We start from the raw sequence: 43,791 nt of genomic DNA on the forward strand, positions 1-43,791 counted from the left end.
TCGAAGAGCAGCAGCTGTTCAAGCTTCTGGATCAGGACGGAAAAACATTGGTGCTGCGTCCGGACATGACCGGGCCGATTGCGAGGGTGGCGGCGTCAAAGCTGCACAAACACGATCATCCGCTCAGGGCCGGATATGTGGCGAATGTGTTTCGCGCCCAGGAGCGTGAAGGCGGCCGTCCGGCTGAATTCGAACAAGTCGGCGCGGAGTTAATCGGCGACGGTTCAACAAGCGCGGACGCCGAGGTCATTGCGCTGGCGGCCGGCGCTCTGAAAAACGCCGGGCTGCAGCAATTTAAAATCGCCATCGGTCACGCCGGGCTTGCGGATGAACTGTTTGTGGAGGTGCTCGGCAATGCCGAACGGGCGGACGTCCTGCGGCGCTTTCTATATGAAAAAAACTACGTAGGCTACAGAGAGCACGTTAAATCGCTCCCGCTTTCTTCAATCGATAAAAGCCGGCTGCTCAGGCTTCTCGAATTGCGTGGCGGAAAAGAGATTTGCGCCAAAGCGGAAGACATCATCGGAACTTCCGGCAAAATCCTGATTCAGGAACTGAAAGATTTATGGGACATTCTTGAAGATTACGGCTGTACTGAAAACGTCCGCCTCGATCTGAACATGGTGAGCCATATGAGTTATTACACAGGTATTTTATTCGAAGTGTACGCGGCAAACGTCGGGTTTGTCATCGGCAGCGGCGGCCGCTATAACAAACTGCTCGGCCATTTCGGCCATCCGGCCCCCGCAACAGGTTTCGGCCTTCGCGTTGACAGGCTGATTGAAGCGCTCGGCATTAAAGGTGAAACAAGTGAAGCGGACGCCGTTATTTTCAGCAAGGAACAGCGGGCGCAGGCCATTTTATTCGCTGAGGAAGAAAGGGCAAGAGGCAGAAAAGTCGTTTTGCAGGACTTATCAGGAATTGAAAATATTGATCATATGACAAAATCATTCGCAAACGTCACATACTTTATCGGTGCCAGAAAGGAAGAGCAAAATGGGTAAGGTACTCACAATGGCGATGCCAAAGGGACGGATATTTGAAGAAGCGGCGAGTCTTTTGCGCCAGGCCGGATACAAGCTGCCGGAGGAGTTCGAAGAGTCGAGAAAGCTGATCATCGACGTTCCCGAGGAAAATCTCCGTTTTATTTTAGCAAAGCCGATGGACGTCACAACATATGTCGAGCATGGTGTTGCTGATGTCGGTATTGCGGGGAAGGACGTCATGCTTGAAGAAGAGCGCGACGTGTATGAGGTGCTCGATCTGAAAATCAGCAAATGCCATCTTGCCGTTGCCGGACTGCCGGGCGCTGATTGGAACGGAGCGGCCCCAAGAATTGCGACGAAATATCCGAATGTTGCGTCAAGTTACTTCAGAGAGCAGGGCGAGCAGGTGGAAATCATCAAACTGAATGGTTCAATCGAATTGGCGCCGCTGATCGGGCTTGCTGACAGAATCGTTGACATTGTGTCAACCGGCCGGACGTTAAAGGAAAACGGACTTGTTGAATCAGAACATATATGTGACATTACATCACGTTTTATCGTCAACCCGGTCAGCTATCGAATGAAAGATGAAGTAATTGATAAAATGGCGGCCCGATTGGCACGGGTTGTGGAAGGAGAAACGGCAAAATGAAAATAACAGCCATTTCAAGGAGCGACCGGTTTTCTCTGAAGCGTTCCATCGACAGCGGAACAGAAAAACAGCGGAAAACCGTCAGAGCGATTATTGAGGACGTCAGGAAAAACGGCGACAAAGCCGTTTCTGCCTTCACAGTAAAATTTGACGGGATCGCCCTGGCTCAGACAGCCGTCAGCGAAGAAGAAATTGCTGAAGCGTACAGCCTTCTTGACGATCAGCTGCTTCAAGTGATCAGACAGGCGATTGCAAACATTACAGAATATCACGAGCGGCAGCTGCAATCCTCTTGGTTCTATCATCGTAAGGACGGCACGATGCTCGGGCAGAAAATCACGGCGCTCGACTCCGCGGGTGTATATGTGCCGGGCGGGACGGCCGCTTATCCGTCGTCTGTTTTAATGAATGTCATTCCCGCGCTTACTGCGGGAGTGGAACGGATTGTTCTCGTCAGTCCTCCGGGAAAGGACGGACGGCTTTCGCCGGGGGTGCTGGCGGCAGCCTCAGAACTCGGTATACGGGAGATCTACAAAGTCGGAGGCGCGCAGGCGATTGCCGCCCTCGCATACGGAACAGAGACGATAAAACCGGTTGATAAGATCACAGGCCCGGGAAATATATTTGTGGCGCTGGCAAAACGCGAAGTATTCGGTGATGTGGATATCGACATGATTGCCGGGCCGAGCGAGATTGTCGTACTTGCGGATGATTCGGCCATACCGCAGGAGGTCGCCGCTGACCTGCTTTCCCAGGCCGAGCACGATATGCTCAGCTCAAGCGTGCTTGTCACAGATTCGCAGACGCTTGCCGAAGCCGTAAACGAGGAGGTTGGCAGACAGCTTCAAACCCTTCCGCGAAAAGCGATTGCGGAAGCATCCATAACAGATTACGGACAGATTTATGTCGCAGAAACGATGAACGATGCGATTGATACGGTTAACGCGCTCGCGCCTGAGCATTTAGAAATCATCACCCGTTCGCCTGAGGCCTTGCTTGGAAGCATCAAACATGCTGGGGCAATTTTCTTAGGCCGCTACAGCGCTGAACCGGTCGGGGATTATTTTGCGGGACCGAATCACGTGCTCCCGACAAACGGAACGGCGCGGTTTTCGAGTCCGCTGAATGTAACTGATTTTCAAAAGAAATCAAGCATCATTTCCTACAGCCAAACCGCTTTTGAAGCACACGCGGACAGCATTGCCGCCTTTGCAAGGCTGGAAGGGCTTGAAGCACACGCAAGATCCATCGAGGCAAGAAACGGAGGAATAAAAGATGAGAAAAGCGGAATGCGCCAGAAAAACAAATGAAACGGATATTCAGCTGGCTTTCGGAATAGACGGAGAGGGAAAAGCGGACATCATCACGGACGTGCCGTTTATGACACATATGCTTGATTTGTTTACAAAGCACGGGCAATTTGATTTATCCGTCAATGCAAAAGGCGATACGGAGATTGATGATCATCATACGACTGAGGATATCGGCATCTGCTTAGGGCAGGCTCTCCTTGAAGCGCTCGGTGATAAAAAAGGCATCAAACGTTACGGCTCGGCGTTTGTGCCGATGGATGAGGCGCTCGCCCATGTTGTCGTCGATTTAAGCAACCGGCCGCACTTAGAGATGCGCGCCGAGTTTCCGGCGGCCAAGGTCGGCACATTTGATACCGAGCTTGTCCATGAATTTTTATGGAAACTTGCGCTGGAAGCAAGAATGAATCTGCATGTCATCGTTCATTATGGAACGAATACGCACCACATGATAGAAGCAGTGTTTAAAGCGCTTGGAAGGGCGCTTGATGAAGCGGCGGCCATTGATCCCCGTGTCAAAGGAATACCATCTACGAAAGGGATGCTGTAAATGATCGGTGTAATAGATTACGGAATGGGCAATTTATACAGCGTGTCAAAGGCGTTGGCACGCGTCGGCGCCCCCTATACAGTATCTGACCGGCCGGAAGAACTGCAAAAGGCAGATGCCTTCATTCTCCCCGGCGTCGGATCATTCAGCGACGCGATGGACAATTTGCGCAGCGCGAAACTTGATCAATTCATTCACCGCATGACGGATGAAGGCAAGCTGCTTCTCGGCATCTGCCTCGGCATGCAGCTCATTTTTGAAGAAAGCGAAGAAAACGGATCTGCAAAAGGGCTGGGTTTGTTAACCGGGAAAGCCGTCAAACTGAAGGACCGGGATGCGGAAGGAAACAGGCTGAAGGTGCCGCATATGGGTTGGAACCGCCTGGCGTTTCACCATAAATCTCCGCTGCTTTCGGAAGTTGAGGAAGGATACGCCTACTTCGTTCATTCCTACTATATAGACGGGATGGAAGACAGCGCGCTTTTGGCAAGCGCCGATTACGGTGTCCGTGTACCCGCGGTCGTCGGCAAACATCATGTTTTCGGAGCGCAGTTTCACCCGGAAAAAAGCAGCACCGTCGGAATGGGGATTTTAACCCGCTTTACAAAAATGGCAGAGAAACAGAAGGTGAAGAAATGAGCGCTTTTACATTATATCCGGCAATCGATATGAGAAACGGCAAATGCGTCCGCCTCATTCAAGGTGATTATGACAAGGAAACGATTTACGGAGACTCGCCGTTAGACATGGCAGCATTGTTTGTACAAGAAGGAGCCGAATGGATTCATCTCGTTGACCTCGACGGGGCGAAAGAAGGGCAGAAAGTGAACGATCGCCATGTGCTCGACATCGCACATCAGTTTGATGTGAAAGTCGAAGTCGGCGGCGGCATCCGCTCCGAGGCGGATGTATACGGCTACTTATCCCAAGGTGTCGATCGTGTCATTCTAGGCAGTTCAGCCGTCTCCAACCCGTCGTTTGTGAAAAAAATGCTGAAACAATACGGAGAGAAAATCGCGATCGGACTTGATGCGAGAAACGGTTTTGTCTCAACGGAAGGCTGGCTTGAGACCTCTGCGGTAAAGGCGGAAGAGCTGGGCCGTGAATTGGCGAATGAAGGAGCGGAAACGTTCATCTTTACTGATATTGCAACTGACGGAATGCTCTCCGGTCCGAACATTGAAAGCACCGCTCGGCTGGCGAAGGAGACGGGCAAAACAGTCATCGCTTCCGGCGGAGTAAGCTCAGTCGCTGATCTCAAGGCGCTCGCCCGCTTCAAGGAAGACGGCGTATCAGGAGCGATTATCGGAAAAGCGCTGTATACAAAACAGTTTACATTGGCGGAAGCGCTCAGAGGGGTGAAGAGCACATGATAACGAAACGGGTGATTCCGTGTCTTGACGTCAAAGAAGGCCGCGTTGTCAAAGGCATTCAATTTCTCGGGCTGAAAGATGCAGGCGATCCTGTCGGGCTGGCTGAGGCATATGACAGAGAGGGCGCTGACGAGCTCGTCTTTCTCGATATTTCTGCTTCGCATGAAGGGCGGAAGACGATGACAGACGTCGTTGAACAAGTTGCGGGAAAGCTTGCTATCCCGTTTACGGTCGGCGGAGGCATCAATCAGTTGAGCGATATGAAACGAATTCTTCGCGCGGGTGCGGATAAGGTGTCGGTCAATACCGCGGCCGTCCTCCGTCCCGATCTGATTACGGAAGGAGCTGAATTCTTCGGCTCGCAATGCATCGTGCTGGCGATTGACGCAAAATACGATAAGGATTCAGGCTCCTTCAAGGTTTATACACACGGGGGCAGAAAGAAAACCGATTGGGAGGTCACTGCCTGGGCAAAAGAAGCCGTCAAACGCGGAGCAGGCGAAATCCTTTTGACAAGCATGGATTCAGACGGAGAGAAAAAAGGCTTTAACCATACGCTGACAAAGCTCGTGTCAAGAGCCGTACCCGTACCGGTGATTGCCTCAGGCGGCGCAGGCAGCGCACACCATATGCTTGAAGCCTTTACAAAGGGGGAAGCGGATGCCGCCCTTGCAGCATCGATCTTCCATTACAAAGAAACATCGATTAAAGAAGTAAAAGACTATATGAAAAAACACGGGGTGAAGGTAAGATGAAGCGGGCAGATGAACTGCGGTTTAATGAGGACGGGCTGATCCCAGCCATTGTACAGGATGCGGCAAGCAAGGAAGTACTGACGCTGGCTTATATGAACCGGGAATCCTATGAAAAAACGATAGAAACGAAAGAAACATGGTTTTACAGCCGTTCACGGCAAGAGCTATGGCATAAAGGGGGCACATCGGGGAATACACAAGCCGTCAAAGGCATCCGCTACGACTGCGACCAGGATGCGCTGATTGTGCTTGTGGAGCCGTCCGGGCCGGCTTGCCATACGGGCAGCTACAGCTGTTTTTCACCAGAAAAAGCGGAAGCGGCGGATCGCTTCAGTATTTTAAATGAGCTGGAAAGTGTGATCGCCAAACGGCAGGCGGAGATGCCGGAAGGAGCCTATACGACGTACCTTTTTCGGGAAGGTATCGATAAAATCCTCAAAAAAGTGGGTGAAGAAGCTTCTGAGGTAATCATCGCCGCGAAAAACCGCGACCATGAAGAATTAAAATGGGAAGCGGCCGATTTATTGTATCATTTGCTCGTTCTGTTACGCGAGCAGGCACTTCCGCTTGATGAGGTGCTTGAGGTGCTTAAAAAACGCCATTCAGAGTCCGACTGAAGAAACCTCACGGGGCTGATCCGTGAGGTTTTTATATTTTGATGAAATCTTCTTATTATTGCAATCTAGCGGAAGTGAATTTGGTAATATTGACTAATAGAAGCATAACGAATATTTTTTCATGTATAATCAGACTGGTTTTTATAAAAAATGTGCGTTTTGTTCATATTCCGTTCATGCTCAGCCGTTATAGTATAGACAGTGATATAGGAGGAAAACATATGCCGAATAATAAACAACCGAAACCAAAAGGAAAATTCAGTTCATTTTTTTCGTTAATCAAAAAAACAAAACCGTCATACGGGATGCTGGCCTTTGCCTTGTCCCTCAGTATCGTGACGACGCTCGTCAGCCTGCTGATTCCATTATTGACAAAGCAGCTCGTTGACGGCTTTTCCATGTCTTCATTGTCAGGCGGACAAATCGGCCTGATCGTCGCCGTATTTGTCGTCCAGGCTGCTTTAAGCGCATACGCGACATACGCGCTTAATTACAGCGGCCAGAAAATCATCTCGGGGCTGCGTGATCTATTATGGCAGAAATTAATTAAACTGCCCGTCTCTTATTTTGATAAAAATGCCTCAGGGGAAACGATCAGCCGCGTCACCAATGACACGATGGTTGTGAAAGAGCTGATCACAAATAATATCAGCGGATTTATTACCGGAGTGATTTCTGTCATCGGATCACTTACGATTTTATTTATCATGAACTGGAAGCTGACATTGCTTGTCGTGGTCGTCGTGCCGCTGGCTGCTTTCATTTTAGTGCCGATCGGCCGGAAAATGTTTAAGATTTCACGGGAAACGCAGGATGAAACAGCGAGATTCACGGGTTTATTGAACCACATTCTTCCGGAAATCAGACTTGTCAAAGCATCTAACGCCGAAGACGCCGAATACGGCCGCGGAAAAGAAGGCATTACGGCGCTGTTTAAGCTCGGTCTGCGTGAAGCGAAGGTGCAGTCGCTCGTCGGTCCGCTTATTACGCTTGTGTTAATGGCCGCTCTGGTTGCTGTCATCGGCTACGGCGGAATGCAGGTATCGTCAGGCGAACTGAGCGCCGGCGCACTCGTCGCATTTATTTTGTATTTGTTTCAAATCATTATGCCGATGGGCCAGATCACGTCATTTTTCACCCAGCTGCAAAAATCCGTCGGCGCAACGGAGCGTATGATTGAAATTCTTGCTGAAAAAGAAGAAGACATCCAATCCGGAAAAGACATTCAAAACGCTGATCAGCCGATTAAGCTGGAACAAGTATCATTCGGCTATAAGCAGGATCAAATCATCTTAAAAAACATTACGGCCACGATTGAAGCCGGCAAGGTCACGGCGATTGTCGGACCGAGCGGCGGCGGAAAAACCACATTATTTAAGCTGCTTGAACGCTTCTACAACCCGACAGCCGGCACGATTAAGCTCGGGGATGAACCGATTGACGGCTATTCGCTTGCATCATGGCGGGAACACATCGGCTACGTTTCTCAGGAAAGCCCGTTAATGTCCGGCACGATCCGTGATAACATTTGCTACGGGTTAAAACGCGATGTGACAGATGAAGAGCTCAGAAAAGCTGCCGATATGGCATATGCCCTTCAGTTTATTGAAGATTTACCGAAGCAATTTGACACCGAAGTCGGAGAACGGGGCATTATGCTGTCAGGCGGACAGCGCCAGCGCATTGCCATTGCCAGAGCGCTCTTGCGCAATCCGAGTATTCTCATGCTGGATGAAGCAACATCAAGCCTTGACAGCCAATCCGAGAAATGGGTGCAGCAGGCGCTGGAAGTCTTGATGAAGGGACGCACAACTATCGTGATTGCCCACCGTTTATCCACGGTTGTCGATGCGGATCAGCTTCTGTTTGTCGAGCAGGGAGAAATTACGGGGCGGGGAACACACCATGAACTGATGGCTGCCCACGCTCTGTACCGCGATTTTGCTGAGCAGCAGCTTAAGCTGAACGCCGATTTAGAAAACAAAGCTGTGTAGAGGAGGGATTTTGATGGCTGTCATAATGGTTGCGGATGATGACCGCCATATCCGTGAGCTTGTCCGTCTCATGATGCAGCAAAGCGGTTTTGACGTCATAGAGGCCGAAGACGGCGAAGCGGCGGTTCAGCTGATAGAATCATCTCACATAGACCTCATTATATTGGATGTGATGATGCCGAAAATGGATGGCTTTGAAGTCAGCGAAGCTGTCCGAAGCTTTACGGATATTCCAATTTTAATGCTGACTGCAAAAGGCGAAACCTTGGACAAAGTCCAAGGTTTCACTGCCGGGGCGGACGATTATCTTGTTAAACCGTTTGAGCCGCTTGAGCTTGAAGCAAGGGTGAAGGCCTTGCTGAAGCGCTACCGGATCACTTCGGAAAAGCTGCTGACAATCGGCGCGGTGGCATTAGATAAACATTCACGCACCGTAACACAGAGCGGCGGGACGGAAATGACCCTTCCGCGGCGTGAATTCGAGCTATTATTTAAGCTTGCAGAGTATCCGAATAAGACGTTTTCGAGAGAGCAATTAATAGAAGATATTTGGGGTTTCGATTACGAAGGCGACGAGCGGACGGTTGATGTCCATATCAAAAGGCTGAGAGAACGGTTTCCGGAAAGTGACTACCCGTTTGCCATTCATACGGTGCGGGGGCTCGGTTATCGGTTTGTGGTGACAGAATGAAACGGATCTTCAGAACGGCCGGAAAGATCATCATCCTTTTTGCGGTTACCGCTTTCTTATGGCTGATTGCCCACTTAATCATTCAGGGCTTCGGGCTTTTGTGGCCGTTTTTATTAACGCCGTATGTGGAGCAGATCCTGACGCTCTGGCTTGTTTTCGGTTTGCTGTTTTTAACGATGTTTGTTTTTTCAAAGTCAGCGCGCGAAAGACATCATGCGATTTGGGATTCGTTAACCGCCACGATTAAGCAAATGTCGAGCGGGAATTTTACCGAAGCCGCCTCCCGAAAGATGGAGAAAATTGAAAGGGATCACCCGGTAACAAAGCTGGCTGATGAACTGACAACCCTCGCGCTTGAATTGAATGAGATGGAAAAGATGAAACAAGAGTTTATTTCTAACGTTTCTCATGAAATCCAAACCCCGCTTACTTCATTAAAAGGCTATGCCCACTTGTTAAAAAAACCGGACTTATCTTATGAGGAGCGGGGACGCTATTTACACATCATTGAAACAGAAACGGAGCGATTATCAAAAATAAGTGAAAATCTGCTGAAACTCACTGCGCTGGAACGCCAAAAGGAACCCATTCAAAAAAAGCCGTTCCGCATTGACAAACAGCTCCGGCGTGTGGTGCTGACTTGCGAGCCGGAGTGGTCAGCCAAACAGATTGAGTTTCTCATTGATTTAAAAGAATCGTTTGTTTATGGAGATGAAGCGCTGCTCAGCCAAGTGTGGATGAATCTCATTCATAATGCGGTGAAATTTACCGGTGAAGGCGGCCGCATCTCGATTAACATTACAGACATGCCGGAAGCAGCAGCTGTAGAAATCGCCGACAATGGAATCGGAATGGAGCCTGAACAGGCAGAGCGGGTGTTTGAACGGTTTTACAAAGCAGACAAAGCGAGAAATGCCGGAGGAAGCGGACTCGGCCTGTCCATCGCCCATAAATTGGTCGAGCTCCACGGCGGTACGATAGAGGTAGAAAGCAAGCCCGGAGAAGGAACCCGCTTTCGTGTCATACTTCCTGCTGAGCCTCGTGAAAAAAACATCTAAAATCTGGTCGATCCAGCCAGTAAAAAAGGCAGGGAATCCTGCCTTTTGAACTATTGAGGCAATGCCGTTTTATGGTATACTACTGACGGTAATACGTATAAAACGGAGGGTATTTGTGGGAAAACACACTTCTGAACATAAAAAACACGCACAAATTGTCCAGCTGCTTCAAGATGGACAATATTTTTTTCATAAAGGGTTAAAAGCATATAAAGAGCGGAATTTAAAACGGGCAAGCAAGCTCATCCAGCGCGCCGTCAGCCTGGAGCCGAACGATTCCGAAATGCTGTCGCGGCTGGCTGTCATCTATTCAGAAATGGGTCACTACCAGCAATCAAATGAGCTGTTTGACTTCATTTTGGTGAACCTGAAGAAAGAAATGCCGGAGTGCCACTATTTTAAAGCAAATAATTTCGCGCATTTGGGGCTCTTTCAGGAAGCGTATAAGGAAGCGGCTGCTTATTCCGACGCAGAGCCGAACGGAGAATTCAGCGAAGAGATTGAAGATCTGATGGAGCTGCTTGATTTCGGAGAAGGCGGTGAAAACGAGTCCTTATATGATCAGGATGACCTGCTTGTCAAACAAGACCGGGCTAAAGCGCTTCTTGAAAGCGGCCGGCTTGATGAGGCGGTTGTCATGCTTGAGGAGATTACAGCCGATTATCCTGAACTTTGGTCCGCATACAATAATTTGGCGCTCGCTTATTTTTACTCAGGAAATGTCTCAAAGGCGAAACAGACAGTATATGAAGTGCTTGAGAAAAACGAAGGCAACCTTCACGCCTTATGCAACCTCCTTGTTTTCTGCTATTACGAGCGGGAGGATGAGAAAGTCGGTGAATTAAGCGGCAGGCTCGCCAACGTATATCCGATCTTATTCGAACAGCGCTATAAACTGGGGGCCACTTTGGCGCTTGTCGGCAGGCACGACCTCGGCTACAAATGGCTCCGCTCTCTGTATAGAAGCGGATTTGAAGGCGACGACACGTTTTACTACTGGCTTGCCGGCTCGGCATACTGGACAGGCCGCCGGGAGTTTGCCGAAACCATCTGGAAAAAGCTGAAGGACGAGTTTCCGGAATCAGACCGGCACGCGCCTTGGGCGGAACGGCAGGAGCCGCTTCCTGTATCTCTTGAACAGCGGCTTGCCGCGTATTATATCAGCAGCGCCAAAGGAGAGACTGACCAGCTTGAAAAGGTGCTGACGTCTAAACGGATCACATCTCCGTTCGAACAAGATTTCGTCCGCCTGCTTCTTGCCGGCGAAAAAGACGCCTCCTGCGTCTCTCATGATGCCCTGTTCACATATCGGGCGGTCAAGCTTTTGGAGAAAGCCGAAGCAGCCAGTTTAAAGACAGACGTCATGAGCTGCTGGGTCTTTCACGTCATCCAGCACATCCGCGCCGCTGATGCCGTAAAAAACGAACGGGCCTGGGCTGCCGCCATCGCATACGTCTGGAAAGAAGCAAACGGCGAAAAGGCGACGAAAAAAGAAACAGCCGCCGCTTATGGAGTATCACCGGCCACCTTGACGAAATATATTAAACAAATCGATGACATATTAGAATAGGAAAAAACCGATTCTTTCTATATAAAGAATCGGTTTTTTTGCCTGTAAAAGCGAACTTCATGTAACATCCGAAAGATCGGCAGATTCACTGCCGCAATCTCAAGAAGAACGGAACTGTCCATCGTAAATCAGAACTTTACAGATAAAAAAGGTGATTTTTATACGTATTCCGCCCTTTTATGCTTAAAATGATGACCTTTATTGCAGTTTATTTTGCAAAATATGAAACTTGACATCACATTGAAACATAACTGTAATAAAAAATGTCGAAACATGATGGTATAATGAGTCTCGTACATAAGAGATTAGTTTATTTTACATATGTTGTGAAATGTATGCCAATTAAACAGATTCAGAGATTAATACCATAAATATCATCAGCCTCACTATTTGTGGGGAAGCGTAACTTTGATGTTCATAATAGAAATTCCAAATGAGAACAGGTTTAAAGTAAAAGGGAGGAAAGAAAAAGTGAAAAAGAGTTTATTAACACTTGGTTTGGCTTCCGTCATCGGGACAAGCAGTTTTTTGATCCCGTTTACAAAAACTGCATCGGCGGAAACATTAGACAGCAAAAAAGCGAAAATTGAAAGCAAGCAATCTGACGTGGCTTCAAGCATTGAAGCGAAGGAAAAGGAATTGTCCGACCTTCAGAACAAGCAGGCGAAGATTGAAAAAGAACTGAAAGACATTAACGCGAAGGCGTTGGATACAAGCAATAAAATTGAAGATAAAAAAGCAGAAAACGATAAGACGAAAAAACAAATCGCTGATTTGAAAAAACAAATCAAAGAAACAGAAGCACGCATTGAAAAACGCAATGAAATCCTGAAAAAGCGAGTTCGTTCTTTACAGGAAAACGGCGGTTCTCAAGGATACATAGATGTTCTTTTAGGGGCTACAAGCTTCGGAGATTTCATTTCCCGTGCAACTGCGGTATCTTCTATCGTTGACGCTGATAAAGACCTGATCAAACAGCAGGAACAGGATAAAGCGAAATTAGAAGATTCAGAAGCGGAACTTAATGTAAAGCTGAAAAAGGTTCAAGACGATTTAGCGAAGCTTGAATCCATGCAAAAAGACTTGAACAAACAGCTTGATCAAAAAGATAAGCTGTTTGACGAAGCGAAAAACAGCCAGAAAAAAGCGTCATCCGCAATTTCTCAACTGAAAAAAGAAGCGTCACAGCTTGCGAATGAAAAAGCAAGCACTGAAAAAGAGCAGGCGCGCATTAAACAAGAGCAAGCGGCAGCAGCTGCACTGATCAAAAAACAAGAAGAAGCGAAAAAAGCTTCTGAAGATCAAAACCAAACTGATGACAGTCAGTCTGCAGCGACAACAAAAACCGTCAAAAAAGCAGCTTCAGCTGATACATCAAGTTCATCTGACAGCTCAAGCACACCAAAAAGCACATCCGGCGGCTCGTCTCAAAACAGCGGCGGTTCAGATGACTCTGACGGCGGCTCCGTCATTTCAAATTCAGGCGGCATTGAAGGTGCAATCAGCGTAGGATCAAGCCTTGTCGGACAATCTCCGTACAAATTCGGCGGCGGACGCACTCAGTCTGATATTAACAACCGTATTTTTGACTGCTCATCATTTGTACGCTGGGCTTTCGCTAACGCAGGCGTAAACCTCGGACCTGCCAGCGGAACAAACACTGATACATTAATCGGAAGAGGAAAAGCAGTCAGTGCGTCTGATATGAAACGCGGCGACTTAGTATTCTTCAATACGTATAAAACAAACGGTCACGTCGGCATTTACTTAGGTAACGGAACGTTCCTGAACGACAATACATCACACGGTGTATCTGTTGATTCTATGAGCAACCCTTACTGGAAAAAAGCATTCAACGGCAATGTAAGACGTGTCGTACAATAATTGATACAGACAAGGGCCTTCTATCCCGGAAGGCTCTTTCTTTATTTGTATACCCGATTAAGGCTTGCCTAATCATGGTTTTTTAGAAAAGTTGAGCAAAAAATTAGCGAATCGCCCTAAGATTTTATAGGATATGGGTAAGGAATACGATTGATGGGGATTCTTATCATATAGGCTACGTCCCATTTCGAAAAGGAGTGAATCATGGTGTCTGAAGAAAAGATTTATGATGTGATCATTATCGGCGCGGGTCCCGCAGGGATGACAGCAGCCGTATACACATCTCGAGCGAATTTATCCACATTAATGATCGAAAGAGGAATTCCGGGCGGTCAAATGGCCAACACAGAGGATGTTGAAAACTATCCGGGTTTTGAAAGCATTCTCGGCCCTGAACTTTCTAATAAAATGTTTGAGCATGCGAAAAAATTCGGTGCGGAATATGCGTACGGCGACATTAAAGAAATCGTTGACGGAAAAGAATACAAAACGGTCAAAGCGGGGGCGAAAGAATACAAGGCCCGCGCCATTGTGATCTCGGCGGGAGCGGAATACAAAAAGATCGGCGTTCCCGGAGAAAAAGAATTGGGCGGCCGCGGCGTATCGTACTGTGCGGTATGTGACGGCGCTTTCTTTAAAGGCAAAGAGCTTGTCGTTGTCGGCGGTGGAGACTCCGCGGTTGAAGAAGGCGTCTATTTAACGCGATTTGCTTCAAAAGTCACAATTGTCCACAGACGTGACAAACTGCGCGCACAGAGCATTCTTCAAGCACGTGCCTTTGATAACGACAAAGTGGACTTCAAATTTAATAAAACCGTAAAAGAAATTCATGAGGAAAACGGAAAAGTCGGCAAGCTCACTCTTGTGGATACAGTCAGCGGAGAAGAGGAAGAATTCAAAGCAGACGGCGTCTTTATCTACGTCGGCATGCTTCCGCTTTCTAAACCGTTTGAAAACCTGGGCATTACAAATGAAGAAGGCTACATCGAAACAAATGACCGGATGGAAACAAAAGTGCCCGGTATTTTCGCTGCCGGAGACATCCGTGAAAAATCGCTCCGTCAAATCGTAACAGCTACTGGCGACGGCAGTGTTGCCGCACAGAGCGTCCAGCATTATGTAGAAGACCTTCAAGAGACGCTGAAAACCGTCAAATAACCTGCTGTAATGTTTGGTTTTCTAATCGTTACTGGGTTTTAATTCCTCTGTAACACGGGTGAAATACTGATGTTTTAAGATAAAACTAGTAATTGACCCCCTTTTTATATGAATACGCTTTGGCACGGATCCTCCAGTATCCGTGCCCTTTTTTTGCGAATTTTTGTTTTCTGTCAAATAAAAGAAAAGGTTGTCGGTGTCTCTGCATTGTGAGAGGCATGCCGAAACGGTATAATGAAGAGACGATGATTTGTTGAGAAGGTTAGGTGACGTACTTGTGCAAAGAGTGACAAATTGTGTGCTTCAGACAGATGATCAGGTTCTCCTTCTCCAAAAGCCGAGACGGGGCTGGTGGGTCGCGCCCGGCGGGAAAATGGAGAGCGGCGAATCAGTCAGAGATTCCGTCATCAGAGAGTATAGAGAAGAGACGGGTATTTATATATTGAATCCGCAGTTAAAAGGCGTGTTCACCTTTATTATTAAGGAACAGGAACAAATCGTGTCAGAGTGGATGATGTTTACATTTGTCGCTGATTCCTACACAGGGCGAAATGTCGCTGAATCTGAAGAAGGCATTTTGCAGTGGCACGATGTTAAAGATATCCACAGCCTTCCGATGGCGCCTGGCGACGGACATATCCTTGATTTTATGATCAAGGGGCAAGGGCTTTTACACGGCACTTTTACGTATACGCCGGATTTTGAGCTGCTCAGCTATCGTTTAGATCCGCAGCATATTAAATAAATGAAAGACCTCAGGGGGGAGAAAGATGAGTGTGAATGAAAATCATGATATTCAGCTCGTCATTATAACGGGAATGTCTGGAGCGGGGAAAACGGTCGCAATTCAAAGTTTTGAGGACCTTGGCTATTTTTGCGTCGATAACCTGCCGCCTTCCTTACTGCCGAAATTTTTGGAGCTGATGAAAGAATCAAGTTCAAAAATGAGCAAGGTCGCGCTTGTCATGGATTTGCGGGGCCGTGAATTTTTTGACAGGCTGATCGAGGCGCTGGATGAAATGGCAGAAAGCCCGTGGATTACACCGCGCATTCTCTTTTTAGATGCAAAGGATTCCATCCTTGTGACGAGATACAAAGAAACGAGACGTTCCCATCCGCTGGCCGCCACAGGGCTGCCTCTTGAAGGAATTGCTCTTGAGCGGCAGCTGCTTGAGGAGCTGAAAGGACGCTCTCAGCTGATCTATGACACGTCAGACATGAAGCCCCGCGATTTGCGTGAAAAAATCGTCGCACATTTTGCCACGAACCAGGGGGAAACCTTTACCGTTAACGTCATGTCATTCGGTTTTAAGTACGGGCTGCCGATTGATGCCGACCTTGTGTTTGATGTAAGATTTCTGCCGAATCCGTTTTACATTGAAAGCATGCGTCCGCTCACGGGGAAAGATGAGGAAGTCTCATCTTATGTTATGAAGTGGAATGAAACACAAAAGTTTATTGAAAAGCTTGTTGATTTGCTCGGTTTTATGCTTCCGTCTTATAAACGGGAAGGAAAAAGCCAGCTCGTCATCGCGATCGGATGTACGGGAGGCCAGCACCGTTCCGTAACACTCGCTGAGTATTTGGCTGACTATTTTAAAAAGGATTTTTATACTCATGTCACTCACCGGGACATTGAAAAGAGAAGCAGGAAATAAAATGAAAAAAAAGCCGAAAATCGCGATCTTTGGCGGCGGAACGGGGCTGTCCGTGCTTCTTCGCGGATTAAAGCATAAGCCCGTTGACATTACGGCGATTGTCACGGTCGCTGACGACGGCGGAAGTTCGGGGCGTCTGCGGGACGAACTGCAAATTCCGCCGCCGGGTGACATCCGCAACGTGTTAGCCGCCTTATCAGATGTAGAGCCGCTCGTTGAAAATCTGTTTCAGCATCGCTTCAATAAAGGAGGCGACTTAACCGGCCACTCACTGGGCAATTTGATTTTGGCAGCGATGACGAATATAACCGGTGATTTCTTTCACGCTGTCACCGAAATGAGCAAGGTGCTGAATGTCCGCGGCAGGGTGCTGCCCGCTGCCAACACAAGCGTCGTCCTTCATGCTGAAATGGAGGACGGGCAGGTCGTCTCCGGAGAATCAACGATCCCTTCTTACGGCCAGCGTATTAAACGGGTGTTTCTGACTCCGGAAAAAATTGATCCGCTGCCGGAAACGATCGAAGTGATCCGCCAAGCAGACTTAATTATTATCGGTCCGGGAAGCCTGTACACAAGCATCCTTCCAAACCTGCTCGTGCCGAAAATCGGCGAGGAAGTCGTCAAGGCTGCCGCCAAAAAGGTCTATATCTGCAACGTCATGACACAGCCCGGCGAAACGCTTAATTACAGCGCTGCCGATCATGTCAAAGCGCTGAATGACCATATGGAGCAGCCGTTTATTGATACGATTTTAATAAACAATGAGGACATTCCTGACGAAATAAAGAGTAAGTATGCGAAGGAACTGGCGCGCCCCGTCGATTTTAATGTCGAGAAGCTGAAGGCCATGGGGCTTGAGGTGATCAGGGATCAAATCATAACGTATAAAAATGGCGTAATCCGTCACGATACACATAAAGTGGCTTCTCTTCTTGTGGATTTATTAAGAGACTAGAAGCCTTGAAATGAGGTGGCTCATATGTCATTTGCATCGGAAACAAAAAAAGAACTGACGAATCTGGAAGTAAAGGACTGCTGCGCCAAGGCGGAGCTGTCCGCACTGATTCGGATGAACGGTTCACTGTCATTTTCAAACCGCCATCTCGTGCTTGACGTTCAAACCGAAAATGCGGCGATTGCCCGCCGCATTTATACATTGCTGAAGAAACAATATGATGTATCGGTCGAACTGTTAGTCAGAAAAAAAATGCGGCTGAAAAAAAATAATGTCTATATTGTACGTTTTTCTGAAAACGCAAAGCTGATCTTAGAGGAATTAAAAATACTCGGAGAGAACTTTGTATTTGAACGGAATATTTCTGAGGAATTGGTCGCGAAACGATGCTGCAAGCGGTCTTATATGAGAGGGGCGTTTTTGGCTGGAGGTTCCGTCAATAATCCGGAAACATCGTCGTACCACTTGGAGATTTTTTCGCTCTACAAAGAACATAACGATTCATTATGCGCGCTGCTGAATGAGTTTCATCTGAACAGCAAAACGCTTGAACGGAAAAAGGGCTATATTACGTACTTAAAAGAGGCGGAAAAGATCACTGAATTTCTGAATGTCATCGGCGCCCACAATTCGCTGCTGCGTTTTGAAGATGTGCGGATTGTCAGAGATATGAGAAACTCAGTGAACCGGCTCGTTAATTGTGAAACAGCTAACTTAAACAAAACCATCGGGGCTTCACTCAGACAAGTGGAGAATATTAAATATATTGATGAACGAATCGGGCTTGAGGCGCTGCCCGAAAAGCTTCGTGAAATTGCGCAGCTGCGGATTGATTATCAGGAAGTCACGCTGAAAGAACTAGGGGAAATGGTAACAAGCGGGAAAATCAGCAAATCCGGCATCAATCACAGGCTGAGAAAGCTCGATGAAATCGCAGAACAGCTGCGGACAGGGCAAAGCATCACTTTGAAATAACCGTACAGAAAAGGGGAGATCTTATGGTTCAAGAGAAAGTGGAAGTACGATTAAAGACGGGATTGCAGGCGCGTCCCGCTGCATTATTTGTACAAGAAGCAAATCGTTATGTGTCAGATGTGTTTCTTGAGAAGAACGGAAAGAAAGTAAATGCCAAAAGCATTATGGGATTAATGAGCCTGGCGGTCAGCACGGGGACGGAAGTCACCTTGATCGCAGACGGCGAAGATGAAAAGGAAGCGCTTGAAAAGCTGACGGCTTACGTTCAGGAAGAAGTGTAAGCGCTTTGTAAGGAGGCCGGAACCGTGAACGAGTTCCTGAAAGACTGTTTTCAAACGATAGGCTGGGAAAAGGAATCACTCGATTTTGAAGACTTTCCTGAATTTTTAGAGGCGCTCGCATACCGGTTTCCATTTGAAAATCGCTCAGTTTTAAAAGGAAAAGAGTATGACGTCACGAAAGAAGGGCTGTGGCGGCACATGGTCAAGGAGCCTCATGGCGGCTTGTGTTATGACCTGAACGGTTTGCTTTATTTCATTTTGAAAGAAGCCGGATTTGACGTCAAACTGATTCGCGGGACGGTTTGGAATAACGGCTGGGCGCTGCCCGATACGCATGCGGCTGTATTGCTTTCTGCCGGAGGAGACCAATTCATCGCTGATACAGGCTTTGGCCTCAATCTCGCCATGCAGCCCGTTCCGATGTCCGGTGCTGAGGCGGTATCTGCCGCCGGGGCGTTTCGTGTGAGAAAAGAACACACCGAACTTGGAACACACCTGCTTGAAATCAACAAAGGGGACGGCTGGCAGACCGGTTACGCATTTTCTCTTGAAGAAATCGGTGAAGAGGATCTGAGGGCCATGAAACAAATCATCTGTGAGCATGACCAATCCCCGTTCAATAAAAAACCGCTCGCTTCTAAGCGGACTCCGGAGGGGCACGTGGTGATGTCAGACCGTCATTTTACGGTCTGCAAAAAAGGCGAAACGAGGAAAGAAGAAATTAAACCTCATGACTTTGACCGAAAGCTTAATGAATTCTTTTGTCATTCATAAAAAAACGGTTTCCCTCAGGGAAGCCGTTTTTTTGCGCCGTTATCTGATTCTTGTAAAGGTCTGATAATGGTCTGTCGTTTTATAAATCAGCCAGTCGCTTGAGTAAAGAATCCGGTCTGAATTTCTGAATCCCGATGTATAGTTAATGTCCGCTTCACGCCATGTTCGTCCGCTTTTGGCAGGGAGCTTGCCTTCCCTGTTTGTGAATATATCTCCGCCGATGCTTTTCCCCGGGGCGACGTCAGCTAAATTGCCTTTCGATGCCACCCAGCCGAGGGCCTGTGCTTCTGCCTTCGTAATGTAATTGTCTGGAAGCTTATGATATGTCTGAAGATAATCTGCCACTCCATCAAAGGTGTTAATAACCTGAGCTTGCGCTTGCGCCGCGTGGGCAGATGTTTCCGTCTTGGCGGCCGTTGAGAACAGCATACCTGCTGCAGAGAAAAGCAGAAGCAAACAAACGGAAATCCAAGATAATCGTTTTTTCAATGTAATCCCTCCCGTTTTAGAAAATATGAAGCTGGTTCCTTTTTATTGTATCAGCAATGGAAGAAAGGAATAGGCGTAAATTGAAAATGGTTCTTTTCGGCTAGTGAGGAAATAGGCCCCGGCTTAGGCAAACCGGGGCTGGGTCTTATTGAAATTCCTTTGTCAGGTTTTTCGGTGTTTTTCCGTACACGGCGTCAATCATGTTTTGCGCGGCTTGCTTGAACATATTGAGCCGGATTTTAGCCGTTGCTGAGCCGATATGGGGAAGCAATGTGACGTTATCAAGCTGTAAAAGCGGATTGTCTTCAGCTGCCGGTTCTTCTTCGAATACATCTAAACCGGCTCCTTTTATCCAGCCTTCTTGCAAAGCGCGGATGAGTGCTTTTTCATCGACCGTCTTTCCCCGGGAAATATTGACGAAAAATGCCGTATCCTTCATCAGTTTAAATTCCCGTTCTCCCATCATATGATAGGTTTCGTCAGTAAGCGGCGTAATCAAAAGAACAAAATCTGACGTTTTAAGCAGTGTATCTAAGTCCGCATATGTAACGCCGAGCTGCTCTTCAGCTTCTGGTTTTCTGTGGCGGTTATAGTACAGCACGTCCATATCAAAGCCGAATTTCGCGCGTTTCGCAGCCTGTTCGCCAATCCTGCCCATACCGATAATGCCTAGTGTCTGATGGTGAACATCCATTCCGAAAAGAGATTCTTCTTCAACGGTGCCCCATTTGCCGGCGCGGACGAAGCGGTCCAATTCGGCAACCCGTCTGGCGGAAGAAAGAATTAATGAAAAAGCCAGATCAGCCACGGTATCATCCAAGGTATACGGAGTATGCGTGCCGACGACGCCTCTTTTTTTCATTTCTTCTGTATCAAAGTTGTCATAACCGACTGAATTATTGCTGACGACCTTCAGATTCGGCGCGTGATCCAATAAATCACTGTCAATGGCCGTTCCGGATGTCAGCAGGCCTTCAGCATCCTTCATTTTTTCATACAGCTTTTCTTTTGTAATGGTATCCTCTTTCCAAATATCGTAGCGGCAATGTTCGCCTATCATTTGTTCGACTTCGGGCGGTATCGGTTTTGCGATGAATACGTATGGTTTCAACGGCTTCTCCTCCTTTGTCTTTCTTACTCTATTTTATTATATAAGACAAGCGGGAAAGTGAGAAATGTTCATGCGGTTTTAATGAATTTCTGGTTCTTTTGAACTTAAAATGAATGATAATGGTGTTTACATGCTTTTTTTCTCCATTCAATATCAAGATTCACCTATATTTCCTGCCTGAAATTGAGCTTTTTTACTGTTTTCGGAGCTTTATAGGATGGTGTAAATATAAATTTTATTATTTTTGAAAGATATAAATAAACATAATCTGAATTTACAGTTAATTTATCGTGTCTTTTTTTGAAAGCCTTTTCGCAGCCTTTTTCTGTGCTATAATTCCTTACTGTAAGCTGGGTAAGAAGGCTTGCAATACAATTGGATGGGAGATGAATAGAAAATGGTTTCTTTATCAAGCATTTTGGAGCACAATCAGCAGTTTGTCCAAGAGAGGAAGTATGAACCTTACCAGACGACAAAATTCCCGAAAAAAAAGCTTGTCATCGTATCCTGTATGGATACAAGGCTGACAGAGCTTCTGCCGCAGGCAATGGGACTCAGAAATGGCGATGCCAAAATCATAAAAAACGCAGGAGCCATTGTTTCTCACCCATTTGGAAGTGTCATGCGCAGTATTTTGGTTGCCATTTATGAACTGCAAGCTGAGGAAGTCTGCATCGTAGGGCACCGCGAGTGCGGAATGTCGGGATTAAATGCGGCTTCTATTTTGGATAAAGCGAAAGAGCGCGGCGTGGAGGAAAAATGCCTCAGCCTGTTACACCATGCGGGAGTCGATTTAGAGACGTGGCTGACCGGTTTTCACAGCGTCGAAGAAAGCGTGGCCCACAGTGTGAACATGGTCAAGCATCACCCGCTCTTGCCGGATGAGATTCCGGTGCACGGATTGGTGATCGACCCGGGGACGGGAACGCTAGAGATTGTTGCGGACGGTTATGAAAGAGTCAAAGGAGGATGCAGCTGACCATGCAATTCTCGGGCAGATATCAGGGGTATAATTTGCAGAAATTTCAGAAAGACATTATCGCAGGAATTGTTGTAGGGATTGTAGCGATCCCCCTTGGAATGGCCTTTGCCATCGCCTCAGGGGTGGGTCCGGAATATGGGCTCTATACCGTGATTGTGGCGGGAATCCTCATTTCAATGTTCGGCGGGTCTAAATATCAGATCGGAGGGCCCACGGGCGCGTTTGTTCCTATTTTATTTGCCATCGTGATGCAGTATGGTTTTGATAATTTGCTTGTCGCCGGTTTTATGGCCGGTGTGATGCTTGTGCTGTTCGGCGTTTTTAAGCTCGGAAAGATTATGAAATTTGTGCCGAAGCCGGTGATCGTCGGATTTACCGCCGGTATCTCCGTGCTGATTTTTTCGGAACAAATCGCTCATTTTCTCGGCCTGAGCGATGTCAAAAAGCATGAAAGTTTTGTGCTTAACATCGCGGAAATCGGCAAGAAGATCGGCACCTTAAATTTGTACAGCATTTTCATCGCGGGCGTTGCCTTGGCTATTTTGCTTTTATCAGCCAAGCTGATGCCGAAAATTCCCGGAGCGCTTGTGGCGCTGCTCGTTTCAACTTTAGCAGCCGTCGTATTTTTCCCTGATAAAATGGCGACGATCGGTTCGGCTTACGGGGAAATTCCGCGTCATCTGCCGGCTTTCCGGCTTCCTGATTTCTCGATTGATAACATGATGATGATGTTTCCGTCCGCTTTGATCATAGCGCTTCTCGGCGGCCTTGAATCGATATTATCGGCAATGGTCGCAGATAATATGAAGGGATCAAGGCATGACAGCAATAAAGAGCTGGTCGGACAGGGCATTGCCAACATGGCCGCGCCGCTGTTTGGCGGTATACCGGCAACGGGAGCGATTGCGCGGACCGCAACAAATATTAAAAACGGCGCTGTTTCTCCGATTTCCGGTATTGTGCATGGGGTGGTCGTCCTCCTCGTCCTGCTAGTCTTCGCTCCGTTTGCCGTTCACGTGCCGCTGGCAAGTATGGCGCCGGTCTTAATGGTAGTGGCGTGGAATATGAGTGAGCGGAAGGAAGTCGCTAATATGATGCGGCTGAAAAACACGGATTCATTCGTATTGGCGGTGACCTTTTTACTGACGGTGCTCTTTGATTTAATCATCGGCGTTTCTGCCGGGCTTGTGCTCGCTTTTGTTTTCTTTATCAGAAAAATGAGCGAAACGACAAGCATCAAAGCCCCGCAAGCTGCAGTCAAAAACGATTCGTCTGTCAGCACGTATTCGATCGAAGGTCCGCTGTTTTTCGGCTCGATTGATTCATTGGAAACGTCGTTATTAGAACGGCTTCAGGAAAAGCCGAAGACGCTGATTCTTCTGATGAATAATGTGCATTACATGGATACTTCCGCAGAAGCGGTGCTGGGGAATGTGATGAACCGGATCAAACGCCATAACGGCAAATTGATGATCGTCGGGCTTCAATCCCAGCCGCGGGAACTGATTCGTAAGACAGGGCTGTTTCATAAAATCGGAAAGCAGCATTTTTTTGAGCATCAGGACGAAATAACGGGTTAAACGGAACGGCTTGTCCATTTTTTTCATGGACAAGCCGTGTTCTTTTTTTATTCGTTTTCAAACCGCTTGATCAATTTTTGCTGATGGGCTTTCATCGCATCCTCCAATGTTACGCCGTATATGTCAGCGAGAATGGCCAGATTTCCGATGACATCTCCCATCTCTTCGATCAGCTCCTGTTTGCGCTCAGCCTGTGTCGCGTCCTTTTCATCCGGCCGATCCCGTCCGATTTCATATGCTCTGACAGCCCGCGCGAGTTCGCCCGCCTCCTCCATTAAAAAGCCGATTCGTATGAACGGCCCGTACTCCGTCCATCCTCTTTTTTCATAAAAATCCTTCATCCATTTTTCAGCTTCAGCCGTCTGCATGCGTAACACTCCTTATCTCCTGTATATTCTTATTGATATTATCACAGTGAGATGGGACAATATATAGTGTGTTTTGTTTTTTGAATGTACATATATAGATGCGGAGATGACAAGATGAAAACCATTTGTGTATTTGCGGGATCAAACCCGGGGGGAAATGAAGAGTACAAACGAAAAGCAACAGAACTTGGGGCATATATGGCGGAGCAGGGCATCGGCCTCGTTTACGGGGGCTCACGGGTCGGCCTGATGGGAGCGGTTGCTGATGCGCTGATGGCTGGCGGCGGAAAAGCTGTCGGCGTGATGCCGAGCGGACTGTTCAGCGGAGAAGTTGTCCATCAAAATCTGACAGAGCTGATTGAAGTGAACGGTATGCATGAACGAAAAGCGAAAATGAGTGAGCTGGCTGACGGTTATATCGCCATGCCGGGCGGATTCGGCACATATGAAGAATTGTTTGAAGTGCTGTGCTGGGCGCAGATCGGCATCCATCAAAAGCCGATCGGCCTTTACAATGTCAACGGATATTTCGAACCGATGATGAAAATGATTAAATACAGCATTCAAGAAGGTTTTTCGAATGATTCGCATTTGAAGCTGATTCACAGCTCATCCCGTCCGGATGAACTGATTGAACAGATGGAGAACTATTCATACCCGATTTTAGAAAAGAAGTGGACAGAAATCTGATCGAAAAAGCCATCCGTAAGGGATGGCTTTTTTATGTCGATAAATCTTCACATTTGATGACAGCGCATCTGGCAGAAATGATCTATATGTTTGAATTCTTGCAGATTAAGCAGTTTTCAGCGGCATGATGTTTCCCAAACAAATCTCCTTTCTTTTAGATTACATAATATAATGAATTTGTTATCAAATCCCAAAAACGGACTTGTTAATCGTTTGAAATATTCACTGATGAGGCGGGGATGAAAAATGGCAACATTGTCAGATGTGGCGAAAAAAGCGAATGTTTCTAAAATGACGGTATCGCGGGTGATCAATCATCCTGAGACGGTGACAGATGAATTGAAGAAACTGGTTCTTTCTGCGATGAAAGAGCTGAATTATATTCCAAACTATGCGGCAAGGGCGCTCGTTCAAAATAGAACACAGGTTGTCAAACTGCTGATACTTGAGGAAATGGATACGACAGAACCTTATTACATGAACCTGTTAACCGGAATAAGCCGGGAGCTGGATCGCCACCATTATGCTTTGCAGCTTGTAACAAGGAAATCTCTTAACATCGGCAAATGTGACGGCATTATTGCGACGGGCTTAAGAAAAACCGATTTTGAAGGGGTGATCAAAGCTTTTGAAAAGCCAGTTGTCGTATTTGGACAAAATGAAATGGGCTATGATTTTATCGATGTGAATAATCAAAAAGGCGCTTTTATGGCAACCCGCCATGTCATGGGGCTGGGAGAGCGGGAGGTTGTCTTTTTTGGCATTGATTTGGATGAGCCTTTCGAACGATCAAGGGAAAAGGGATATACACAGGCAATGAATGAAGGCTTGAGACAAACGAATATTTTTCGGATGGAAAACAGTTCAAAAAAAGGTGAATGCTTGGCCAGAGAAATACTGCAATCATTGTGTTGTCCGGCTGCGTTTGTCTGTGCGTCAGATCGAATCGCACTCGGCGTCATCCGTGCGGTACAGTCGCTTGGAAAGAGAATTCCTGAAGATGCAGCAGTAACCGGATTTGATGGCGTTTTTCTTGACCGCATTTCATCGCCCCGCTTGACAACGGTGCGCCAGCCTGTGGTTGAAATGGGTGAAGCTTGTGCGAGAACCCTGTTGAAAAAAATTAATGAAGACGGTGCCGCTCAAGGAAATCAATTTTTTGAACCTGAGTTAATCGTGCGCGGATCGACGCTGTAGAAGCATGATTCATGATTCTGTTACCGTTATCATGATGAAAACGATTGCTCCTCTGATTTCAGCATGATAATTTCAACGTATGTGCCGGTCGGAATGAACCGGAAATGAAAAGGAGGAGATAGGAAATGGAACATGCAGCAATACATCATCAGCCTTTCAGCTCTGATGCCTATTCTTATGACGGGCGGAGACTGCATATCAAGATCCGCACCAAAAAAGCCGATGTTAATCAAATTCGATTGATTTGGGGAGATCCTTATGAGACTCAAGACGGCAGATGGCCGGCAAACGAGCGGCAGATGAAGAAAGCTGCCGCCACAGAAACGCATGATTATTGGTTTGCCGAAGTGGCACCGCCATTTAGACGTTTGCAATATGCTTTTGTATTACAAAGCGCTGATCAGGAAGAAATATTTTACGGAAGCTCGGGTGTCTGCCCTTATAACGAAAAAATGCTGGAAACGATTCAATCCTATTTTAAATTTCCATTTGTTCATGAGGCTGATACATTTCAAGCACCTGAATGGGTCAAATCAACAATTTGGTATCAAATTTTTCCCGAGCGTTTTGCAAACGGCAGAGAAGATTTATCGCCGGAAGCTGTTTTACCTTGGGGAAGCAAGGACCCGGACGTACATGATTTTTTTGGAGGGGATTTACAGGGAATCATTGATAAGCTTGATTATTTAGAGGCATTAGGGGTGAACGGAATTTATTTGACGCCGATCTTTTCCGCGCCTTCCAACCATAAATACGATACATTGGATTACTATTCCATTGATCCGCATTTTGGCGATCCGGAGCTTTTTCGTGCATTGGTCGATCAGCTTCACCAGAGGGGAATGAAAATCATGCTTGATGCCGTTTTTAACCATATAGGCAGTGCTTCACCCCAATGGCAGGATGTCGTGGAAAACGGCGAGCGATCGCGCTATAAAGACTGGTTCCATATTCATGCTTTTCCTGTCGAAGAAGGCCATTATGACACGTTTGCATTTACACCGACTATGCCGAAATTAAATACGGCTCATCCGGAAGTGCAGTCCTATTTGCTTGATATCGCGTTGTACTGGATTCGGGAATTTGACATTGACGGCTGGCGCCTGGATGTGGCCAATGAAGTGGATCACGCTTTTTGGAAGAAATTCCGGCAAGCCGTATCAGCAGAAAAGCCGGACGTTTATATTTTGGGGGAGATCTGGCATTCAGCCGAGCCTTGGCTCAGGGGAGATGAATTCCATGCTGTGATGAATTATCCTTTCACAGAACCTATGATTGAATATTTTGCGGACAGAACCATTTCCCCCTCGCAAATGGCCTCCCGCTTAAACGCGCATTTGATGAACGGGATGCAGCAGGTCAATGAGTCGATGTTTAATTTACTTGACAGTCATGATACAAAGCGGCTTTTGACAAGGTGTCGTCATGATGAGAAAAAAGCACAGTCTTTGCTGGCGTTTATGTTTGCCCAGACAGGTTCGCCATGCATCTATTACGGGACCGAAATCGGGCTTGACGGCGGAAATGATCCATTATGCCGGAAATGTATGGTGTGGGAAGAAGAGAAGCAAAATCAAGGGATGCTCAAATTTATGAAGCGATTGATTGCTTTACGGAAACAGGAGAATGCCTTATGGACTTATGGGGATCTCGAGTGGAATCTGCTCGATGATCAAAGCGATTTTATCAGCTTTTCCCGGGTTTCTGATGAAAAAAAACTGATTTTCTTTTTTAATCAGGGGAGCGAGGTCCGCCATATCAGTCTGCAGGATGTAGGTATTGAGAAAAATAAAAAAATTTACGACGCATGGGCAGAAGAGTCTCTTCGTCATACAGATGCGATTGACATTCAGCCGGGTGAATTTTTTATTTTAGGCGTTGAGGATGCTGTGTAAATTCTGTTATCGGTAACATTACGAAAGTTATTGTAACCGCTTTCTATCGAGGATTACAATGGGGTCAGATTCGATAGAAGGAGGAAAAAAGATGGCGTATTTCAAAAAGGGCTTGGCGTTATTGCTCGTTTCAGTCCTTATATTCGTTCTTACGGCCTGTTCAGGCGCAAAGGATACGGCAGGTTCTAAAGGGAAAAAAGTCCTGACTGTGTCTGTTGAAGAAACTTATAAACATTATGTTGAAAGCATTAAAACGGATTTTGAAAAAGAGAATAACGTAACAATAAAAATTGTTGAAAAGCCAATGTTTGATCAGTTGGAAGCGCTTCCTTTGGATGGGCCGGCAGGGAATGCGCCTGATGTCATGCTGGCTGCATACGATCGTATCGGCGGTTTGGGCCAGCAAGGGCATTTGCTTGACATCAAACCGTCTGATACAAAAAGTTTTGGCAGCAAAGAAATGCAGCAGGTGACGGTTGACGGCAAGGTGTATGGGATGCCGTTAGTCATTGAAACACTTGTTTTATATTACAACAAACATCTCTTGAAAACAGTACCAAAAACATTTAAAGATCTTGAAGAATTAACGAAGGATTCGCGGTTTGCCTTTGCCTCGGAAAAAGGAAAATCGACCGCTTTTCTGGCGAAGTGGACTGATTTTTACATGTCATACGGCTTGCTGGCCGGCTTCGGAGGATATGTATTTGGCAAAAACGGCACAGACGCCAAAGACGTCGGCCTTAACAACAAAGGAACTGTTCAAGCGGTCGAATATGCGGGGAAATGGTTCAAAGAATATTGGCCAAAAGGCATGCAGGACAACTCGAGCGCTGATGATTTCATACAGCAGACCTTTATAGAAGGAAAAGCGGCGGCTGTCATCGGCGGACCTTGGTCAGCTTCCAATTATAAAGATGCCAAGCTGAACTATGGCGCTGCAAAAATACCGACATTGCCGAACGGAAAAGAATATGCGCCTTTCGCCGGCGGCAAGGGCTGGGTTGCTTCAAAGTATACAAAAGAACCGCAACTGGCAGAGAAATGGCTTGAATATGCTGCAAATGATCACAATGCTTACGTTTTTTATGATCAAACAAACGAAGTGCCGGCCAACTTGGCAGCAAGAGAGAAAGCAGGTAAGCAAAAGAACGAACTGACGTCGGCAGTCATTAAGCAATATGAAACAGCGACCCCGACTCCGATTATCCCGGAAATGGCTGAGGTCTGGACTGGGGCGGAAAGTTTGATTTTTGACGCAGCTTCAGGAAAAAAATCAGCACAGCAATCAGCGAATGATGCCGTAAGCGTAATCAAAGAAAATATTAAAGAAAAATATGTGAAATAAGACGGCGGATTAGCGTCCGGAAGAATAGAGGGCGAAAAAATGAACAAAGAACAAACACTTGCAAAGCAGAAGCGGACAGCAGGTCTTTTCATTTTATCTATCATTCCAGGGGTTGGACAGATTGTGAATCGGCAGTTTTCGAAGGGGATCTTTTTTCTCATCATAACTGGACTGTTTGCTTATGAATTAAAGGTTTTCGGTATGAAAGCGCTAACCGGATTGATTATTTTGGGAAGTGTTCCCGGAGAAGACCACTCACTGTTTCTGCTGATAGAAGGCACGCTGCAATTGATTGTGACGCTGATTTTTCTGATGTTCTACACCTTTACTATTTATGATGCGCGCAAGATTGCCGTGATGAAAGCGACCGGCTCAAAGATCAACACGACAGCCAAGGATATGATCTGGAATGCGGGGGATAAAGGGTTTCCGTATTTATTTACACTGCCGGCATACATCATGATGGTGTTTGTCATTATTTTCCCTGTACTGGTGACTCTGTTTATCGCATTTACAAACTATGATTTTTACCATATTCCCCCTAACAGCCTTATTGACTGGGTCGGTTTTAAAAATTTCATGAATATTTTTTTCCTCGGCTCCTATCGGGAGACATTTGCCGAAGTACTGGGCTGGACACTCGTATGGACGATTTGTGCGACAACACTGCAAATTGTTCTCGGTATAGCGGCTGCGCTTATTGTTAATCAGGATTTTATTAAAGGCAGGCGGCTATTTCGAATGATCTTTTTGCTACCTTGGGCTGTCCCTGCTTTTATTACGATTATGAGCTTTTCTAATATTTTCAATGACAGCATCGGCGCAATGAACGCACAGGTGATTCCATTACTGAATCACCTGCCGTTTATAGAGCTGCCGGCGGTCGCATGGAAGACTGATCCCTTCTGGACGAAGACAGCCCTGATTATGGTACAGACATGGCTCGGATTTCCGTACATTTATGTCATGGTTACGGGGGTGCTTCAGGCGATTCCAAATGAACTGTATGAAGCGGCGAAGATTGACGGAGCCTCTTTTATTCAGCGTTTTAAACATATTACATTGCCGATGATTTTATTTGCGACCGCCCCTGTGATGATTACCCAGTATACGTTTAATTTCAATAATTTCTCGATCATCTACTTATTCAATGAGGGAGGACCGGGCAGTGCGGGAGCCGGCGCGGGGTCAACCGATATTTTAATATCTTGGATCTATAAGCTGACGACAGGCACATCACCGCAATATTCCATTGCCGCCGCTGTTACGTTGTTAATTTCTTTCATTGTCATCGGAGTGTCCCTGATTGCATTTAAAAAATCGAATGCTTTTGGCAATGAGGAGGTCATGTAGATGAATGCGAGAACCGCCAGGGCGCTTAACCAAATCTGCACCTATTTATTTTTAACGCTTTTAAGCATTGTCATTATATATCCGTTACTGATTACGGCATCATCCGCATTTCGTGTAGGAAATGTGGCGGCTTTTCAGCTCAATTTTTCAGGCCCATGGACATTGCATCATTTTAGGCGGCTGTTTGAAGAGACGCTTTATCTTAGTTGGTACGGCAATACACTTATAATCGCTCTGTCGGTCATGGTATTGCAGGTTACGATCGTGACGCTTGCCGGTTATACGTACAGCCGCTATCGATTTACAGGCAGAAAAAAGAGTTTGGTATTCTTTTTAATTATTCAAATGGTGCCAACGATGGCGGCACTTACCGCTTTTTACGTTTTGGCCATGCTGATAGGCGCCCTCGATCAGTACTGGTTTTTAACAGCGATCTATATCGGCGGCGGAATTCCAATGAACACATGGCTGATGAAAGGCTATTTTGATACCGTGCCGAGAGAAATTGATGAAGCTGCGCGAATTGACGGGGCGGGACATCTGCGGATCTTCACCTCGATTGTACTGCCTCTCGTTAAACCGATGCTCGCGGTGCAGGCGCTTTGGGCGTTTATGGGGCCGTTCGGTGACTATCTGCTGGCAAAATTTTTGCTGCGCTCGCCTGAAAGATTGACCATTGCTGTAGGACTGCAATCCTTTATATCAAATCCGCAGCAGCAAAAAGTCGCGCTGTTTGCTGCTGGAGCAATACTTGCGGCCCTGCCGATATGCATCCTGTTCTTTTTTCTCCAAAAGAACTTTGTGTCCGGGCTGACAACAGGCGGAACGAAAGGATAATGACATGAAAAAAACGCAAAATGAACCTTTTATGATTCGTTTCCTGAAAGCGTCTGCGAATCCCGCAGGTGTTTGCCGATACAGAAACAGATTCAGCTGGGGGCATATCTCCTTTCTATTTATTTTCTTGACGGCATGCCTGCTGGCCCCATTTTCCGTTTCGTTCATGAAAACGGATCATTTCAATCTCAGGACTTTTATGCCGTCAGTGATTCAAGAGGTTGATGAAACGTTTGCTGATCAAGTAGAAGGCTATCAATTAACGAATGGAAAACTGACGGGCGGGAAGGGTTTTTATCAAGTTGAAAAAGGCCGGGCTTTGCTGGCAGTTGATATGAAGCATCAGTTTAAAACAAGCGGGGAGAATGGAAGCCTTAAGGTGAAAGGCTACAATAACGCAATTATATTTCAGTCTGATCATCTCATTATCAGCGATCAAAACGGAACGGGGTTTTCTGTTCGCTATGCGAAAATGGATGCCGGGCTTAAGGATTTGAACGTCCATGATGTAGAGGCTTTAATCAATAAATTGTGGTTTGCGCAGTACAAGCCGATGATCATGGTGCTGGCATATGCAGTGATTTTCATTATCCAGCTTTTTATGACGGCTGCTCTTGCGGGTGGTATTTGGATCACAAAAATATCAAAAATGACCCGCTTGGTGTCATTTAAGGAAGCGGCATCCATGGCGATTTGCGGATCAGCACTTCCGGCATTTGCCGCAGCTGTTGCCGGTATGGTTCATTTTGACTTCATTACAGTATTGTTGATCTATTCGTGCGGCGTCGCCTTGATGATTTCTTTTACATTTAGATATTTGACCCAAACCCGCGATTATAACGGAAATTTACATTTTGGAGGAAACCATGGTAAATCAGCGGCTTTTTGAGATTGATGAATGGAAAATCAAAACAAATAAATTTCTAAAGGAACACAAGCGTCTGCAGGAAAGCCTGACTTCCCTTGCCAATGGCTATATGGGAATCAGGGGGAATTTTGAAGAAAAATATTCAGGCGACAGCCATCAAGGCACATATTTCGCGGGGGTTTGGTTTCCTGATAAAACGCGTGTCGGCTGGTGGAAAAACGGTTATCCGGAATATTTCGGCAAAGTGATCAATGCCATGAACTTTATCGGCATTGATGTATATGTAGACGGAGAAAAAGTCGATCTCTATCAACATTCAATCGAATCGTTTGATTTAGAGCTGGATATGAAAGAAGGGATTCTGCGGCGAAGCGCTGCCATCCGTATTCAGGATAAAACTGTAAGAATCAGATCAGAACGATTTCTCAGCCTTGCTGTTGAGCAGCTTTGTGCGATTCATTACGAAGCGGAGTGCCTGACAGGTGAAGCTGAAATCACGCTTGTTCCTTACCTGGATGGAAATGTCGCAAATGAAGACGCCAACTTCCGGGAACAGTTTTGGCAGGAAAAAGAGGCGGGAGCTGATTCTCACTGCGGCCATTTAGTGGCGAAAACGGCAGAAAATCCGTTTGGAACGCCGTGTTTTACCGTTTCTGCAGCAATGGCAAACGTTACAGACGGTTTTGTCAGCGAAAGTTTTCACACATCCGGCATGTATGCGGAGAATCGCTATGTTTATCAAATGAAGCCGGGAACAAAGGCTTCCTTGGAAAAGCTTATCATTGTGACAACATCCCGTGATTTTCAAGAAACAGAGCTTTTGTCAAAGGGCAGGGAGCTTTTATCCGACATTCTTCGGCGGGGATATGAAGAAGAAAAACAGAGACACATTGATAAATGGAACGAAAGATGGGCAAAAGCAGACATTGAAATTAAAGGGGATGACGAACTTCAGCAAGGAATCCGCTACAGCATTTTTCAATTATTCTCGACATACTATGGAGCCGATCCACGCTTGAATATCGGCCCGAAAGGATTTACAGGAGAAAAATACGGAGGGGCCGCATATTGGGATACTGAGGCATACGCAGTTCCGGTGTATTTGGCCGCCGCCGATCCGAAAGTGACAAGAAACCTGCTCTTGTACCGCTATCACCATTTGGAGGCTGCCAAACGAAACGCCGCAAAATTGGGTCTGAAAGGTGCTCTTTACCCGATGGTGACGTTCACAGGCGATGAATGCCACAATGAATGGGAGATCACCTTTGAAGAAATTCATCGGAACGGTGCGATTTGCTGGGCGATCTGCAATTATGTCAATTATACAGGCGACCGGGGCTATATCGAAGAATACGGGATAGACGTTCTGGTGGAAATCAGCAGATTTTGGGCAGACCGCGTTCACTATTCGAAACGAAATAACAAGTATATGATCCACGGCGTTACAGGGCCGAATGAATATGAAAACAATGTCAACAACAACTGGTATACAAATTTGATTGCGGCCTGGACGTTAGAGTATACGCTTGAAAACCTCGAGAATATTCCGGCAGCAAAACGAAGCCAGCTGAATGTAAGAGAAGAAGAAACGGCGGCATGGAAAGATATCGTTCAGAAGATGTACTTTCCCTACAGTGAAGAATTAAACATTTTCATCCAGCACGATACCTTTTTAGACAAAGAGCTGCAAACGGCGGATCAATTAGATCCGAATGAGCGGCCGCTTTATCAGAATTGGTCATGGGATAAAATTCTCCGTTCCAGCTTTATTAAGCAGGCGGACGTTCTTCAAGGAATTTATCTTTTTAATGATCGTTTTACATTAGAAGAAAAACGGAGAAACTTTGAATTTTACGAACCGATGACCGTTCATGAATCAAGCCTCTCCCCTTCCGTCCACGCCGTGCTTGCAGCTGAACTTCACATGGAGAAGAAAGCGCTCGAACTTTATAAACGGACGGCCCGTCTCGACCTCGACAATTACAATCATGACACAGAAGAAGGGCTTCATATTACATCAATGACGGGAAGCTGGCTTGCGATCGTACAAGGGTTTGCAGGAATGCGTGCCGCGAATGAGACGCTGTCATTTGCCCCGTTTCTGCCGAAAGAATGGGACAGCTATTCGTTTAACATCAATTACCGGGGACGGTTAATTCACATTATGGCAGCGGAAACCAGCGTCGTGTTTGAACTGTTAAAAGGGGACCCGCTGTACATAACGGTCTATCAGAATCCCATTCTGTTGAACGGACGATATGAAGGGAGGATGGCTGATGAGTGAGTGGTGGAAGGAAGCAGTCGTTTATCAAATTTACCCGCGCAGTTTCTATGACTCAAATGGAGACGGGTTCGGAGATCTGCAGGGAATCATTCAAAAGCTGGATTATATCAAAAACCTGGGGGCAGATGTGATCTGGCTGTGTCCGGTGTTTGATTCTCCGCAGGATGACAACGGCTATGACATTTCCGATTATCGGAATTTGTACGAAAAATTCGGGACCAATGAAGATATGTTTCAGTTAATTGATGAGGTTCATAGACGGGGAATGAAAATCATCATGGATTTGGTTGTGAACCATACGTCAGATGAACACATTTGGTTTGTCGAGAGCAGCAAATCGAAAGATAATCCTTATCGGGATTATTACTTTTGGAGAGATCCTGCCCCGGATGGCTCAGAGCCGAATAATTGGGGATCGATCTTCTCAGGTTCGGCGTGGACATTTAATGAGAAGACAGGCCAATATTATTTGCACTACTTTTCGAAAAAGCAGCCGGACTTAAATTGGGAAAATGAAGCCGTCCGTCGGGAAGTATATGATGTAATGAGATTTTGGATGGATAAAGGCATTGACGGCTGGCGGATAGATGTGATCGGCTCCATATCCAAACACGTCGATTTTCCGAGCTATGAAACAAAAGACAGCCGCCGGTATATCGTTGGCCAATATCACTCAAACGGTCCCCGCCTTCATGAATTTATTCAGGAGATGAACCGTGAAGTCTTGTCTCGTTACGACTGTATGACGGTTGGAGAAGCAAACGGCTCAGATATTGAAGAGGCAAAAAAGTATACGGATGCGAGCAGGCGAGAGCTGAATATGATCTTTACCTTTGAACATATGGATATTGATACAGACCAGCATTCGCCTAATGGGAAATGGCAGCTCAAGCCGTTTGATCCAATCGCTTTAAAAAAGACGCTGACCCGCTGGCAGACCGCTTTAATGAATGCCGGATGGAACAGCCTGTATTTTGAAAACCATGATCAGCCAAGGGTGATTTCCCGCTGGGGCAATGATCGTCATTTGCGTAAACAGTGTGCCAAGGCATTTGCAACGGTTCTTCACGGTATGAAGGGAACGCCGTTTATTTATCAAGGAGAAGAAATCGGTATGGTCAACAGCGATTTTCCGATAGAAATGTATGATGATCTCGAAATTAAAAATGCCTATCGGGACTTGGTGATAGAAAACAAAACAATGTCAGAGGCAGACTTTTTAAAAGCCGCTGCGACAAAAGGGCGGGATCATGCAAGAACACCGATGCAATGGAATGCCGGCAAACATGCAGGATTCACAGCCGGAGAGCCTTGGCTGGCTGTAAATCCCCGCTATAAAGAAATCAATGTGAAAGAGTCCTTGAACGATCAAGATTCTGTTTTCTATTACTATCAAAAGCTCATTCAATTACGCAAACAATACAAGATCATCGTATACGGAGATTACCAGCTGCTGCTGAAGGAGAATCCGCAAATCTTTGCTTATATCCGCACGTATCAAGGAGAAACGCTTTTAGTCGTGGTGAATTTGTCGGAGGAAACGGCTGTATTTGACGCACCGGCGGAATTGCTTGGTGAGCAGTGGAACGTACTCCTTTCCAATTATTCTCGTCAAGAGAGTGATATGAAAAGCATTTGCTTACAGCCATATGAGGCCGTGATGTGTATAAGCTCATCAAAGGAAACAATATCATGAAAGCAGTTATATTTGATTTAGACGGAGTGATAACAGATACGGCAGAATATCATTTTCTTGCTTGGAAGCACATAGCAGATCAAATCCATATTCCATTTGACCGAAGCTTTAATGAAAGCCTAAAGGGAATCAGCAGGGAAAAGTCGCTTGAAACCATTCTTGTCCATGGCGGTGCGGCAGCAAAGTATTCAAAAGCAGAGAAACAAGCCCTCATGTTTCAAAAAAACCAACATTATCAAACGTTGATCAGCAAATTGACGCCGAAAGACCTTTTGCCGGGAATCAGCAGGCTTCTTTGTGAACTGAAAAACGAAAATATAAAAATCGCTTTAGCTTCTTCAAGCCGCAATGCCCCAAAAATTCTGGAACGATTGGAGATCATTGATGATTTTCATGCCGTTGTTGACCCGACGGCTCTGGCTAAAGGGAAGCCAGAGCCCGACATATTTTTAACCGCTGCATTGCTTCTCGGCGTATCTCCGGCTGAATGCGCAGCCATCGAGGATGCTGAAGCAGGGATAGCTGCAATCAAATCCGCGGGGATGTTTGCGGTGGGAGTCGGCCATGAACGATCAATGCATGCCGCTGATCTGATGGTTGGGCAAACGTGCGATTTATCGCTTGATCTGCTGAATGAAAAGTGGAAGCAGCATAGTTTTTAAAATCCGGAAATGACAGAGAAAGGGACTCAGCCATTTGTCTAAAAGATGGGGGAATTTCTTTAGATGAAAAAAACCTGCAAGAGATTATTTCTCTTGCAGGCAGTGTATTACTTCTGATCTTCTGTGTTGCGTGTCATGACTTTGTCGATCAAGCCGTATTCTAAGGCTTCATCTGCTGATTTGAAGTTGTCGCGGTCTGTATCGCGCTCAATGACTTCAAGCGGCTGGCCTGTGCGCTCAGAAAGCACTTTGTTTAATTTATCGCGCAATAAGAGGATGCGTTTTGCGGCGATTTCGATTTCAGTCGCCTGTCCTTGCGCTCCGCCAAGCGGCTGGTGAATCATAACTTCACTGTTAGGAAGCGCGTAACGTTTGCCTTTTTCTCCGGCAGCAAGTAAGAATGCTCCCATCGAAGCGGCCATTCCGATGCAGATCGTTGACACTTTCGGTTTGATGAACTGCATTGTATCGTAGATCGCCATACCGGCAGTGATTGATCCGCCCGGGCTGTTGATGTAAATCGAAATATCTTTTTCAGGGTCTTCCGCTTCAAGGAATAAAAGCTGTGACACGATGGAGTTCGCAACGTTGTCATCAATCGCAGATCCAAGCATGATAATACGGTCCTTCAAAAGACGAGAATAAATGTCATAGGCTCTTTCCCCGCGGTTCGTTTGTTCAATGACTGTAGGTATTAAATTCATAATGCTCCTCCTTCACCTTTTAGGTAAGTATGTAGTTACATGATACATTTTTGGTCAATAAAGGTCAAACAAAACGCTGACCAAAATGCCAACCTTTTCTTCCATCACCATTTTTCCCAGAAAATAAAAAGTTCAAACAGCATGTTTTTCAGAAGAAAATAGATGTTACACAATATGCGCAGTAAAGATCACGTATTCACTCATTGAAAAAGAGTTGCTTTCTGCACGTTTCTTTATTATAATATAAAGGTATCTGATTGAAAAAACGTGCGCTCGTAGCTCAGTTGGATAGAGCGGTGGTTTCCGGTACCACGTCTGCCGGGGGTTCGAATCCCTCCGAGCGCGTCTTATAAAGTCAGGAAAGGCAAGGGTTTTGGCAAATTGCTGCCCTTGTCTTTTTTGTGTATAAAAGGGGAATTGCAAACCTTTGAGTTTCGAAATGAAATTTTTCAGAAGCGCTCAGACGAAATTACCTTTCAGTATGCATTATTCCCGTGGAATTGCAGCTACAAAACCAAAGCCCCCCTACTTTAATATAGGGGGTATTCTCATTAGGATTTAGCCACCTCGTTCTTTTGCAAGGGGTAGCTGACTAAACGTTAAGTATAAAGTGATAAACCCGACAATATTCTTATTAAAGGTCTCTCTTTGAAATCCATTGCTGTATTGATAAAAGAGTATATTAAAGATATTAAAACAGTTAATGAAATGAATAATTATCATATATTATAAAAATTAGCTGTTTTTTCTTACCCTATTATGCCTTCTTTCGCAGAATCTATAGCTAAAAAAATATAAACTTCTTTGAAATGGGATAAAGTTTTTGTATCAGTTAAGCAGTTGCAATAAAATAATGTTCCGAATACTGCTCTAGTGTACGGAGCTTTTTAAATTTTAACATTAATATCTAATGAATTTTTACATTTTTATGTTATATTTTATATTGGTCGAAATTGTAAAAAAGGAATTTATTTGTTTGAGGAATAATTTAACAGGGAATAAACTTTAATATTTAATTATCATGTATCTCACTGGAAAATGGAGCATCACAATAGTATTGAAAAACACAGCCTTTTTTAATAAATGGTTGTGAGGAATTGAGGAGGAAAAAAATGTATACAGAAATCTTTAACAAAAAAATAAACTCCTTAAAAGAAAGCGGTCAATACCGGGAGTTTATAACAATTAATAGAATTAATGGACAATATCCCTCAGCTATTTTAAATGGGCAAGAAGATAAAAACTCTGTAGTGGTTTGGTGTAGTAATGACTATTTAGGAATGTCGCAGCATCCTATTGTTACTGAAGCTATGCACGAAGCAATTAGATTATACGGTGCAGGTTCAGGAGGATCCAGAAACATAGGTGATACACATTATCACTATTCTTTACTGGAGTCTTCATTAGCAGATTGGCATGGTAAGGAAGCTTCACTTGTATTTCCAACTGGCTATAGTTCAAATGATGCTACTTTACAATGTTTGTTGCGATTATTACCAGATTGTATTGTTTTTTCGGATGAACTTAATCATGCTTCGATTATAAATGGAATACGTAGTACAAAGGCAGATTGTCAAATTTTTAAACATAATGATGTAGAACACTTAGAGTCGTTATTAGCTGCCCAACCGTATGAACGACCAAAAATTATTATTTTTGAATCTGTGTATTCAATGGATGGAGATATCTCACCAATTGAAAAAATTGCAGATCTTGCTGAAAAATATAATGCGCTAACCTTTCTTGACGAAGTACATGCAATTGGCATGTATGGTCCTCGTGGTGCTGGAATTGCAGCTGATTTGGGAGTGGCAAATCGTATAGATTTTATTCAAGGTACTATGGCCAAAGCAATTGGCATAATCGGAGGATATATCACTGGATCCAGTGTACTTATTGATGCTATTCGGTCATTTGCATCGGGTTTCATATTTACCACTTCTTTACCACCAGGTGTTGTGGCTGCTTGTTATGCAAGTATTGAGCATTTAAAAACCTCTGACAAAGAGAGAAATGAACTACATAATAAAACAAAAATATTAAGAAATTTTCTTTCAGAGGCTGGTGTCCCAGTAATGGATTGCAGTGAAACGCATATCCTTCCAGTTCTAATTGGCAATGCAAAAAAATGTAGGGATGCGGCGAAAAGATTATTAGAAAAACATGGTATCTATTTACAACCAATAAATTCTCCGACCGTACCTGTAGGGACAGAACGCTTTAGAGTAAATGTAACACCGAATCATTCAGAGGAGCAGGTACTACAACTAACACAAGAATTAATTGAAACTTTTGATTATTTCGATATTCCTCTATCAAAAGGATTAATACACGGATGACTTCATTTATGTATGTATTTTGCCTCTTAGTATGGGGATTGAACTTTATTGCAGTCAAAATACAAGGTACTCCTGTCAGCCTTGCGGTGTCATTAACTTACCGTATTGTAGGATCTGCAATTATGTTTGTGATACTTACTTTGATTGTACGCCCAAAAGGACGTCCATCCTGTAAAAATATAGGGCCTCTTATCACTTTCGGGGTATGTAACTTTGCTCTTAGTTACTTATTTTTATATTATGCAACTATTTGGAGTACCGCTGCCTTAGTGACTTTAATATACTCACTAAAAACTGTTTTAACGCCAGTTGCTCTACGTGTTTTCCTGGGAGACCGTCTTCACCCGCGCATTCTAATTGGTGGTTTAATTGGAATTACTGGTGTATGTATATTAGTTTATCCTCTTCTTACAGAGAGCTTGAGCTTGGATAATTTAAAGGGTATAGGGATAGCACTGTTGGGTACAATGCTGACAGCAATAGGAGACGCAAGCTCAGCAGTAAACGCGAGAAATAGAATTAATCCTTTATATGCTAACAGTGTCGGGTTTATCGTAGCTTCTTTACTACTTCTGATAATATGTTTATTTCAGGGACAAAAGTTTACTTTACCTATATCTGTATCCTATCTGAGTTCGCTTGTTTATCTAACAGTAATAGCTTCTTTTTTTGCATGGTTGTTCTACCTAAAACTAATCGAAAGAATCGGGGCAGCAGTAAGCAGCTACATGGTTGCGCTTTTTCCAGCAGTAGGAGGAATAGCATCAGTTTTTATTGGAGATTCGAAACCAACTATATATTTATTTCTTGGTTGTTTATTTAGTTGTGTGGGCGCTGCTATTGCTTTAGGGTTCCTTTTTTCCGTAAAGAGAGTCAAAAACACGTCTACTGATAAAACAACTAAACAACAGGTATAGACGGAACTTTATACTATAAGCAGGTATTGCCTGCTTATTTATGTTTTTATAAGAACCTAACGAGATCTGGGGTTTCACATAAAAATTCATTGTAACTAAGGTGATAAAATGAGTTGCAGACTTATTTGACTGGTTGGAATAAATAAACAGTTGAAGATAAATGGAATGGTTTTATAAAAAACAAGAAATAGGAAGGAACAATTTTATCATTAAATCTTCATATCTTAAAGATGGGTATTCTAACCAATCTGCCATCAATGCCCCGTTGGTTAGCTGCCATTAACAAAATCTTACTCCATTTTTACTCCTAAATGTCAATTAATCTATGCTCATAATCAAAATAAACAAACGCTGATATAATAGGCTTTTGTAACACACAATAAGCTTTCACTTTTATTAAGGGCCTATTGGGCAAACGATGTTAAGACGAACATTTTTTGCAAACCAAATTGCAAACATAATCATCACAAACTAATGGAAAGAATGAAATATAAAAGGAGTAAAATGTTGATTTATCAAAGATTGAAAGAATAGACGGAATCAATAACTCATATTGAAGCTCCTGAATGGTTTCCGGTACCACGTCTGCCGGGGGTTCGAATCCCTCCGAGCGTGTCTTATAAAGTCAGGAAAGACAAGGGTTTTGGCAAATTGCCGCCCTTGTCTTTTTTTGTTTCCTTATAGGTTTTTCATCTATTACTTATGATCAGCAGTTTGTGTTGAGATTTGCCAGGTGATACCGAATCGGTCTGTTACTTGTCCATATGATGGACTCCAAAACGTTTCTTGAAGCGGCATTTCTACCTTCCCGCCTTCTTTTAGTTTTTCAAACACTTCTTTTGATTTTTGCGCATTGTCTATTGTGACGGCTACAGTCACTTGTGAACCAATTTGATACGGCTGGCCCGGGAATGTATCAGAAATCATAAGGTCAGTATCACCGACTTTTAAATGCGCATTTAATACAAGGTCTTTTGCTTCAGCAGGAGTAGGGAATTCTGGATTTTCAGGTATTTCTCCGAAAGTTTGAACCCTAACAACTTTTGCATCCAATGCCTTCTCATAAAATGTAACAGCCTCTTGTCCATTACCGTTCATTACCAAATAAGGATAAATACCTAAAATCATAAAAACACCTCTTTTAAAATTTTCTTTATCACATGAAAGGACCTATATCCTTTCATGTGATAACAGTACTATCATCTATACCACAACTTGATTAGGATATCCTTTATTCGTTGGTTTAATAAGAAAAAAATCAAAGCCTGCATCATTTGGATGCAGGCTTTTTCTCGTTTCCTTTTTAATTTTTTAACACTGAAAAGTTATTAATAACCCCTTTTGATTTGTGCCATTGCTTTGTGAATTTCCCGCTGACTACATTGTATGCGTAAATGGTTCGTTCTTTGATAATCCTTCCGGTTGATTCATCAGTATAGGATTTGGCCTTTGAATCAATTCCTAAGAAATAAACTTTCTTTCCATCAGGAGAATATTGCGGAAATGCTTGACTAAGCAATTTGAATGCTTTTCCTTCTTTAAATAGGATTTTGTATTTATTTGATTTTATATCCAGTTCAAAAACAGCTCTTTTTTCGTCATCAGATCCTGCTGTGAATAAAATCTTGTTACCATCAGGCGAAACCGTGACATCCTGAATCGTTTTTGTGAAACTTCCAATCTTCCGGGTTTTTTTTGCATCAATCATTGAAATATGCATTTTAGGAGGTTTTAATGCTTTTCCTGTTACATTTGATTCCTCAACATTTTTCATATCTTCAGCTAATGAATAATGTAGAACAACTTTAGTATTTTTATTAGCGTTATTTTGGTAAAATTCTACATTTTGATCTTGGTTAAACCGATTTGGAAATATGATATTTATTTTTCGAGAAGCGATATCAAGTGAAGCCAAATGAAAGTTGCGATGAGCAGGCTGATTCAGCCTCATCAATAAAGTTTTTTCATCAGAGGAGAGCTGAAGTTCATCGGCGTAAGCTATATGTTTAGCTATAATTTCTTCCTTGCCCGTCTTTATATGTAACCGTGCAATATTTAATTGGTTACGTTTATCTCTTTTTGTGTAATATAAATTGCTTTTGTCTTTAGTGAAAGCGACCGTAGGATATTCTGTCATTTTTTCTTTATGCAGTACACGATCATTTATGTAATAAGAACTGATAAGGCGTTCATTTGTAAAAGAAATTAGCAGGTCATGTACTGGGGGGCTTGAAATAACACTGCTTGTATTGTTACATACAAGAAAATAAATAAAGGCCGGAATAATGATTGCCGCACCTAAGATTGCATACTTTATTTTCATGCTATCACCCGCCTTTAAAAGAAGCAGGCATATTGTCTGCTTGTCATTCAATAAGTATATTGTCCGGCTACCACACCTGTATCAGTACTGAATCCTAATGCCCGAAAAGCCGTAGGACTTACATCCAAAACAGCTGATGGCATCGTTCCTGCATCCCATTTATAAACAGTAATCTGATATGAAGGCTTCGCATTTGATTTTGCTATTATTTTTGTTCCTTGCGGAGGATTGTCTCCGCCAATTTTTGTTGCACAATCCCATTCTTCAAGAATTTTCCCATGATAACCAACTTTGCCGACACCATTATACCAAGTGATATTTCCCGTAACAGTTTTAGCATCAGCTGACAGAGAGGGACTGATCATAGCCGCAAAGCTAATTCCGGCTAAAAACAAAATGGTCCGCCATTTTTTCATATGATTCACTCCTTTTTCCCTTTCTTTTCCACATTATCATGATTTTCCATTGATTTGACCCAAATTCTCTCGACAACTTTTTTCGTCAGAAAGAACAAAAGGAAGGGGCTGCTTATGTATGAAAGTTTTCGTTTTAGAACCGCTTCCTTTTATTGGGCGGTTTGCAGCAAGAGAAGTGTCAGCCTGGCGGTCGGCAGCGGATATGCTTATCCATTTAAGGCCCCGCGTATATCTTACGAGGCGGATTAGCCGGACTGTTTGAGATGAAGGGAAAGCGAAAAAATTCACGCTGTAAGTATTTTTAAAACAGGGTGCCGTATTTGACAGCAATAAAAAGCAGAGATAAAATAATTATGTAAATATAAACATGTTTAATTAGACATAGGGAGAGGTGATACGGCCGGAATGAACCGTTCGTTGCGTTATAAACAATTTGCTGAATTACACTATGAAGTGAAATGAAAACCCAAGGGAGCGGGGGGACTGACCCCCGT

Annotated in this window: 41 protein-coding genes and 1 tRNA gene (1 of these 42 cut by a window edge); 35 read left to right on the plus strand and 7 right to left on the minus strand. The window is 44.9% G+C overall.

The genetic code is table 11. The features are described from left to right. The 20 genes from AXI59_RS13200 to AXI59_RS13295 all read left to right on the plus strand — a co-directional run. Positions 1-1,004, plus strand: the 3' portion of a protein-coding gene (locus AXI59_RS13200; protein ID WP_061528468.1) for an ATP phosphoribosyltransferase regulatory subunit. It extends 169 nt beyond the left edge of the window; 1,004 of the gene's 1,173 nt are visible here — the last part of the coding sequence; its start codon lies beyond the left edge, outside the window; it ends in the stop codon at positions 1,002-1,004. Further along, complete coding sequence (gene hisG / locus AXI59_RS13205; RefSeq protein ID WP_061522702.1) at positions 997-1,638, plus strand: ATP phosphoribosyltransferase; 642 nt, start codon at positions 997-999, stop codon at positions 1,636-1,638. The genes AXI59_RS13200 and hisG overlap by 8 nt, the downstream gene beginning before the upstream one ends. Continuing rightward, complete coding sequence (gene hisD, locus AXI59_RS13210; protein WP_061528469.1) at positions 1,635-2,948, plus strand: histidinol dehydrogenase; 1,314 nt, start codon at positions 1,635-1,637, stop codon at positions 2,946-2,948. Before hisG ends, hisD begins: the two co-directional genes overlap by 4 nt. Beyond that, positions 2,914-3,498 (plus strand): imidazoleglycerol-phosphate dehydratase HisB, encoded by a 585-nt coding sequence (hisB, locus tag AXI59_RS13215; protein ID WP_061528470.1) that lies wholly within the window; start codon positions 2,914-2,916, stop codon positions 3,496-3,498. Before hisD ends, hisB begins: the two co-directional genes overlap by 35 nt. After that, complete coding sequence (gene hisH, locus AXI59_RS13220) at positions 3,499-4,137, plus strand: imidazole glycerol phosphate synthase subunit HisH (RefSeq protein ID WP_061528471.1); 639 nt, start codon at positions 3,499-3,501, stop codon at positions 4,135-4,137. After that, positions 4,134-4,871 (plus strand): 1-(5-phosphoribosyl)-5-[(5-phosphoribosylamino)methylideneamino]imidazole-4-carboxamide isomerase, encoded by a 738-nt coding sequence (gene hisA, locus AXI59_RS13225; protein ID WP_061522706.1) that lies wholly within the window; start codon positions 4,134-4,136, stop codon positions 4,869-4,871. The genes hisH and hisA overlap by 4 nt, the downstream gene beginning before the upstream one ends. Then, on the plus strand, positions 4,868-5,626 hold the full coding sequence (hisF, locus tag AXI59_RS13230) for an imidazole glycerol phosphate synthase subunit HisF (RefSeq protein WP_061522707.1): 759 nt from the start codon (positions 4,868-4,870) through the stop codon (positions 5,624-5,626). Before hisA ends, hisF begins: the two co-directional genes overlap by 4 nt. Continuing rightward, complete coding sequence (gene hisIE, locus AXI59_RS13235; RefSeq protein ID WP_061522708.1) at positions 5,623-6,243, plus strand: bifunctional phosphoribosyl-AMP cyclohydrolase/phosphoribosyl-ATP diphosphatase HisIE; 621 nt, start codon at positions 5,623-5,625, stop codon at positions 6,241-6,243. Before hisF ends, hisIE begins: the two co-directional genes overlap by 4 nt. Positions 6,244-6,464: 221 nt before the next feature. Beyond that, positions 6,465-8,237, plus strand: a complete 1,773-nt coding sequence (locus tag AXI59_RS13240; RefSeq protein ID WP_061528472.1) for an ABC transporter ATP-binding protein — start codon at positions 6,465-6,467, stop codon at positions 8,235-8,237. A 13-nt stretch (positions 8,238-8,250) separates the two neighbouring features. Then, complete coding sequence (locus AXI59_RS13245) at positions 8,251-8,928, plus strand: response regulator transcription factor (protein WP_061522859.1); 678 nt, start codon at positions 8,251-8,253, stop codon at positions 8,926-8,928. Next, positions 8,925-9,986 (plus strand): sensor histidine kinase, encoded by a 1,062-nt coding sequence (locus AXI59_RS13250; RefSeq protein ID WP_061522860.1) that lies wholly within the window; start codon positions 8,925-8,927, stop codon positions 9,984-9,986. Before AXI59_RS13245 ends, AXI59_RS13250 begins: the two co-directional genes overlap by 4 nt. 115 nt (positions 9,987-10,101) lie before the next feature. Further along, the gene (locus AXI59_RS13255; protein ID WP_061528473.1) at positions 10,102-11,556 is read left to right on the plus strand and encodes a tetratricopeptide repeat protein; all 1,455 of its coding nucleotides are present in this window, start codon (positions 10,102-10,104) and stop codon (positions 11,554-11,556) included. A gap of 471 nt (positions 11,557-12,027) precedes the next feature. Further along, positions 12,028-13,440: a peptidoglycan DL-endopeptidase CwlO gene (gene cwlO, locus AXI59_RS13260; RefSeq protein WP_061528493.1), complete on the plus strand. Its 1,413-nt coding sequence runs from the start codon at positions 12,028-12,030 to the stop codon at positions 13,438-13,440. Positions 13,441-13,647: 207 nt separating this feature from the next. Continuing rightward, the gene (trxB, locus tag AXI59_RS13265) at positions 13,648-14,598 is read left to right on the plus strand and encodes a thioredoxin-disulfide reductase (protein ID WP_156476288.1); all 951 of its coding nucleotides are present in this window, start codon (positions 13,648-13,650) and stop codon (positions 14,596-14,598) included. 277 nt (positions 14,599-14,875) lie between these two features. Then, positions 14,876-15,343: an 8-oxo-dGTP diphosphatase gene (locus AXI59_RS13270; RefSeq protein ID WP_061521689.1), complete on the plus strand. Its 468-nt coding sequence runs from the start codon at positions 14,876-14,878 to the stop codon at positions 15,341-15,343. A 25-nt stretch (positions 15,344-15,368) separates the two neighbouring features. Then, positions 15,369-16,256 carry an RNase adapter RapZ gene (rapZ, locus tag AXI59_RS13275; protein ID WP_061521688.1) on the plus strand — a complete coding sequence of 296 codons (888 nt, stop codon included), beginning with the start codon at positions 15,369-15,371 and terminating at the stop codon, positions 16,254-16,256. Position 16,257: 1 nt separating this feature from the next. Further along, positions 16,258-17,211: a gluconeogenesis factor YvcK family protein gene (locus tag AXI59_RS13280; RefSeq protein ID WP_061528475.1), complete on the plus strand. Its 954-nt coding sequence runs from the start codon at positions 16,258-16,260 to the stop codon at positions 17,209-17,211. Between the two features lie 24 nt (positions 17,212-17,235). Further along, entirely contained in the window at positions 17,236-18,186 is a 951-nt protein-coding gene (gene whiA / locus AXI59_RS13285; protein WP_061521686.1) for a DNA-binding protein WhiA, read from the plus strand. 23 nt (positions 18,187-18,209) lie between these two features. Further along, the gene (locus AXI59_RS13290) at positions 18,210-18,467 is read left to right on the plus strand and encodes an HPr family phosphocarrier protein (RefSeq protein ID WP_061521685.1); all 258 of its coding nucleotides are present in this window, start codon (positions 18,210-18,212) and stop codon (positions 18,465-18,467) included. Between the two features lie 24 nt (positions 18,468-18,491). After that, positions 18,492-19,241: an arylamine N-acetyltransferase family protein gene (locus AXI59_RS13295; RefSeq protein WP_061528476.1), complete on the plus strand. Its 750-nt coding sequence runs from the start codon at positions 18,492-18,494 to the stop codon at positions 19,239-19,241. Between the two features lie 39 nt (positions 19,242-19,280). On the opposite strand, the gene AXI59_RS13300 is transcribed toward AXI59_RS13295, so the two are convergent. Next, positions 19,281-19,730, minus strand: a complete 450-nt coding sequence (locus AXI59_RS13300) for a ribonuclease (RefSeq protein WP_061521683.1) — start codon at positions 19,728-19,730, stop codon at positions 19,281-19,283. A 145-nt stretch (positions 19,731-19,875) separates the two neighbouring features. Further along, positions 19,876-20,841: a 2-hydroxyacid dehydrogenase gene (locus tag AXI59_RS13305; RefSeq protein WP_061528477.1), complete on the minus strand. Its 966-nt coding sequence runs from the start codon at positions 20,839-20,841 to the stop codon at positions 19,876-19,878. Positions 20,842-21,238: 397 nt separating this feature from the next. On the opposite strand from AXI59_RS13305, the gene AXI59_RS13310 reads away from it, so the two are divergent. Both AXI59_RS13310 and AXI59_RS13315 read left to right on the plus strand, forming a co-directional pair. Beyond that, complete coding sequence (locus AXI59_RS13310) at positions 21,239-21,820, plus strand: beta-class carbonic anhydrase (protein ID WP_061521681.1); 582 nt, start codon at positions 21,239-21,241, stop codon at positions 21,818-21,820. Positions 21,821-21,822: 2 nt separating this feature from the next. Next, the gene (locus tag AXI59_RS13315; RefSeq protein WP_061528478.1) at positions 21,823-23,403 is read left to right on the plus strand and encodes a SulP family inorganic anion transporter; all 1,581 of its coding nucleotides are present in this window, start codon (positions 21,823-21,825) and stop codon (positions 23,401-23,403) included. Between the two features lie 47 nt (positions 23,404-23,450). Here the strand turns inward: AXI59_RS13315 and AXI59_RS13320 are convergent, their stop codons facing one another. Continuing rightward, a complete protein-coding gene (locus AXI59_RS13320) occupies positions 23,451-23,771 on the minus strand; it encodes a MazG nucleotide pyrophosphohydrolase domain-containing protein (protein ID WP_061521680.1) in 321 nt (106 codons plus the stop codon). 114 nt (positions 23,772-23,885) lie between these two features. Between AXI59_RS13320 and AXI59_RS13325 the strand changes: the two genes are divergently transcribed. The 10 genes from AXI59_RS13325 to pgmB all read left to right on the plus strand — a co-directional run bounded on the left by AXI59_RS13325 (position 23,886) and on the right by pgmB (position 36,598). Then, complete coding sequence (locus tag AXI59_RS13325) at positions 23,886-24,461, plus strand: LOG family protein (RefSeq protein WP_061521679.1); 576 nt, start codon at positions 23,886-23,888, stop codon at positions 24,459-24,461. Between the two features lie 246 nt (positions 24,462-24,707). After that, complete coding sequence (locus AXI59_RS13330) at positions 24,708-25,658, plus strand: LacI family DNA-binding transcriptional regulator (RefSeq protein ID WP_061528479.1); 951 nt, start codon at positions 24,708-24,710, stop codon at positions 25,656-25,658. A 125-nt stretch (positions 25,659-25,783) separates the two neighbouring features. Further along, positions 25,784-27,553, plus strand: a complete 1,770-nt coding sequence (locus tag AXI59_RS13335) for a glycoside hydrolase family 13 protein (RefSeq protein WP_061528480.1) — start codon at positions 25,784-25,786, stop codon at positions 27,551-27,553. Between the two features lie 91 nt (positions 27,554-27,644). Continuing rightward, on the plus strand, positions 27,645-28,898 hold the full coding sequence (locus AXI59_RS13340; RefSeq protein WP_061521676.1) for an extracellular solute-binding protein: 1,254 nt from the start codon (positions 27,645-27,647) through the stop codon (positions 28,896-28,898). A 39-nt stretch (positions 28,899-28,937) separates the two neighbouring features. Beyond that, on the plus strand, positions 28,938-30,251 hold the full coding sequence (locus tag AXI59_RS13345) for a carbohydrate ABC transporter permease (protein ID WP_061528481.1): 1,314 nt from the start codon (positions 28,938-28,940) through the stop codon (positions 30,249-30,251). After that, positions 30,252-31,088 (plus strand): sugar ABC transporter permease, encoded by an 837-nt coding sequence (locus AXI59_RS13350; RefSeq protein WP_061528482.1) that lies wholly within the window; start codon positions 30,252-30,254, stop codon positions 31,086-31,088. Between the two features lie 4 nt (positions 31,089-31,092). After that, the gene (locus AXI59_RS13355; RefSeq protein WP_061528483.1) at positions 31,093-31,977 is read left to right on the plus strand and encodes a DUF1189 domain-containing protein; all 885 of its coding nucleotides are present in this window, start codon (positions 31,093-31,095) and stop codon (positions 31,975-31,977) included. Next, positions 31,955-34,240 carry a glycoside hydrolase family 65 protein gene (locus AXI59_RS13360; protein WP_061528484.1) on the plus strand — a complete coding sequence of 762 codons (2,286 nt, stop codon included), beginning with the start codon at positions 31,955-31,957 and terminating at the stop codon, positions 34,238-34,240. Before AXI59_RS13355 ends, AXI59_RS13360 begins: the two co-directional genes overlap by 23 nt. Beyond that, the gene (locus tag AXI59_RS13365) at positions 34,233-35,936 is read left to right on the plus strand and encodes a glycoside hydrolase family 13 protein (RefSeq protein ID WP_061528485.1); all 1,704 of its coding nucleotides are present in this window, start codon (positions 34,233-34,235) and stop codon (positions 35,934-35,936) included. The genes AXI59_RS13360 and AXI59_RS13365 overlap by 8 nt, the downstream gene beginning before the upstream one ends. Next, on the plus strand, positions 35,933-36,598 hold the full coding sequence (pgmB, locus tag AXI59_RS13370) for a beta-phosphoglucomutase (protein WP_061521696.1): 666 nt from the start codon (positions 35,933-35,935) through the stop codon (positions 36,596-36,598). The genes AXI59_RS13365 and pgmB overlap by 4 nt, the downstream gene beginning before the upstream one ends. Before the next feature lie 107 nt (positions 36,599-36,705). On the opposite strand, the gene clpP is transcribed toward pgmB, so the two are convergent. Next, positions 36,706-37,302, minus strand: coding sequence for an ATP-dependent Clp endopeptidase proteolytic subunit ClpP (gene clpP, locus AXI59_RS13375; protein ID WP_061521670.1), 597 nt, complete (start codon positions 37,300-37,302; stop codon positions 36,706-36,708). A 269-nt stretch (positions 37,303-37,571) separates the two neighbouring features. On the opposite strand from clpP, the gene AXI59_RS13380 reads away from it, so the two are divergent. The 3 genes from AXI59_RS13380 (at position 37,572) to AXI59_RS13390 (ending at position 40,558) form a co-directional block, all read left to right on the plus strand. Then, positions 37,572-37,647 (plus strand) — tRNA-Arg (locus tag AXI59_RS13380). Between the two features lie 767 nt (positions 37,648-38,414). Beyond that, a complete protein-coding gene (hemA, locus tag AXI59_RS13385) occupies positions 38,415-39,641 on the plus strand; it encodes a 5-aminolevulinate synthase (protein WP_061528486.1) in 1,227 nt (408 codons plus the stop codon). Next, positions 39,638-40,558: a DMT family transporter gene (locus tag AXI59_RS13390; RefSeq protein WP_061528487.1), complete on the plus strand. Its 921-nt coding sequence runs from the start codon at positions 39,638-39,640 to the stop codon at positions 40,556-40,558. The genes hemA and AXI59_RS13390 overlap by 4 nt, the downstream gene beginning before the upstream one ends. Positions 40,559-41,254: 696 nt before the next feature. Here AXI59_RS13390 and AXI59_RS13395 read toward each other — a convergent pair. The 3 genes from AXI59_RS13395 to AXI59_RS13405 form a co-directional block, all read right to left on the minus strand. Further along, on the minus strand, positions 41,255-41,686 hold the full coding sequence (locus tag AXI59_RS13395; RefSeq protein WP_061528488.1) for a VOC family protein: 432 nt from the start codon (positions 41,684-41,686) through the stop codon (positions 41,255-41,257). Between the two features lie 175 nt (positions 41,687-41,861). Next, on the minus strand, positions 41,862-42,881 hold the full coding sequence (locus AXI59_RS13400; RefSeq protein ID WP_061521668.1) for a TolB-like translocation protein: 1,020 nt from the start codon (positions 42,879-42,881) through the stop codon (positions 41,862-41,864). 47 nt (positions 42,882-42,928) lie between these two features. Further along, complete coding sequence (locus AXI59_RS13405; protein WP_061521667.1) at positions 42,929-43,297, minus strand: RlpA-like double-psi beta-barrel domain-containing protein; 369 nt, start codon at positions 43,295-43,297, stop codon at positions 42,929-42,931. Positions 43,298-43,791: the final 494 nt, after the last annotated feature.

The organism is Bacillus nakamurai, from assembly GCF_001584325.1.
GTDB classification, from domain to species: Bacteria; Bacillota; Bacilli; order Bacillales; family Bacillaceae; genus Bacillus; species Bacillus nakamurai.

Coding starts and splice junctions, on each gene's coding strand:
- AXI59_RS13355 (WP_061528483.1), top strand. CDS start 31,093: ATGAAAAAAACGCAAAATGAACCTTTTATGATTCGTTTCCTGAAAGCG.
- hisH (WP_061528471.1), top strand. CDS start 3,499: ATGATCGGTGTAATAGATTACGGAATGGGCAATTTATACAGCGTGTCA.
- AXI59_RS13400 (WP_061521668.1), bottom strand. CDS start 42,881: ATGAAAATAAAGTATGCAATCTTAGGTGCGGCAATCATTATTCCGGCC.
- AXI59_RS13405 (WP_061521667.1), bottom strand. CDS start 43,297: ATGAAAAAATGGCGGACCATTTTGTTTTTAGCCGGAATTAGCTTTGCG.
- AXI59_RS13335 (WP_061528480.1), top strand. CDS start 25,784: ATGGAACATGCAGCAATACATCATCAGCCTTTCAGCTCTGATGCCTAT.
- AXI59_RS13360 (WP_061528484.1), top strand. CDS start 31,955: ATGGTAAATCAGCGGCTTTTTGAGATTGATGAATGGAAAATCAAAACA.
- AXI59_RS13280 (WP_061528475.1), top strand. CDS start 16,258: ATGAAAAAAAAGCCGAAAATCGCGATCTTTGGCGGCGGAACGGGGCTG.
- hisB (WP_061528470.1), top strand. CDS start 2,914: ATGAGAAAAGCGGAATGCGCCAGAAAAACAAATGAAACGGATATTCAG.
- rapZ (WP_061521688.1), top strand. CDS start 15,369: ATGAGTGTGAATGAAAATCATGATATTCAGCTCGTCATTATAACGGGA.
- AXI59_RS13325 (WP_061521679.1), top strand. CDS start 23,886: ATGAAAACCATTTGTGTATTTGCGGGATCAAACCCGGGGGGAAATGAA.
- AXI59_RS13390 (WP_061528487.1), top strand. CDS start 39,638: ATGACTTCATTTATGTATGTATTTTGCCTCTTAGTATGGGGATTGAAC.
- AXI59_RS13240 (WP_061528472.1), top strand. CDS start 6,465: ATGCCGAATAATAAACAACCGAAACCAAAAGGAAAATTCAGTTCATTT.
- AXI59_RS13340 (WP_061521676.1), top strand. CDS start 27,645: ATGGCGTATTTCAAAAAGGGCTTGGCGTTATTGCTCGTTTCAGTCCTT.
- AXI59_RS13245 (WP_061522859.1), top strand. CDS start 8,251: ATGGCTGTCATAATGGTTGCGGATGATGACCGCCATATCCGTGAGCTT.
- AXI59_RS13310 (WP_061521681.1), top strand. CDS start 21,239: ATGGTTTCTTTATCAAGCATTTTGGAGCACAATCAGCAGTTTGTCCAA.
- AXI59_RS13315 (WP_061528478.1), top strand. CDS start 21,823: ATGCAATTCTCGGGCAGATATCAGGGGTATAATTTGCAGAAATTTCAG.
- AXI59_RS13345 (WP_061528481.1), top strand. CDS start 28,938: ATGAACAAAGAACAAACACTTGCAAAGCAGAAGCGGACAGCAGGTCTT.
- AXI59_RS13350 (WP_061528482.1), top strand. CDS start 30,252: ATGAATGCGAGAACCGCCAGGGCGCTTAACCAAATCTGCACCTATTTA.
- clpP (WP_061521670.1), bottom strand. CDS start 37,302: ATGAATTTAATACCTACAGTCATTGAACAAACGAACCGCGGGGAAAGA.
- hemA (WP_061528486.1), top strand. CDS start 38,415: ATGTATACAGAAATCTTTAACAAAAAAATAAACTCCTTAAAAGAAAGC.
- pgmB (WP_061521696.1), top strand. CDS start 35,933: ATGAAAGCAGTTATATTTGATTTAGACGGAGTGATAACAGATACGGCA.
- hisF (WP_061522707.1), top strand. CDS start 4,868: ATGATAACGAAACGGGTGATTCCGTGTCTTGACGTCAAAGAAGGCCGC.
- hisIE (WP_061522708.1), top strand. CDS start 5,623: ATGAAGCGGGCAGATGAACTGCGGTTTAATGAGGACGGGCTGATCCCA.
- hisG (WP_061522702.1), top strand. CDS start 997: ATGGGTAAGGTACTCACAATGGCGATGCCAAAGGGACGGATATTTGAA.
- AXI59_RS13330 (WP_061528479.1), top strand. CDS start 24,708: ATGGCAACATTGTCAGATGTGGCGAAAAAAGCGAATGTTTCTAAAATG.
- AXI59_RS13365 (WP_061528485.1), top strand. CDS start 34,233: ATGAGTGAGTGGTGGAAGGAAGCAGTCGTTTATCAAATTTACCCGCGC.
- AXI59_RS13250 (WP_061522860.1), top strand. CDS start 8,925: ATGAAACGGATCTTCAGAACGGCCGGAAAGATCATCATCCTTTTTGCG.
- AXI59_RS13320 (WP_061521680.1), bottom strand. CDS start 23,771: ATGCAGACGGCTGAAGCTGAAAAATGGATGAAGGATTTTTATGAAAAA.
- hisA (WP_061522706.1), top strand. CDS start 4,134: ATGAGCGCTTTTACATTATATCCGGCAATCGATATGAGAAACGGCAAA.
- whiA (WP_061521686.1), top strand. CDS start 17,236: ATGTCATTTGCATCGGAAACAAAAAAAGAACTGACGAATCTGGAAGTA.
- AXI59_RS13290 (WP_061521685.1), top strand. CDS start 18,210: ATGGTTCAAGAGAAAGTGGAAGTACGATTAAAGACGGGATTGCAGGCG.
- AXI59_RS13395 (WP_061528488.1), bottom strand. CDS start 41,686: ATGATTTTAGGTATTTATCCTTATTTGGTAATGAACGGTAATGGACAA.
- hisD (WP_061528469.1), top strand. CDS start 1,635: ATGAAAATAACAGCCATTTCAAGGAGCGACCGGTTTTCTCTGAAGCGT.